Annotated in this window: 56 protein-coding genes and 2 rRNA genes (1 of these 58 running past the window's edge); 29 read left to right on the plus strand and 29 right to left on the minus strand. The window is 53.6% G+C overall.

From position 1 onward, the window contains the following. Together BM007_RS21005 and rrf are read left to right on the plus strand one after the other, a co-directional pair. Positions 1-451: ribosomal RNA gene (locus BM007_RS21005) — 23S ribosomal RNA — on the plus strand; the annotation flags it as partial. Between the two features lie 69 nt (positions 452-520). Continuing rightward, positions 521-636 (plus strand): 5S ribosomal RNA (rrf, locus tag BM007_RS21010). Positions 637-734: 98 nt separating this feature from the next. Here the strand turns inward: rrf and mobB are convergent. Continuing rightward, entirely contained in the window at positions 735-1,238 is a 504-nt protein-coding gene (gene mobB, locus BM007_RS21015; RefSeq protein WP_024909225.1) for a molybdopterin-guanine dinucleotide biosynthesis protein MobB, read from the minus strand. Further along, entirely contained in the window at positions 1,235-1,819 is a 585-nt protein-coding gene (gene mobA / locus BM007_RS21020) for a molybdenum cofactor guanylyltransferase MobA (protein ID WP_090420814.1), read from the minus strand. The genes mobB and mobA overlap by 4 nt, the downstream gene beginning before the upstream one ends. A gap of 68 nt (positions 1,820-1,887) precedes the next feature. Between mobA and BM007_RS21025 the strand changes: the two genes are divergently transcribed. The 3 genes from BM007_RS21025 to dsbA all read left to right on the plus strand — a co-directional run bounded on the left by BM007_RS21025 (position 1,888) and on the right by dsbA (position 3,870). Next, entirely contained in the window at positions 1,888-2,157 is a 270-nt protein-coding gene (locus tag BM007_RS21025; RefSeq protein ID WP_008501866.1) for a YihD family protein, read from the plus strand. A gap of 75 nt (positions 2,158-2,232) precedes the next feature. Further along, positions 2,233-3,219 carry a serine/threonine protein kinase gene (locus tag BM007_RS21030; RefSeq protein WP_090420816.1) on the plus strand — a complete coding sequence of 329 codons (987 nt, stop codon included), beginning with the start codon at positions 2,233-2,235 and terminating at the stop codon, positions 3,217-3,219. Positions 3,220-3,246: 27 nt separating this feature from the next. Beyond that, positions 3,247-3,870 (plus strand): thiol:disulfide interchange protein DsbA, encoded by a 624-nt coding sequence (gene dsbA / locus BM007_RS21035; protein WP_045909081.1) that lies wholly within the window; start codon positions 3,247-3,249, stop codon positions 3,868-3,870. A gap of 23 nt (positions 3,871-3,893) precedes the next feature. Here the strand turns inward: dsbA and BM007_RS21040 are convergent, their stop codons facing one another. Beyond that, positions 3,894-4,802: an acyltransferase gene (locus BM007_RS21040; protein WP_090420888.1), complete on the minus strand. Its 909-nt coding sequence runs from the start codon at positions 4,800-4,802 to the stop codon at positions 3,894-3,896. A gap of 440 nt (positions 4,803-5,242) precedes the next feature. Between BM007_RS21040 and polA the strand changes: the two genes are divergently transcribed. Next, a complete protein-coding gene (gene polA, locus BM007_RS21045; protein WP_090420818.1) occupies positions 5,243-8,035 on the plus strand; it encodes a DNA polymerase I in 2,793 nt (930 codons plus the stop codon). A 311-nt stretch (positions 8,036-8,346) separates the two neighbouring features. Here the strand turns inward: polA and yihA are convergent, their stop codons facing one another. After that, on the minus strand, positions 8,347-8,976 hold the full coding sequence (yihA, locus tag BM007_RS21050) for a ribosome biogenesis GTP-binding protein YihA/YsxC (protein ID WP_023309768.1): 630 nt from the start codon (positions 8,974-8,976) through the stop codon (positions 8,347-8,349). A gap of 577 nt (positions 8,977-9,553) precedes the next feature. Here yihA and yihI point away from each other — a divergent pair. Both yihI and hemN read left to right on the plus strand, forming a co-directional pair. Further along, positions 9,554-10,069: a Der GTPase-activating protein YihI gene (yihI, locus tag BM007_RS21060; RefSeq protein WP_014885763.1), complete on the plus strand. Its 516-nt coding sequence runs from the start codon at positions 9,554-9,556 to the stop codon at positions 10,067-10,069. A gap of 188 nt (positions 10,070-10,257) precedes the next feature. Beyond that, the gene (gene hemN / locus BM007_RS21070; protein ID WP_090420821.1) at positions 10,258-11,631 is read left to right on the plus strand and encodes an oxygen-independent coproporphyrinogen III oxidase; all 1,374 of its coding nucleotides are present in this window, start codon (positions 10,258-10,260) and stop codon (positions 11,629-11,631) included. 100 nt (positions 11,632-11,731) lie between these two features. Here hemN and BM007_RS21075 read toward each other — a convergent pair whose 3' ends face one another. The 4 genes from BM007_RS21075 to glnA form a co-directional block, all read right to left on the minus strand. Beyond that, positions 11,732-11,842 carry a YshB family small membrane protein gene (locus BM007_RS21075; RefSeq protein ID WP_023333898.1) on the minus strand — a complete coding sequence of 37 codons (111 nt, stop codon included), beginning with the start codon at positions 11,840-11,842 and terminating at the stop codon, positions 11,732-11,734. Positions 11,843-11,952: 110 nt separating this feature from the next. Next, positions 11,953-13,365 (minus strand): nitrogen regulation protein NR(I), encoded by a 1,413-nt coding sequence (gene glnG / locus BM007_RS21080; RefSeq protein ID WP_024909218.1) that lies wholly within the window; start codon positions 13,363-13,365, stop codon positions 11,953-11,955. 11 nt (positions 13,366-13,376) lie between these two features. Then, positions 13,377-14,426, minus strand: coding sequence for a nitrogen regulation protein NR(II) (gene glnL, locus BM007_RS21085; RefSeq protein ID WP_023333897.1), 1,050 nt, complete (start codon positions 14,424-14,426; stop codon positions 13,377-13,379). Positions 14,427-14,595: 169 nt separating this feature from the next. Further along, positions 14,596-16,005, minus strand: a complete 1,410-nt coding sequence (gene glnA, locus BM007_RS21090) for a glutamate--ammonia ligase (protein ID WP_024909217.1) — start codon at positions 16,003-16,005, stop codon at positions 14,596-14,598. 378 nt (positions 16,006-16,383) lie between these two features. Here glnA and typA point away from each other — a divergent pair, with 378 nt between their 5' ends. Further along, a complete protein-coding gene (typA, locus tag BM007_RS21100; protein ID WP_023331638.1) occupies positions 16,384-18,207 on the plus strand; it encodes a ribosome-dependent GTPase TypA in 1,824 nt (607 codons plus the stop codon). Positions 18,208-18,362: 155 nt separating this feature from the next. On the opposite strand, the gene BM007_RS21105 is transcribed toward typA, so the two are convergent. From BM007_RS21105 to BM007_RS21115, 4 genes are all read right to left on the minus strand, one after another. Then, on the minus strand, positions 18,363-20,480 hold the full coding sequence (locus tag BM007_RS21105) for a peptidase domain-containing ABC transporter (protein WP_090420824.1): 2,118 nt from the start codon (positions 20,478-20,480) through the stop codon (positions 18,363-18,365). After that, complete coding sequence (locus BM007_RS21110) at positions 20,473-21,747, minus strand: HlyD family secretion protein (RefSeq protein ID WP_048989736.1); 1,275 nt, start codon at positions 21,745-21,747, stop codon at positions 20,473-20,475. The genes BM007_RS21105 and BM007_RS21110 overlap by 8 nt, the downstream gene beginning before the upstream one ends. A gap of 68 nt (positions 21,748-21,815) precedes the next feature. Then, positions 21,816-22,100, minus strand: a complete 285-nt coding sequence (locus BM007_RS23135; protein WP_023309759.1) for a hypothetical protein — start codon at positions 22,098-22,100, stop codon at positions 21,816-21,818. A gap of 2 nt (positions 22,101-22,102) precedes the next feature. Beyond that, entirely contained in the window at positions 22,103-22,879 is a 777-nt protein-coding gene (locus BM007_RS21115) for a hypothetical protein (protein WP_048989737.1), read from the minus strand. Between the two features lie 406 nt (positions 22,880-23,285). Here BM007_RS21115 and yihX point away from each other — a divergent pair, with 406 nt between their 5' ends. From yihX to fabY, 4 genes are read left to right on the plus strand one after another with little or no spacing between them, the layout of a single operon-like run. Then, complete coding sequence (gene yihX, locus BM007_RS21120) at positions 23,286-23,885, plus strand: glucose-1-phosphatase (RefSeq protein WP_090420827.1); 600 nt, start codon at positions 23,286-23,288, stop codon at positions 23,883-23,885. Then, positions 23,879-24,760, plus strand: coding sequence for a virulence factor BrkB family protein (locus tag BM007_RS21125; protein ID WP_032648442.1), 882 nt, complete (start codon positions 23,879-23,881; stop codon positions 24,758-24,760). The genes yihX and BM007_RS21125 overlap by 7 nt, the downstream gene beginning before the upstream one ends. Next, positions 24,757-25,194 (plus strand): D-aminoacyl-tRNA deacylase, encoded by a 438-nt coding sequence (gene dtd, locus BM007_RS21130; protein ID WP_008501836.1) that lies wholly within the window; start codon positions 24,757-24,759, stop codon positions 25,192-25,194. The genes BM007_RS21125 and dtd overlap by 4 nt, the downstream gene beginning before the upstream one ends. 44 nt (positions 25,195-25,238) lie before the next feature. Then, positions 25,239-26,180: a fatty acid biosynthesis protein FabY gene (gene fabY, locus BM007_RS21135; RefSeq protein ID WP_023309755.1), complete on the plus strand. Its 942-nt coding sequence runs from the start codon at positions 25,239-25,241 to the stop codon at positions 26,178-26,180. 14 nt (positions 26,181-26,194) lie between these two features. On the opposite strand, the gene BM007_RS21140 is transcribed toward fabY, so the two are convergent. The 5 genes from BM007_RS21140 to fdnG form a co-directional block, all read right to left on the minus strand. Further along, on the minus strand, positions 26,195-27,109 hold the full coding sequence (locus BM007_RS21140) for an alpha/beta hydrolase (protein ID WP_090420834.1): 915 nt from the start codon (positions 27,107-27,109) through the stop codon (positions 26,195-26,197). Between the two features lie 219 nt (positions 27,110-27,328). Then, positions 27,329-28,258: a formate dehydrogenase accessory protein FdhE gene (gene fdhE, locus BM007_RS21145; RefSeq protein WP_008501833.1), complete on the minus strand. Its 930-nt coding sequence runs from the start codon at positions 28,256-28,258 to the stop codon at positions 27,329-27,331. Beyond that, positions 28,255-28,890: a formate dehydrogenase cytochrome b556 subunit gene (gene fdoI / locus BM007_RS21150; RefSeq protein WP_008501832.1), complete on the minus strand. Its 636-nt coding sequence runs from the start codon at positions 28,888-28,890 to the stop codon at positions 28,255-28,257. The genes fdhE and fdoI overlap by 4 nt, the downstream gene beginning before the upstream one ends. Next, positions 28,887-29,789 carry a formate dehydrogenase subunit beta gene (fdxH, locus tag BM007_RS21155; protein WP_008501831.1) on the minus strand — a complete coding sequence of 301 codons (903 nt, stop codon included), beginning with the start codon at positions 29,787-29,789 and terminating at the stop codon, positions 28,887-28,889. The genes fdoI and fdxH overlap by 4 nt, the downstream gene beginning before the upstream one ends. A 12-nt stretch (positions 29,790-29,801) precedes the next feature. Next, entirely contained in the window at positions 29,802-32,852 is a 3,051-nt protein-coding gene (gene fdnG / locus BM007_RS21160; RefSeq protein ID WP_090420837.1) for a formate dehydrogenase-N subunit alpha, read from the minus strand. A 372-nt stretch (positions 32,853-33,224) separates the two neighbouring features. On the opposite strand from fdnG, the gene fdhD reads away from it, so the two are divergent. Then, the gene (fdhD, locus tag BM007_RS21165; protein WP_090420841.1) at positions 33,225-34,061 is read left to right on the plus strand and encodes a formate dehydrogenase accessory sulfurtransferase FdhD; all 837 of its coding nucleotides are present in this window, start codon (positions 33,225-33,227) and stop codon (positions 34,059-34,061) included. Between the two features lie 114 nt (positions 34,062-34,175). Beyond that, complete coding sequence (locus BM007_RS21170; protein ID WP_023309747.1) at positions 34,176-34,388, plus strand: YdgH/BhsA/McbA family protein; 213 nt, start codon at positions 34,176-34,178, stop codon at positions 34,386-34,388. Positions 34,389-34,427: 39 nt separating this feature from the next. Here BM007_RS21170 and BM007_RS21175 read toward each other — a convergent pair whose 3' ends face one another. Both BM007_RS21175 and BM007_RS21180 read right to left on the minus strand, forming a co-directional pair. Then, the gene (locus tag BM007_RS21175; protein ID WP_024909205.1) at positions 34,428-34,751 is read right to left on the minus strand and encodes an AzlD domain-containing protein; all 324 of its coding nucleotides are present in this window, start codon (positions 34,749-34,751) and stop codon (positions 34,428-34,430) included. Beyond that, the gene (locus tag BM007_RS21180; RefSeq protein WP_023333870.1) at positions 34,751-35,410 is read right to left on the minus strand and encodes an AzlC family ABC transporter permease; all 660 of its coding nucleotides are present in this window, start codon (positions 35,408-35,410) and stop codon (positions 34,751-34,753) included. Before BM007_RS21180 ends, BM007_RS21175 begins: the two co-directional genes overlap by 1 nt. Before the next feature lie 102 nt (positions 35,411-35,512). Between BM007_RS21180 and BM007_RS21185 the strand changes: the two genes are divergently transcribed. The 3 genes from BM007_RS21185 (at position 35,513) to yiiM (ending at position 37,631) form a co-directional block, all read left to right on the plus strand. Beyond that, positions 35,513-36,061: a helix-turn-helix domain-containing protein gene (locus BM007_RS21185; protein ID WP_023309744.1), complete on the plus strand. Its 549-nt coding sequence runs from the start codon at positions 35,513-35,515 to the stop codon at positions 36,059-36,061. A gap of 203 nt (positions 36,062-36,264) precedes the next feature. Next, positions 36,265-36,885, plus strand: coding sequence for a superoxide dismutase [Mn] (gene sodA / locus BM007_RS21190; protein ID WP_003861999.1), 621 nt, complete (start codon positions 36,265-36,267; stop codon positions 36,883-36,885). 71 nt (positions 36,886-36,956) lie between these two features. Next, complete coding sequence (gene yiiM, locus BM007_RS21195; RefSeq protein ID WP_090420844.1) at positions 36,957-37,631, plus strand: 6-hydroxyaminopurine reductase; 675 nt, start codon at positions 36,957-36,959, stop codon at positions 37,629-37,631. 61 nt (positions 37,632-37,692) lie between these two features. Here the strand turns inward: yiiM and BM007_RS23575 are convergent, their stop codons facing one another. Continuing rightward, positions 37,693-37,794, minus strand: a complete 102-nt coding sequence (locus BM007_RS23575) for a hypothetical protein (RefSeq protein WP_368073432.1) — start codon at positions 37,792-37,794, stop codon at positions 37,693-37,695. A gap of 25 nt (positions 37,795-37,819) precedes the next feature. On the opposite strand from BM007_RS23575, the gene BM007_RS21200 reads away from it, so the two are divergent. From BM007_RS21200 to BM007_RS21210, 3 genes are all read left to right on the plus strand, one after another. Next, entirely contained in the window at positions 37,820-38,524 is a 705-nt protein-coding gene (locus BM007_RS21200) for a UTRA domain-containing protein (RefSeq protein ID WP_048989393.1), read from the plus strand. 8 nt (positions 38,525-38,532) lie between these two features. Continuing rightward, positions 38,533-39,486, plus strand: a complete 954-nt coding sequence (locus BM007_RS21205) for a sugar phosphate isomerase/epimerase family protein (RefSeq protein WP_090420847.1) — start codon at positions 38,533-38,535, stop codon at positions 39,484-39,486. 131 nt (positions 39,487-39,617) lie between these two features. Continuing rightward, the gene (locus tag BM007_RS21210; RefSeq protein ID WP_090420891.1) at positions 39,618-40,868 is read left to right on the plus strand and encodes an MFS transporter; all 1,251 of its coding nucleotides are present in this window, start codon (positions 39,618-39,620) and stop codon (positions 40,866-40,868) included. A gap of 36 nt (positions 40,869-40,904) precedes the next feature. Here BM007_RS21210 and cpxA read toward each other — a convergent pair whose 3' ends face one another. Together cpxA and cpxR are read right to left on the minus strand one after the other, a co-directional pair. Continuing rightward, on the minus strand, positions 40,905-42,278 hold the full coding sequence (gene cpxA, locus BM007_RS21215; protein WP_023309731.1) for an envelope stress sensor histidine kinase CpxA: 1,374 nt from the start codon (positions 42,276-42,278) through the stop codon (positions 40,905-40,907). After that, positions 42,275-42,973, minus strand: coding sequence for an envelope stress response regulator transcription factor CpxR (gene cpxR / locus BM007_RS21220; RefSeq protein WP_006179159.1), 699 nt, complete (start codon positions 42,971-42,973; stop codon positions 42,275-42,277). The genes cpxA and cpxR overlap by 4 nt, the downstream gene beginning before the upstream one ends. 150 nt (positions 42,974-43,123) lie before the next feature. On the opposite strand from cpxR, the gene cpxP reads away from it, so the two are divergent. From cpxP to BM007_RS21250, 6 genes are all read left to right on the plus strand, one after another. Further along, the gene (gene cpxP / locus BM007_RS21225; RefSeq protein WP_024909200.1) at positions 43,124-43,630 is read left to right on the plus strand and encodes a cell-envelope stress modulator CpxP; all 507 of its coding nucleotides are present in this window, start codon (positions 43,124-43,126) and stop codon (positions 43,628-43,630) included. 153 nt (positions 43,631-43,783) lie between these two features. Next, entirely contained in the window at positions 43,784-44,677 is an 894-nt protein-coding gene (gene fieF / locus BM007_RS21230) for a CDF family cation-efflux transporter FieF (protein ID WP_024909199.1), read from the plus strand. Positions 44,678-44,851: 174 nt separating this feature from the next. Beyond that, positions 44,852-45,814, plus strand: a complete 963-nt coding sequence (pfkA, locus tag BM007_RS21235) for a 6-phosphofructokinase (protein WP_023309696.1) — start codon at positions 44,852-44,854, stop codon at positions 45,812-45,814. Between the two features lie 211 nt (positions 45,815-46,025). Continuing rightward, positions 46,026-47,015 carry a sulfate ABC transporter substrate-binding protein gene (locus BM007_RS21240; RefSeq protein ID WP_024909198.1) on the plus strand — a complete coding sequence of 330 codons (990 nt, stop codon included), beginning with the start codon at positions 46,026-46,028 and terminating at the stop codon, positions 47,013-47,015. Between the two features lie 108 nt (positions 47,016-47,123). Beyond that, on the plus strand, positions 47,124-47,867 hold the full coding sequence (locus BM007_RS21245; RefSeq protein WP_090420850.1) for a CDP-diacylglycerol diphosphatase: 744 nt from the start codon (positions 47,124-47,126) through the stop codon (positions 47,865-47,867). 73 nt (positions 47,868-47,940) lie between these two features. Continuing rightward, positions 47,941-49,245, plus strand: coding sequence for an SLC13 family permease (locus BM007_RS21250; protein WP_090420853.1), 1,305 nt, complete (start codon positions 47,941-47,943; stop codon positions 49,243-49,245). Between the two features lie 48 nt (positions 49,246-49,293). Here BM007_RS21250 and tpiA read toward each other — a convergent pair whose 3' ends face one another. Both tpiA and BM007_RS21260 read right to left on the minus strand, forming a co-directional pair. After that, positions 49,294-50,061 (minus strand): triose-phosphate isomerase, encoded by a 768-nt coding sequence (gene tpiA / locus BM007_RS21255; RefSeq protein ID WP_014172206.1) that lies wholly within the window; start codon positions 50,059-50,061, stop codon positions 49,294-49,296. A 111-nt stretch (positions 50,062-50,172) separates the two neighbouring features. Beyond that, complete coding sequence (locus BM007_RS21260; RefSeq protein ID WP_090420856.1) at positions 50,173-50,769, minus strand: DUF1454 family protein; 597 nt, start codon at positions 50,767-50,769, stop codon at positions 50,173-50,175. 112 nt (positions 50,770-50,881) lie between these two features. On the opposite strand from BM007_RS21260, the gene BM007_RS21265 reads away from it, so the two are divergent. Continuing rightward, a complete protein-coding gene (locus tag BM007_RS21265) occupies positions 50,882-51,301 on the plus strand; it encodes a DUF805 domain-containing protein (RefSeq protein ID WP_023333860.1) in 420 nt (139 codons plus the stop codon). On the opposite strand, the gene fpr is transcribed toward BM007_RS21265, so the two are convergent. From fpr to BM007_RS21285, 4 genes are all read right to left on the minus strand, one after another. Continuing rightward, positions 51,302-52,048: a ferredoxin--NADP(+) reductase gene (gene fpr, locus BM007_RS21270; RefSeq protein WP_090420859.1), complete on the minus strand. Its 747-nt coding sequence runs from the start codon at positions 52,046-52,048 to the stop codon at positions 51,302-51,304. 96 nt (positions 52,049-52,144) lie between these two features. Next, entirely contained in the window at positions 52,145-53,155 is a 1,011-nt protein-coding gene (gene glpX / locus BM007_RS21275; RefSeq protein ID WP_032662725.1) for a class II fructose-bisphosphatase, read from the minus strand. Between the two features lie 107 nt (positions 53,156-53,262). Beyond that, positions 53,263-54,771 carry a glycerol kinase GlpK gene (glpK, locus tag BM007_RS21280; protein WP_023309688.1) on the minus strand — a complete coding sequence of 503 codons (1,509 nt, stop codon included), beginning with the start codon at positions 54,769-54,771 and terminating at the stop codon, positions 53,263-53,265. Positions 54,772-54,792: 21 nt separating this feature from the next. After that, positions 54,793-55,638 (minus strand): MIP/aquaporin family protein, encoded by an 846-nt coding sequence (locus BM007_RS21285; protein ID WP_014885705.1) that lies wholly within the window; start codon positions 55,636-55,638, stop codon positions 54,793-54,795. A gap of 410 nt (positions 55,639-56,048) precedes the next feature. Here BM007_RS21285 and zapB point away from each other — a divergent pair, with 410 nt between their 5' ends. Continuing rightward, on the plus strand, positions 56,049-56,288 hold the full coding sequence (zapB, locus tag BM007_RS21290; protein WP_010436935.1) for a septal ring assembly protein ZapB: 240 nt from the start codon (positions 56,049-56,051) through the stop codon (positions 56,286-56,288). Between the two features lie 566 nt (positions 56,289-56,854). Here zapB and rraA read toward each other — a convergent pair. Further along, positions 56,855-57,146, minus strand: the 3' portion of a protein-coding gene (gene rraA, locus BM007_RS21295; protein WP_023309687.1) for a ribonuclease E activity regulator RraA. 194 nt of this gene lie beyond the right edge of the window; only the last 292 of its 486 coding nucleotides appear in the window; its start codon lies beyond the right edge, outside the window; it ends in the stop codon at positions 56,855-56,857.

Raw genomic sequence — 57,146 nt, forward strand, 5'->3', positions numbered from 1 at the left:
GGCTGATACCGCCCAAGAGTTCATATCGACGGCGGTGTTTGGCACCTCGATGTCGGCTCATCACATCCTGGGGCTGAAGTAGGTCCCAAGGGTATGGCTGTTCGCCATTTAAAGTGGTACGCGAGCTGGGTTTAGAACGTCGTGAGACAGTTCGGTCCCTATCTGCCGTGGGCGCTGGAGAATTGAGGGGGGCTGCTCCTAGTACGAGAGGACCGGAGTGGACGCATCACTGGTGTTCGGGTTGTCATGCCAATGGCACTGCCCGGTAGCTAAATGCGGAAAAGATAAGTGCTGAAAGCATCTAAGCACGAAACTTGCCCCGAGATGAGTTCTCCCTGACACCCTAAGACTCCTGAAGGAACGTTGAAGACGACGACGTTGATAGGTCGGGTGTGTAAGCGCAGCGATGCGTTGAGCTAACCGATACTAATGAACCGTGAGGCTTAACCTTACAACGCCGAAGCTGTTTCGGCGAAGAGACAGAGACGATTTTCAGCCTGATACAGATTAACAGAATTTGCCTGGCGGCTTTAGCGCGGTGGTCCCACCTGACCCCATGCCGAACTCAGAAGTGAAACGCCGTAGCGCCGATGGTAGTGTGGGGTCTCCCCATGTGAGAGTAGGGAACTGCCAGGCTTCAAACAAGTGAAGAGGCCATCCGAAAGGATGGCCTTTTTGCGTTTATGCGCCAAAAAAACGGCAGGCCGGGTAAGGCAAAGCCGCCACCCGGCACGTCAGACCGCACTCCACGTCACAATAAAGCCCGCAATCCCATCCACATCATTTAAGTCCAGCACCGGAACCTCAAGTGGCAATACCACATCACTGGCCACCGCAATCACATGCTCATCCAGCGTTAACTCGCTGAAATCATGCCCGGCATCGCTTCTGAACAGCAGGATCTTAGGCACTGCCTCATGCTTAAATCCTTCAATCAGCACCAGATCCAGGGTGGAATGATCCATCCGACTGACCAGATAAGCGAGATCCAGCGGCGCCTCATCCGGCGTTTCTGTCATTAACGCCCAGCGCTGAGGACTTGCTACCATCGTTTGTGCTGCTCCGGCCTTACGCAGCTCATAGCTGTCTTTTCCTGGCGTATCGATATCCATGTTGTGATGACTATGCTTAATCAATCCAGGACGAAGGCCTCTGGCACACAGCGCGGGTATCAGCTTTTTCAGCAGCGTGGTTTTCCCGGTCCCACTCCATGCGGAAATGGCTAAAAGAGGTATCATTTTTTCTCCTGCATCATCTGCAAATCATCATGCGTGTTCACGTTCGCAAACGCTGATTTCACATCGCTAAAATCAACGGAATGGCCGCCAGACTCACGCATGAAGACCATCACCCTGCGCTCTCCCGCAGCCAGATAGCTCTGCAGAGCAGGCGCTAGCGAACGATGCATCAACGCGATAGCAGGATGGTCACGCTCGCCGTCATGTACCCAAACCACAGGTGCTGTACCACGAAGCAGGAGCAGACGCTCGACGAGACCGGAGGGAATAAACGGCGTATCGCAAGGGCAGAAGATAAACCACTCTCCGTGCGACTGTTGCATGACCGAAAGCATACCGGCCAGCGGGCCCGGGTAATTCTCAAGGCTATCCTGATAAACGGCGTATCCGCTGCGCCGGTAAGTGTCGATATGCCTGTTCGCGCTGATGGTCATTGCCGTCACCTGGCCGGCGAGCGTATCGGCGACATGCTGCCACAAGGGTTTTCCATTAAGAAGCTGAAGCCCCTTATCTTTACCGCCCATTCGCGTTGCTCTGCCGCCTGCCAGAACGACCCCGATGATTTCCTGGCTAAGATTCACGAATATCGCCTCTTTTATTGTGGGATTGACCCTGCTAACGTGTCACTCTAAATGAAAGGAGCACCACCATGAAATGTAAACGTCTGAATGAAGTTATTGAACTCCTCCAGCCCGCCTGGCAAAAAGAGCCAGAGCTAAATCTGATGCAATTTTTACAGAAACTGGCGAAAGAGTCAGGTTTTGACGGCGATCTGGCAGACCTTTCTGACGACATCCTGATCTACCACCTTAAAATGCGCGACTCTGCCAAAGATGCTGTTATTCCTGGTATTCAGAAAGATTATGAGGAAGATTTTAAGACCGCATTATTGCGCGCCCGAGGCGTAATTAAAGAGTAAAAGCTTGTAAGCGGCGGCACCGAAATCGCCACAAGATGATATCCTGAATCATTCGTATAATTTCCGGATGATCGGATGAACGACCAGGCTTTTACTTTCCAGACATTACACCCGGACACCATTATGGATGCCCTGTTTGAACAGGGTATTCGGGTGGATTCCGGGCTAACCCCATTAAACAGCTACGAAAACCGCGTCTATCAATTTCAGGACGAGGATCGTCAGCGCTTCGTCGTAAAGTTCTATCGTCCTGAACGCTGGTCCGCAGAACAAATTCAGGAAGAGCATCAGTTTGCTCACGATCTGCTGGATGACGATGTTCCCGTTGCCGCACCGCTAAAATTTAATAACCAAACGCTCCTCACGCACGAAGGGTTTTACTACGCTGTATTCCCGAGCCTGGGGGGACGTCAGTTTGAAGCGGATAATATCGATCAGATGGAATGGGTTGCCCGCTATCTTGGGCGTATCCACCAGACGGGACGCAAAAAAGCCTTTATTGCCCGCCCAACGATGGGGATTCAGGAATACCTCCTTGAACCGCGCGAACTATTCGAAACGTCTGCAATGATCCCCGCTGCGCTAAAGGATGATTTCCTCAACGCCACCGATAAGCTTATTGCTGCAGTGAAAACCTGCTGGCGCGATGATATTTCCGTTCTGCGCCTGCATGGCGATTGTCACGCCGGGAATATTCTCTGGCGTGATGGCCCGCTGTTTGTCGATCTCGATGATGCGCGTATGGGGCCAGCGGTTCAGGACCTGTGGATGCTGCTCAATGGCGACAAAGCCGAGCAACGCATGCAGCTTGAAACCATTATTGAAGCTTATGAAGAATTTAGCCCGTTTAATTCAGACGAAATTGCCCTGATTGAGCCTTTACGTGCGATGCGTTTTGTTTATTATCTCGCATGGTTAATCAGGCGTTGGGACGATCCGGCATTTCCTCGCAATTTCCCGTGGCTTACCGGAGAGGATTACTGGCGTAGCCAGATATCTACATTTACTGAGCAGGTTAAGGTTCTTCAGGAGCCCCCTCTGCAATTAACGCCGATGTATTAATTGGACACACCCAGGAGAGAGTTAATCATGAAAAAAATTTGGCTGGCGCTGGCAGGTATGATTCTGGCATTTAGCGCTTCTGCTGCGCAGTTTACCGACGGCAAACAGTTCATCACGCTGGACAAGCCGGTCGCTGGCGAGCCACAGGTTCTGGAGTTCTTCTCGTTCTATTGCCCACACTGCTATCAGTTCGAGCAAGTGCTGCATGTTTCTGACAACGTGAAGAAAAAGCTGCCGGAAGGCACCAAAATGACCAAGTACCACGTTGAGTTCCTGGGCCCATTGGGTAAAGACCTGACTCAGGCATGGGCGGTGGCGATGGCACTGGGCGTGGAAGATAAGATCACTTCGCCAATGTTTGAAGCCGTACAGAAAACCCAGACCGTTCAGACCACTGCGGATATCCGTAAAGTGTTCGTTGATGCGGGCGTGAAAGGTGAAGAGTACGATGCCGCATGGAACAGCTTCGTGGTGAAATCACTGGTTGCCCAGCAGGAAAAAGCGGCTGCTGATCTCCAGCTTCAGGGCGTTCCGGCGATGTTTGTTAACGGCAAATATCAGCTGAACATGCAGGGCATGGACACCAGCAGCATGGATATTTTCGTACAGCAGTATGCAGATACCGTGAAATACCTGGTTGAGAAGAAGTAATTTCGTTGATGTAAAAACGCCGGTCACTGACCGGCGTTTTTGTATGAAGATTTTATCTTGTCTATCTGTTCGTCTTTCTCTTTCCAGAGCGTATTAAGCCACTGCTGGAAACGACGTTTGAAGTTCTTATCGTTTACGTAATCACCGTGCAGTTCAGCGTCAATCGGAACCAGATCGACGTGCACGACAATGCGCGTCAGTTTGCCGCTGAGCATATCGAAGAACGGTGTCCTGTCGTTTTCCGGATAGCAGAGCGTGACGTTAAGAAGTTTATCGAACTGTGCTCCCAGTACGTTAAGCGCCATCGCAATCCCTGCCGCTTTTGGCGGCAACAGGTGCTGATAAGGAGAGCGAGTTTGCTGGCGCTTCTCTTCCGTAAACCGGGAACCTTCAACAAAGTTCACGATGGTCGTAGGATGTGCGCGAAACTTTTCACAGGAACGACGTGTGGTCTCCACATCCTTACCGCGACGTTCCGGATGACGAATCAAATAGCTGCGCGAATAGCGTTTCATAAACGGCATATCAAGCGCCCAGCAGGCCAGCCCGATAAAAGGCACCCAGGCGAGCTGCTGTTTCAGGAAGTATTTGTTCATCGGGATGTGTTTGCGAAAAAGCACGCATAACAACACGATGTCCGCCCAGCTGTGGTGATTGCAGATCAGCAGGTACCAGTTCTTTTTGTTGAGACTCTCGAGCCCTTTGACATCCCACTTCAGATGCGGGTTAAGGCACAACAGGATCGCCAGCCCTTCGCACCAGCAATACATCATGAAGTTACAAAATGCGGACACGGCTCGCCACACCACGGGTACGGGCAGCAGCAGTTTAATGATCCCGGCGAGAATGATCGGCACGGAACAGGCGATCGTCACCAGGATAGTTAAAATGATGCTTAGCAGTAATGTTATTGCAGCGAGCAATCTCGACATGATGAGCTTTTTCAAATAGTTAGCTGTAAGTGAGCGACCGGCTAGTCGACGCTGGGCGCTGATTTTACCAGAAAACAGACGAATGAATGGCGCTTTCACATGATGATTTGGCGGCTTTTACCCTGGCGCAGCAGATTTCTCTGGGGTTCTGCGCGAATCAAGGCTTATATCCACATAGACTAAATTGCCATCAGTTGACCATATAGATAAGATCTAACAACATAACAGCATGATAATTAAGATCTAAATATTACCTCATATGTGTTTTTCGCGTCTGTTATTCATATGAAGTGAAAATATTCACAAACTTATCCACAGTTTTATTTTTGCGAGCGATCCTCACGATCGCAAAATCTTTTCCTGTATCTGGCGCTAATAACTGATGTTTTCATCCTTCTGTGGCATCCTTTACTCATAAATTGATTAAAGGCACGGACATTATGGTTCAGATCCCAGAAAACCCTCTTATTCTCGTCGATGGCTCTTCTTACCTGTATCGGGCATACCATGCGTTTCCTCCTCTGACCAATAGCGCAGGGGAACCTACCGGCGCAATGTACGGCGTGCTGAATATGCTGCGCAGCCTGATCCTGCAGTATCAGCCAACCCATGCGGCCGTCGTTTTTGATGCAAAAGGCAAAACGTTCCGCGACGAGTTGTTTGAACATTACAAATCCCACCGTCCGCCAATGCCTGACGATCTGCGTGCGCAGATAGAGCCGCTGCATGCCATGGTAAAAGCGATGGGGCTGCCGCTGCTGGCCGTCTCCGGCGTTGAAGCCGATGACGTCATCGGCACGCTGGCGCGTGAAGCAGAAAAAATGGGGCGTCCTGTGCTGATCAGCACCGGTGATAAAGATATGGCGCAGCTGGTAACGCCAGGTATCACCCTGATTAACACCATGACCAACACCATTTTGGGGCCAGAAGAAGTGGTCACTAAGTATGGCGTGCCGCCTGAGCTGATTATCGACTTCCTCGCGTTGATGGGCGACTCCTCGGATAACATTCCTGGTGTTCCCGGCGTCGGTGAGAAAACCGCGCAGGCGCTGCTTCAGGGGCTTGGCGGGCTGGATACGCTCTACGCCGAATCAGACAAAATCGCCGGGCTCTCCTTCCGTGGTGCAAAAACCATGGCCGGGAAGCTGGAAGAGAACAAAGAGGTGGCTTATCTCTCCTATAAGCTGGCAACCATCAAAACCGATGTCGAACTGGAGCTGGGCTGTGAGCAGCTGGAAGTGCAGCAGCCTTCTGCGGACGAGCTTCTAAGTCTGTTTAAGAAATACGAATTTAAGCGCTGGACCACTGACGTGGAAGCCGGCAAGTGGCTGCAGGCAAAAGGGGCGAAACCTGCGGCAAAACCGAAGGAGACGATTGTCGTTGACGCAGAAGAGCAGGCGGAAGAAGAAGCCGTGGTGCTTACCTTCGACAACTACGAAACCCTTCTTGAAGAGTCGCAGCTGATCGCCTGGATCGAGAAACTGAAAAAAGCGCCGGTCTTCGCCTTTGACACCGAAACGGACAGTCTCGATAACATTTCTGCCAATATGGTAGGCCTGTCATTTGCGACAGAGCCTGGTCATGCGGCCTATGTTCCCGTTGCGCACGATTACCTGGATGCGCCGGAGCAGCTCTCCCGTGAACGCGTGCTTGAGCTGCTGAAGCCGATCCTGGAAGACGAAAAGGCGCTTAAGGTTGGGCAAAACCTCAAGTACGACCGCGGCATTCTGCAAAACTACGGCATTGAACTGCGCGGGATCGCCTTCGACACCATGCTCGAATCCTACATTCTGGACAGCGTCGCGGGTCGCCATGATATGGATTCCTTATCTGACCGCTGGCTCAAGCACAAAACCATTACGTTTGAAGAGATTGCCGGCAAAGGGAAAAATCAGCTCACCTTTAACCAGATTGCTCTCGAAGAGGCAGGACGCTACGCGGCGGAAGACGCTGACGTCACGCTGCAGCTGCACCTGAAGATGTGGCCAAAACTGCAGAAGCACGAAGGTCCTCTGAATGTGTTCCAGCATATCGAGATGCCGCTGGTGCCCGTGCTGTCACGCATTGAACGTAACGGCGTGAAAATAGACCCAACGGTGCTGCATAACCACTCCGGGGAACTGGCGCAGCGCCTGACCGAGCTGGAGCAAAAAGCGCATGAGCTTGCAGGCGAGCCGTTTAACCTTTCTTCACCGAAGCAGCTGCAAACCATTCTGTTTGAAAAGCAGGGCATCAAGCCGCTGAAGAAAACCCCTGGCGGCGCGCCGTCAACCTCTGAAGAGGTACTGGAAGAGCTGGCGCTGGATTATCCGCTGCCGAAAGTGATTCTGGAGTACCGTGGTCTCGCGAAGCTGAAGTCTACCTACACTGATAAGCTCCCGCTGATGATCAACCCGAAAACGGGCCGCGTGCATACCTCATACCATCAGGCTGTCGCGGCGACCGGTCGACTCTCGTCTACCGATCCCAACCTGCAGAACATCCCGGTACGTAACGAAGAGGGCCGTCGTATTCGCCAGGCTTTCATCGCTCCAGAGGATTATCTGATTGTCTCGGCGGACTACTCGCAAATCGAACTGCGCATTATGGCGCACCTGTCCCGTGACAAAGGCCTGTTGAGCGCATTTGCCGAAGGGAAGGATATCCACCGGGCAACCGCGGCAGAAGTCTTCGGTTTGCCGCTGGACAGCGTGACCAACGAACAGCGCCGCAGCGCTAAGGCGATCAACTTCGGTCTGATTTACGGCATGAGTGCATTCGGGCTTTCGCGCCAGCTCAACATTCCGCGTAAAGAGTCGCAGAAGTATATGGATCTCTACTTCGAGCGTTATCCGGGGGTGCTGGAATATATGGAACGCACCCGCGCGCAGGCGAAGGAGAAAGGTTATGTCGAAACCCTTGATGGTCGCCGTCTCTACTTACCTGACATCAAATCCAGCAACGCGGCGCGTCGCGCTGGCGCAGAGCGTGCGGCGATCAACGCCCCGATGCAGGGTACCGCGGCAGACATTATTAAGCGTGCAATGATCGCCGTTGATGCCTGGCTGGAAAAAGAGAAGCCTCGCGTGAAAATGATCATGCAGGTACACGATGAACTGGTATTTGAAGTGCACAAAGACGATCTCGACGCCGTGTCGAAGAAGATCCACGAACTGATGGAAAGCAGCATGACGCTTGACGTGCCGTTGCTGGTGGAAGTGGGAAGTGGTGAAAACTGGGATCAGGCTCACTAACGGTTCTTCGCATAACGCGCCTTTTATGTAAGTTTGCAACATAACAACGCGCGTTTTGTGACGATCATTAGAATTCCCTATGTAAAGAATGAAAAAAAACTACAAAAAGTGCTTTTTCTGCAGCACAAAAAGGGGTAGAGTTATCGGCGTAGGGTACAGAGGTAAGATGTTCTATCTTTCAGACCTTTTACTTCACGTAATCGGATTTGGCTGAATATTTTAGCCGCCCCAGTCAGTAATGACTGGGGCGTTTTTTATTGCGGCAAAGAAAAATTCAGGCAAAAAAAACGCGGCCATCGCCGCGCTCGGTATTACTCTTCTTCCGCTTCCGTCGCGGGTTCCAGCTCGCTAAACCAGGTGTCGAGCTTCTGACGCAGCTTGTCCACACCCTGCTTTTTCAGCGAGGAGAACGGCTCAACCTGCACGTCACCGTTGAACGCCAGCACCGCTTCGCGAACCATATTCACCTGCGCTTTGCGCGCGCCGCTTGCCAGCTTATCGGCTTTCGTCAGTAGCACCAGCACGGCGATATCGCTTGCCACAGCCCAGTCGATCATCTGCTGATCCAGATCTTTCAGGGGATGGCGAATATCCATCAGCACCACCAGACCTTTCAGGCACAGGCGTTTTTCCAGGTATTCCCCCAGCGCACGCTGCCACTTGATTTTCATCTCTTCCGGTACCTGCGCGTAACCGTAACCCGGTAAGTCGACCAGGCGTTTGCCCTCTGCGACTTCAAACAGGTTGATGAGCTGGGTACGGCCAGGTGTTTTTGAGGTACGCGCCAGGCTCTTCTGATTGGTCAGCGTATTCAGGGCGCTGGACTTCCCCGCATTGGAGCGGCCAGCAAAGGCCACTTCAATTCCGGTATCAGAAGGGAGGTGGCGAATATCGGGCGCACTGGTGACAAAATGCGTCTGTTGGTAGTTCCAGGTAGTCACGTGGTCGTCTCCAAAATCGTAATCTGAGGGGGATTATACCTGAATGCAGGCAAAAGGCTTTTCTGATTGCCAGGACTTGTAGGCGAATGCCCCAACCGGTGTGAGAGATCGGCCAGAGATGCTATGGGAGATTTCAGAGAATTCGCAGGCGTCAAAAAAGCCAAACTGTTTTAAATCATAAGCTTATTTCCGGGTAATTGTCTGAAAATCCCTTTTTGTACCGTTTCGTTGCTTGTTAGTTTAACGGAACAAGGTAAAGTGTGCGTCAGGGCGAGGAAGCCAACAGGATATCGACTTAAGGATTAGGGTCAGGAGCGCCAGGAGGCGAAGACGCAGGATTGTCAGGATGACCAGCGCCTGGAGGCGTTTAAACAGGAAAGGGAACCGTATCACGGACGGTATTAGCCAAGGGATAAACAGGGTTTGTTGTTGGCAAACACGGAATGTCTGACCCGCTAAGGGTTGTGAGTCAGGAAAAAAGGCGACAGATTGCTCTGTCGCCTTTTTTCTTTGCTTGCTTTCTGCTAGATTTCGCCGCAATTCTATACTGAAGAAAACGACTTAAAGATAAAACATCATGAAAAAACCAACCTCCGCTGCGGGCGCGAAACGCCCTGCAAAAGCACGCCGCAAAACGCGCGAAGAACTGAACCAGGAAGCGCGCGATCGCAAACGCGACAAAAAACATCGCGGTCATGCTGCGGGTAGCCGTGCCAACGGTGGTGGTGCAGCGGGCGCTTCTGCAAAAGGCAAACAGCAGAAAGATCCTCGTATCGGCAGTAAAACTCCCATTCCACTGGGCGTGACAGACACCCCGGTCACTAAGCAGCACAAACCAAAGAGCGAGAAACCTATGCTTTCACCGCAGGCTGAGCTGGATTTGCTGGAGAACGATGAGCGCCTGGACGCGCTGCTGGAACGTCTTGAAGAGGGTGAAACCCTGACCGCCGAAGAGCAGTCATGGGTGGATGCCAAACTGGATCGCATCGACGAGCTGATGCAGAAGCTGGGCCTGTCTTACGATGACGAAGACGACGAAGAAGAAGACGAAAAGCAGGAAGATATGATGCGTCTTCTGAAGGGTGGAAACTAACATTTGCACCCGGCAGGCACGATAGTCCTGCTTATAACCCTTCCGGTTATATGTTATCTGGTGTGGTTATTCGTTAAACTACGGCGGTTGTCGCGGCGACAGAAGTGGCTGCGCACCCGAGTGATGGCCCGCGATGGGGCCAGAACGGGCCGCCGTATACGAACGCGACACCAACGGAAGGAGTGAGCATGTCAGCACCAACTATCGACTGGGATTTGGCCCTAATCCAGAAATATAACTATTCCGGGCCGCGTTATACGTCATACCCCACCGCGCTGGAGTTCTCCGATGCCTTCGGAGAGCGTGATTTCCAGCAGGCTGTCGCGCGCTATCCTGAGCGTCCGCTGTCTCTCTACGTCCATATTCCGTTCTGCCATAAGCTGTGTTACTTCTGCGGCTGCAATAAAATCGTGACCCGTCAGCAGCATAAAGCCGACCAGTACCTTGATGCGCTCGAACAAGAAATTGTGCATCGCGCGCCGCTGTTTGCTGGCCGTCACGTCAGCCAGCTTCACTGGGGCGGCGGTACGCCAACCTATCTGAATAAAGCGCAAATAAGCCGCCTGATGACCCTGCTGCGCGGCAATTTCAGTTTTAACGCTGACGCTGAAATCTCGATCGAAGTCGATCCGCGTGAAATTGAGCTGGATGTACTGGATCACTTACGCGCCGAAGGCTTCAATCGTCTGAGCATGGGCGTGCAGGATTTCAATAAAGAGGTTCAGCGTCTGGTGAATCGCGAGCAGGACGAAGAATTTATCTTTGCCTTACTCAATCACGCGCGTGAGATTGGCTTCACCTCAACCAATATTGACCTGATTTACGGCCTGCCAAAGCAAACGCCGGAAAGCTTCGCCTTCACCCTGAAGCGCGTGGCCGAACTCAACCCGGACCGCCTGAGCGTCTTTAACTACGCGCATCTGCCGACGCTGTTTGCTGCCCAGCGCAAAATCAAAGATGCCGATCTGCCTTCTGCCCAGCAGAAGCTGGATATCCTGCAGGAAACGATCACCTCGCTGACCGAAACCGGCTATCAGTTTATCGGGATGGATCACTTTGCCCGTCCGGATGACGAACTGGCGGTAGCTCAGCGCGAAGGGGTCCTGCACCGCAACTTCCAGGGCTACACGACCCAGGGCGATACCGATTTGCTGGGAATGGGCGTCTCCGCCATCAGCATGATTGGCGACTGCTACGCGCAAAACCAGAAAGAACTGAAGCTGTATTACCAGCAGGTTGATGAGACGGGCAACGCGCTGTGGCGCGGCATTGCATTAACGCGCGATGACTGTGTCCGTCGCGATGTGATTAAGGCGCTTATCTGCAACTTCCGTCTCGATTTCAGCGACGTGGAAGCGCAGTGGGGGCTGAACTTCAGCGATTATTTCGCAGAAGACCTGAAGCTTCTGGCGCCGCTGGCGAAAGACGGGCTGGTGGATGTGTCGGAGAGCGCGATTGAAGTCACGCCGAAAGGGCGTCTGTTGATCCGTAATATCTGCATGTGCTTCGACGCGTATCTGCGTCAGAAAGCGCGTATGCAGCAGTTCTCGCGGGTGATTTAAGCGGAAATGCCGGGTGGCGCTTCGCTTACCCGGCCTACATTTCACGCTTTTGTAGGCCGGGTAAGGCGAAGCCGCCACCCGGCTTTTCATTGATAGCTCGTTAGCTAAACAGCCCAACCAACGCCGCACACAACATAGCCGCAACGGCGGTTTGTGGCGTGTGGCTTTCAGCGGCTCCGCTAGAGAGCATATTCACGATTGTTTCCAGCATGATGTTCACCCCCAATTTCCGGGCACGATCATACAAAACTCATCGGAACAGTAAAGCGCAAAATAACGGCGATTTGCGCTCAATTAATAACCTTTACACTTCGGGGACGATCACTCCATTCCCAGCTCTTTAAGCTTGCGCGTCAGGGTATTACGTCCCCATCCCAACAGGCGAGCGGCCTCCTGCTTGTGACCCTGCGTATGACGAAGCGCGGTAGTTAACAGCGTACGCTCCATCTCTGGCTGAGCTTCAGACAGCAGGTTTTGATGACCGGAACGCAGCGCGCGGTCGGCCCACTGTGCCAGCAGCGTCGCCCAGCTGTCCGGCAGCGCGTGCCCGGTAGTGCTTTCAGGCGCGGTCGCTTCAAACAGCTCAGCGGGTAAATCCTGAATCAGCACTTCCTGCCCGGCGGCCATCACGGTTAACCAACGGCAGGTGTTTTCCAGCTGACGCACATTGCCCGGCCACGCCAGGCGCGTCAGAGCGGCATCGGTTTCCGGGTGAAGCTGCTTGGCTTCCACACCCAGCTCGCGGGCGGCCACCTGCAGAAAATGACGCGCCAGGCGGGGAATATCTTCCCGACGCTCACGCAGCGGCGGCAGATGAACGCGGATGACGTTCAGGCGATGGAATAAATCCTCACGGAATTTCCCTTCCTGCACGCGTTGCTCCAGGTTCTGATGGGTCGCGGCAATAATGCGCACGTCTACCTTCACCGGCGCATAGCCGCCCACGCGGTAAAACTGTCCGTCGGCCAGCACGCGCAGCAGGCGGGTCTGGACATCCAGCGGCATATCGCCAATTTCGTCCAGGAACAGCGTGCCACCGTCAGCCTGTTCGAAACGCCCCTGACGAATGGTATTAGCGCCGGTAAATGCCCCTTTTTCATGGCCGAACAGTTCGGACTCAATCAAATCCTTCGGGATCGCCGCCATATTCAGAGCGATAAACGGCGCTTTTGCCCGCGGGCTATGGCGATGCAATGCATGCGCCACAAGCTCTTTACCGGTTCCCGATTCGCCGTTAATCAATACGCTGATGGACGAGCGGGACAGACGACCGATAATGCGAAACACGTCCTGCATCGCCGGCGCTTCGCCGATGATGTCTGTCGTTGGCCCAAAATCGGGCGCGTGGCGCGGCTGTTGCTGCTCCTGATAGTGGCTAATCGCGCGCTCAACCAGCGCCACCGCTTCGTCAATATCAAACGGTTTGGGCAGGTAATCGAACGCCCCTTGCTGATAGGCGCTCACTGCGGCATCCAGATCGGAGTGCGCGGTCATTATGATGACCGGAAGCATAGGGTGGCGTTGTTTGATCTGCTTTAACAGCGCCAGCCCGTCCATGCCCGGCATACGAATATCCGAAAGCAGAACATCCGGCGTTTTAGTGGTGAGTGCATCGAGCACTTCGCTGCCGCTCTCAAACGTCGTGCAGCTTAATCCTGCCCCTGTGAGCGCGCGTTCAAGCACCCAACGGATGGAGCTATCGTCATCGACTACCCAGACTATCCCTCGTTGCATAAACGTCACCTTTATTTTTTAATCGGCAGGAAAACCGAAAACTCGGTATGTCCCGGCCAACTGGTAAATTCAATTTTCCCGGAGTGTTGATCGATCAAACTGCGGGCAATGGATAAGCCCAGGCCGGTCCCGCCTTCGCGACCGCTTACCATCGGGTAGAACAGGGTATCCTGCAGATGCGATGGAATGCCGGGCCCGTTATCCTCAACGTCGATTCGGGCCGCCAGCCGGTAGCGCACGCCGTGTAACGTGAGCTGGAAGGCGGTGCGGGTGCGTAAAATAATCTCGCCCCCTTCAGGCCCCAGCGCCTGCAGGGCATTACGCACAATATTCAACAGGACCTGCTCAATCTGGTCCGGATCATGGGCCAGTTCCGGCAGGCTTGGGTCGTAATCACGTACCAGCGTGACGTTCTCCGGCAGCTCCATTGAGACGAGCTTCACCACCCGTTCAGCCACTTTATGGATGCTTTCAGTGACGTGCATTCCCGGCTGCTGCGGACCAAGAAGACGGTCTACCAGATTTCGCAGACGGTCCGCCTGCTCAATGATGACGTTGGTGTACTCCGCCAGCGCGGGATCGGGGAGTGCCTTGGTCAGAAGCTGCGCCGCGCCGCGTAATCCACCCAACGGGTTTTTGATTTCATGCGCCAGACCGCGCACCAGGTCACGGGCGGCAATTTGCTGCGCATGCTGAAGCTGCTCCTGGCTCAGTCGACGCTGATTATCCATCGGCGCCATTTCCAGCAGGATCATCCCATCGGGAAGACGCTGCGCGGTCAGCGACAGAATGTGCGAGCGCCCGTCGATCACCAGCGTCACTTCGTTATCGGTAAACCCCTGGCCAGCCTGCAAACTTTCCTGCATCAGGCCAATATTCAGCGAAAAATAGCTCAGGAGTTCAGGAAGCGGGGTGCCGAACAGTTTACGTGCGCTTTGGGCGAGCAGCTGCTGCGCCGCCGGGTTGGCGTAATGAACGGCCAGCTCGTCATCGACCAGCAAAATGCTGTTAATCAAAGAATTGAGGATCTGCCCAGCATCGGGCAGCGTGCCAGTTGCCATTCAGCAGTCTCCTGGAGTTGTTGCACTGTTTTAGTGCAGTATAGCGTTTTCGGCGTAAATAGCGCGTGAGATCAGGTTGTTGGTGGAGAAAAAAGCCCATCCGGAGATGGGCTAAAAGTTTCCACGGCAACTACCCCCGGCGCTTGTCACGCCGGGTAAAACAACTTTATTAAACGCTGTAGTACAGTTCGAACTCAACCGGGTGTGGCGTCATACGCACACGGTCGTTCTCTTCAATACGCAGGGCGATGTAAGCGTCAATCGCTTCATCAGTGAACACACCACCTGCAGTCAGGAACTCGCGGTCTGCGTCCAGCGCCTGCAGGGCTTCTTCCAGAGAGCCAGCAACCTGTGGGATCTCTTTCGCTTCTTCTGGCGGCAGGTCGTACAGGTTTTTGTCCATCGCTTCGCCCGGGTGGATCTTGTTCTTAATACCGTCCAGACCGGCCATCAGCAGTGCTGCGAAGCACAGGTATGGGTTAGCCGCTGGATCCGGGAAGCGCACTTCGATACGACGTGCTTTAGGAGACGCTACCACCGGGATACGGATAGAAGCAGAACGGTTACGTGCTGAGTAGGCCAGCATCACTGGCGCTTCGTAGCCCGGGACCAGACGCTTGTAGGAGTTAGTGGTTGGGTTCGCCAGGGCGTTGATCGCTTTAGCGTGTTTGATAACTCCACCGATGTAGTGCAGCGCCTGCTCGGACAGACCGGCATATTTGTCGCCAGAGAACAGGTTGGTACCGTTCTTGGACAGAGACATGTGGCAGTGCATACCGGAACCGTTATCGCCAAACATTGGTTTTGGCATGAAGGTCGCGGTTTTACCGAAACGGTGCGCAACGTTGTGCACAACGTATTTGTAAATCTGAATCTCATCCGCTTTCTTGGTCATGGTGTTAAAGCGGGTAGCGATTTCGTTCTGGCCAGCAGTCGCCACTTCGTGGTGGTGCGCTTCAACAACCAGGCCCATCTCTTCCATGATCATACACATGGTAGAACGGATGTCCTGTGAAGAATCGACCGGAGGAACCGGGAAGTAACCGCCTTTCACGCCAGGACGGTGACCTTTGTTACCACCTTCGTATTTGGTGGAAGAGTTCCATGCACCTTCGATGTCATCGATAGCCACGTGGGAACCAGAAATTGAAGCGCCGAAACGGATGTCGTCAAACAGGAAGAACTCTGGCTCTGGTCCGAACAGAACGGTGTCTGCGATGCCGGTAGAACGCAGGTACTCTTCAGCACGTTTTGCGATAGAACGTGGGTCACGGTCGTAGCCCTGCAGCGTGCCTGGCTCGAGGATGTCGCAACGGATGATCAGGGTTGGTTCTTCGAAGAACGGGTCAATGAGCGCAGTGGTCGCGTCCGGCATCAGAACCATGTCGGATTCGTTAATGCCTTTCCAGCCACCAATGGAGGAGCCGTCAAACATTTTGCCTTCTTCGAAGAATTCGGCGTTCACCTGATGAGCAGGGATTGTGACGTGCTGTTCTTTACCTTTGGTATCGGTGAAGCGCAGATCAACAAACTTCACTTCATGTTCGTTCAGCATCGTCAAAACGTGTTCAGCGGACATACTTAACTCTCCAGATTGGTCATTGTCGTCGTGGTAACGAGGTCTTCAATTTCTGTTTGTACTGGCTGGTGCCATGTATTTTTTATAAAGCGAAATCTGTGCCAACTTTTAAAACACCCCAAAAAGGCGTTATCATGCGCACCATAGTGCAAAAGGGCTGCACCACGATGGATTTGTTGCACCAGTATAGTGCTTCAATGTGAACATTGAGCACCATATTGGTGCAATTTACGTTAAGGAGCCCTTTTACCGCTCCGTGAAAGCGATCACAAAGCATCCCTGCATGACTTGTTTGCGGGGGATGTTTGTGATCCTGTTTTGTAGTGCGATTAATCCGTGTACAATAACGCGCTATTTCTAAATGCCTGAGGCAAAGTTGTGATCGAAAATTTGCGTAACATCGCCATCATCGCGCACGTAGACCATGGTAAAACTACCCTGGTTGACAAGCTGCTGCAGCAATCCGGTACGTTTGATGCGCGTGCCGAAACCCAAGAACGCGTGATGGACTCCAACGATTTGGAGAAAGAGCGTGGGATTACTATCCTCGCGAAAAACACCGCGATTAAATGGAATGACTACCGTATCAACATCGTTGATACCCCAGGGCACGCCGACTTCGGTGGTGAAGTTGAACGTGTAATGTCCATGGTAGACTCCGTTCTGCTGGTCGTTGACGCAATGGATGGCCCAATGCCACAGACGCGCTTCGTGACCAAAAAAGCTTTTGCCCATGGTCTGAAGCCAATCGTTGTTATCAACAAAGTTGACCGCCCTGGCGCGCGTCCTGACTGGGTTGTTGACCAGGTCTTCGACCTGTTCGTTAACCTCGACGCGACCGACGAGCAGCTGGACTTCCCTATCGTTTACGCCTCTGCGCTGAACGGTATCGCAGGTCTGGACCACGAAGACATGGCTGAAGACATGACCCCGCTGTATCAGGCGATTGTTGACCGTGTTCCTGCGCCAAACGTCGATCTTGACGGTACCCTGCAGATGCAGATCTCTCAGCTCGACTACAACAACTACGTTGGCGTAATCGGCATTGGTCGTATCAAGCGCGGTAAAGTGAAGCCTAACCAGCAGGTTACTATCATCGATAGTGAAGGCAAAACCCGTAACGGTAAAGTTGGTAAAGTGCTGACTCACCTGGGTCTTGAGCGTATCGAGAGCGACATCGCTGAAGCGGGCGACATTATCGCTATCACCGGTCTGGGTGAACTGAACATCTCCGACACCATCTGCGATCCGCAGAACGTCGAAGCGCTGCCAGCCCTGTCCGTTGATGAACCAACCGTATCCATGTTCTTCAACGTCAACACCTCTCCGTTCTGTGGTAAAGAAGGTAAGTTCGTTACCTCTCGTCAGATCCTTGACCGCCTGAACAAAGAGCTGGTGCACAACGTTGCGCTGCGCGTTGAAGAAACCGAAGACGCTGATGCATTCCGCGTTTCGGGTCGTGGTGAGCTGCACCTGTCTGTTCTGATCGAAAACATGCGTCGTGAAGGTTTCGAAATGGCGGTTTCCCGTCCGAAAGTAATCTTCCGCGAAATCGACGGCCGTAAACAAGAGCCGTTCGAAAACGTGACGCTGGACGTTGAAGAGCAGCACCAGGGTTCTGTGATGCAGGCTCTGGGTGAGCGTAAAGGCGACCTGAAAAACATGAATCCAGATGGCAAAGGCCGCGTACGTCTCGACTACGTGATCCCAAGCCGTGGCCTGATCGGCTTCCGTTCAGAGTTCATGACCATGACCTCCGGTACCGGTCTGCTGTACTCCACCTTCAGCCACTACGACGACGTTCGTCCGGGCGAAGTGGGCCAGCGTAACAACGGCGTGCTGATCTCCAACGGTCAGGGTAAAGCGGTTGCGTTTGCGCTGTTCGGTCTGCAGGATCGCGGTAAGCTGTTCCTGGGTCACGGTGCTGAAGTTTATGAAGGCCAGATCATCGGTATTCACAGTCGTTCTAACGACCTGACCGTAAACTGCCTGACCGGTAAGAAACTGACCAACATGCGTGCGTCCGGTACTGACGAAGCAACGGTTCTGGTTCCACCGATCAAGATGACTCTGGAGCAGGCTCTGGAATTCATCGATGATGACGAACTGGTAGAAGTGACTCCACAGTCAATTCGTATCCGTAAACGTCACCTGACCGAGAACGATCGTAAACGTGCTATGCGCGGTGCGAAAGAAGACTAATACGGTCAATCCGTAGGCCGGGTAAGCGTGAGCGCCACCCGGCAACTAAAAAGCCGCTGATCTCTCTGCGGCTTTTTTATTCGATGATCGCCAGAATTCTTCATTACCTGGGGCGTTATGTCCCGAAGCTATCTCTTTCCTGCGAAATTCACGGATTAGGGTAACTCTGCTCCATTTATCACGAACACCCGATCTGCCGATGAAATCGTGGTTTCGCGATGCGCGATAATAATCCTGGTGATGTTCATCTCCTGTATAGACTGATTGACCTGACTTTCACTGGTTTTATCAAGGTGGCTGGTCGCCTCGTCCATGAATAAAATACCCGGTTTACGGTATAATGCCCGGGCAATATAAATCCGCTGTTTTTGACCGCCGGACAACCCTTCCCCAAGTTCACCAATCAGTGTCTCGTAACCCATTGGTAGCTTTAAAATGTCATTATGAATATGGCTTGCGATAGCGCATTGCACCATCCACTGCTCGTCAATGTCAGGCCGAAAACCGGCGATATTCTCTTTGATTGAGCCTGAAAACAGCTTATCTTCCTGCATGATACAGGCAATGCGTTCAGCATAATGCTCGAAACCAAGTTGCTTAATATCAATGCCATTAATTCGGACGCAGCCGTTCGACGGTTCGAATAAACCGCACAACACTTTCATCAAGGTGCTTTTACCTGAACCCGATACGCCCGTAATAGCAATACTCTCTCCGGCATGAATGGTCAGATTCAGTTTGCTGAAGATAGGGTCCGCATGGTTATCATAACGGTAAGTCAGATCCTGAGTTTCGAGCGTTAAGGCTCCGTGTGGTAAACGCAGCGGGCTGGTGGCCGTTGAAGAAGATGCTTCCTGCAGCGCAATATCGGCAACGCGTTCATTGTGTAAGTTGATGATCTTCAGCTGAATGATAAAGTTGATCAGGGCATTTATTCGGTCATAGAACTGACTCCTGAAGGTATTAAATGCGATAAACATACCGATGGTTAAATGACTATCCATCATCAGCCTGCCGCTAACCCACAGGATAACAATTTGGTCGCAGGCGGCGATAAAAGAGACGACGCCACCAAAGAAAAGATCCATTCGCGTCAAACGAATGCCTGTATTGACCTTATCTGAAAAAAGATTAAACCAGTTATTGATTCTCAGGTCAGTCATCCCCTGAATTTTAATCGTCGCTATACCGTACAGGGTTTCCATAAAATAAGAATTAAGGCGTGCTTCCTTGATTAACTCTTCTTCGGATAGCTGGCGATAGTATCGATAGGTAGCAAACCGAATGAAGGTGTATATTGCGGTAAAAGAGACCACTATCATGCTGAGCTGCAGGTTATATAAAAACATCATTACCAGCAAACCCATGAGCATTAGCGTATCAATAATGCTACCAGTCAAACCTGTGGTAAAAGTGGCCCGTATAACATCAAGCGAGTGGAAGCGAGACTGAATGTCCCCCAGTTTGCGTCTTTCAAAATAGGTGGTCGGTAGCTTAATAAGGTGAGAAAAGAGGCTAAAACTCCACTGGACGTCGATGAGTGTTCCCAGTATCAGCGTGGTCCAGGAGCGTATGACACTGACCGTCAAACGTAACAGAATCAGAATAAACAACCCAAGACAGATGATATTAAGTAAACCGTAATCTCCGGATGCAATCACATTATCCGTGACTAATTGTGTCCCCACTGGCATTAGCAGGCTGATCAACTCAATCACCAGCGATAAGAAAAATACCTTCGTCAGTGAAGTTATCAGTCCATTGATATTCTTTAATAACGTGGTCGCTTTTAACCTGTTTTGCTTCTTTTGAACTGAGAAAGTGGTTCCCGGCCATACCTCAAGCACAACACCAGTAAAATGTTGGGACAATTCGGGCATGCTAATCACCCGTCGTCCAAACGCAGGGTCGTGGATCACCGCGCTGTTCTTATCGACCTTAATCAGTACGACAAAATGGTTAAAATCCCAATGCAATATGCAGGGCTTACGCACGTCATGTAATTCCTGAAGGTCCACGGACAATGCGCGTGACGACATCTCCAGTTCACTGGCAATTGCTTTTATCGCATTGAGGTTGACCCCACGTGATGACAAATTGAATTGTTGCCGGAGTTGCAGTAGATCCACCTGCTTGCCATAAAAACTGCATATCATTGAAAGACAGGCCAGGCCACATTCGGACGCTTCGGTTTGAAAGACAACTGGGATGCGTTTAAATATTTTCAGATCCAACTTGCGCAGCAGCGTCTCAAGTGTATAAAGATTATTCATTACCTGCGTCCGTTACGCTCATTTTCATTTCGTAAAATGGCGATAATAACCACTCATAGATATGTCTCTTTTCAAGGAAAAGAGAAATCTGCGCTTTGGCTCCCTGGCTCAGTGAGAGTTGTTTTCCATGAACTTGCACAGACTGTAGGTCAGGTTTGATCATGATTTTGTACCAGGACTTTTTATCGTCATAGAATTCATGTGCGATGGTCTGCTTTGACAGGAGTTCTGGCTTCGATGCCGGAAGCCTGGATATTGCTGATATTGATGCCCTGAACTGACCAAATTTTTCATAAGGAAAGGCGTCGTAACTAACATTAACGCGCTGGCCAATCGCCAGATAAGGAAGAACTTCATCCGGAACCCAGGTTTCGAGATAGCATGGAGAATGGATATTCTGCTGAACTCGCGCCAGTACATCGCCTGCGCCGATCATCTTACCTTGCGCCGTATTGATGGAGTCGATTAAGCCATCGGCTGTTGCCACGATGACATAATTACCTTCCGCTTCTGTATTTAACTTTTCTTTTTGCAGTTCGTATATTTTTTGCTCAAGCTGGTAAATCTGTTGGTCATAATCAGCGCTCTGGGACTGGATTTGCTGATTGAGCGCATCGATCTGAACCTGGTCCTGTGATTTTCTGGCGACCAGGTCAGAAACATTGCTCTGCTGTTGGTAGAGTAGTGCGTTTTGGCTACTCATCTGGTCTTTGGTGACCAGACCTTTTTCCTGATAACCACGGTAATCGTTAACGTTCTTCTCAATCTGATGCAGTTCCCGCTCAGCCTGCACCAGTAGCCCAGATGAGGTATTAAAACTGGACTGATAATGATCTTTTTGAGTCGTCAGCGCGTTGAGCGTACGGTTTTTCGAAGAGTTCAAATTTGCCATCATTACGCTGATACTCTTTATCTGTAGCGCGATCTCCTTTTTTTTATTCTCATCAACCAGGCCTGATTGCGTCGATACACCTGAATGAATGAGAAAGAGGGCGTCACCTTTTTTTACGCGATCGCCTTCATTAACAAAACTCTGCACGACTGTACCCTGCATTGATGCAGAGATATTCACCGAGCCAGGGAAAGTGGTTATTTCACCGTGAACGATGACGCGACGGGTGTAGGAACCTTTGGTAATAAAAATAGAAATGGAAGCAATAAAAAAAATGCTGAGCAATATAATAAAAGCAAAAGGGATGCCCGGCAGAAGAACGGCTTTCCCTTCCCACCGGGTACTCTGATATTCAATAGCTTCCTTGCGAAACATATCTGGCCTCCTGCGGGGTGGAAATAGCCGCCAAATATCAGCGGCTATGAGTTATAATGGTTCAGGAATTAATGTCTACCGTGATCATTACCCTGGCGGCCACCGCCACTTTTCGAACCACCATTACCTTTTGATGAACCACCGCTTTTACCACCAACGTTAACCGAGCAACCACCGCTAAAGGATGTGCTTTCAGAGTGAGAACCATCTTTGTTAGTGGTGCTGGTGTGAGAATAGCTGCCATTACAACCAGCGCTACCACCACCGAACATCCCACCAATCGCACTACCGATAGAACCCCACATTCCTGCACCGCTGACGTTACTTAATTCACTTTCATTGAGTTCACGCATTATTAATTTTCCTTGCAATAGTGAGCAAAAGGTATACCCATAATATCCATAGACTTTTTCCATACCATTTCACCATCCGTGAATGAAATGTTTTTTACGCCAAAACGCGTAAAATCCTTTTCGCTGTACGTCGACAGACCTGTGTCTGGATCACCAATATTTTCTTTTTGCCCGCAAAGTGGCATCATCCATGACACATTTATATCTTTGTAGAATGCTTTATCCGTTTTTCTTATTTCTGAGAAAATGCGATCTGTTATCGCTGTGTCTGTATTGATTTCTCCGTTAACCGTAGTTGTTAACTTATTGTCATCAGAATTAGGCGACCCATGGAAACCAATAATGGAACCATAGTTGATGATTTTGTTTTTTGCCGCTGGGAAAAGATAGTTAGCACAGGAAGAAAGGCATAATCGCCTGACCTCAATGTTAATTTCTTTATCATGAATAACTTGTGCTATTTTTATTGCAGTTTCGACATCGCCACCACCACTGTTTATGGATATCGTTCTGACAGGGATAAGGTTTTTCCTGATAAGCCCCACAATGATTTTGTCATCATCTTTGGATATGTTTCCGTCGATATATAACGTATCAAAAACGAGGTGGGTTGAAAGTTTTGGTTCAAGCCCTTGCTTCACAATCAGTTGGCTAGAGAGTTGATATAAAATATCTCTGCTGGCTTTTTTAAATCGGTAGGCATTGTATGAATAAATAGCGAATGCGCAGAGTATTGCTATTAATACGGCACTGAGGACGTATCCCTTTTTAATCTTCACGAAAGTGCAGCTCCATGTGTAAAGTAATGTAAACTTAGCATTATAAAAAAGAAGATAAATAGAGTATTTGTATCTAAATGTAAATTTAAGTAAAGTAAACTTGTTGCAATTTCTCGCAAAGCCGCGAGAAATGGGATTGCCATGGAAAAAACTGGGGGAATATGGTGATGAGAAAAAGCTTATGGAAGCGTTTTTCTATAATTTTTTGCAAAATGAACTAAAACGTATATCTTCGCAAAAACGCACTTAAATAAAACTCATCCCAGCCTATCGCCCGAAAGCCAATATCATTTTCCCGGGCTAAATTTTTGTTCTTCATACTGCTCCCTCTCAGCTGAATCTCGTGCATAGCCAAACTTTATCTTTCCCGCTACAGTTACCTCTCCACGGCGAGCAGGAGATAAACATGCTTTATATCTTTGATTTAGGAAACGTCATCGTCGATATCGATTTTAATCGCGTGTTGGGTGCATGGAGCGACTTTAGCCGCGTGCCGCTGGCAACGTTAAAGCAAAATTTCGCGATGGGCGAGACCTTCCATCAGCATGAACGCGGCGAGATCGGTGATGAGGAATTCGCGGAACGTTTCTGTCAGGAGATGGATCTACCGTTAAGCTACGAGCAGTTTTCCCACGGCTGGCAGGCGGTATTTGTCGCCATTCGGCCTGAGGTGATAGACATCATGCACAAACTGCGCGAGCAGGGGCATCGGGTCGTTGTGCTATCAAATACCAACCGTCTGCACACGACGTTCTGGCCTGAGGAATACCCTGAAGTTAAGGCGGCGGCAGATAAGATCTATCTTTCGCAGGAGATGGGTATGCGTAAGCCTGAAGCGCGAATTTACCAGGCTGTTCTGCAGTCAGAGGGATTCACCGCGGCCGATGCGGTCTTTTTTGATGACAACGCCGATAATATAGAGGGAGCTAATCAGTTGGGTATCACGTCAATTCTGGTGACCGGAAAAGAGACGATACCAAACTACTTCGCGAAGCAGCTATGCTAAAAACCGTTCATCAAAAAGCCACGCACCATACTCGCCCGCTGCGGGCCTGGCTGAAACTGCTCTGGCACCGTATTGATGAGGACAATATGACCACGCTGGCGGGTAACCTCGCCTACGTGTCGTTGCTCTCATTAGTACCGCTGGTGGCGGTTATCTTTGCCCTGTTTTCCGCCTTTCCGATGTTTGCGGACGTCAGCCTGCAGCTTCGTCATTTTGTCTTCGCGAATTTCATTCCTGCAACCGGGGATGTCATCCAGAACTACATTGAGCAGTTTGTCGCCAATTCCAGCAAGATGACGGCTGTGGGGGCATGCGGGCTTATCGTCACCGCGCTGCTGTTGATGTACGCCATCGATAACGCGCTGAACACGATCTGGCGGAGCAAAAAAGCGCGGCCAAAGGTCTATTCCTTTGCCGTATACTGGATGATCCTCACGCTGGGGCCGCTGCTGGCCGGGGCGAGCCTGGCGATCAGTTCGTATCTCCTTTCCTTGCGCTGGGCGAGTGATTTAAACGGCGTAATTGATAATGCGCTTCGCATCTTTCCGTTGATCCTGTCGTGGCTCTCGTTCTGGCTGCTCTATAGCGTCGTACCGACCACGCGCGTGCCTAACCGTGATGCTGTCGTGGGGGCGCTGGTGGCGGCGTTGCTCTTTGAGCTCGGTAAGAAAGGGTTTGCCCTCTACATCACCATGTTTCCGTCCTATCAGCTGATTTATGGCGTGCTGGCGGTGATCCCCATTTTATTTGTCTGGGTCTACTGGACCTGGTGTATCGTCTTGCTTGGTGCCGAAATAACTGTCACTCTCGGTGTATACCGCGAACTTAAAAAAGCAGCAGCAGCTGAAAAACAACAAGAAGCAGACCAACCATGATTGCATTGATACAGCGCGTAACCCGTGCCAGCGTCACCGTGGAGGGAGAGGTGACGGGTGAAATTGGCCCAGGACTTTTGGTGTTGTTAGGTGTCGAAAAGGATGACGACGAACAAAAAGCCAACCGCTTATGTGAGCGCGTGCTGGGCTACCGTATTTTCAGCGATGCGGAAGGCAAGATGAACCTGAACGTTCAGCAGGCAGGCGGCAGCGTGCTGGTGGTTTCCCAGTTTACGCTGGCAGCGGATACCGAGCGCGGCATGCGCCCGAGTTTCTCTAAAGGCGCCGCGCCGGATCGTGCAGAAGCACTTTACGAGTACTTTGTTGAGCGTTGTCGCCAGCAGGAAATGAATACGCAAACCGGACGATTCGCTGCAGATATGCAGGTGTCGCTGGTGAACGATGGCCCCGTCACATTCTGGCTCCAGGTATGAGCATACTTACGGCATGGCCGCGGGTAACAAGAGAGAGTACAGCTATGTATCACCTTCGAGTACCGCAAACGGAAGAAGAGTTAGACGCTTATTACCAGTTCCGCTGGGAAATGCTGCGCAAGCCACTGCATCAGCCAAAAGGCTCTGAACGCGACGCCTGGGACGCGATGGCCCACCATCAGATGGTGATGGACGAAGAGGGTAACCTCGTCGCCGTAGGGCGTTTGTATATCAACGCCGATAACGAAGCGTCTATTCGCTTTATGGCGGTTCATCCCTCCGTGCAGGACAAAGGTCTGGGTACGCTAATGGCGATGACCCTGGAATCCGTCGCCCGTCAGGAAGGCGTTAAGCGCGTCACCTGTAGCGCCCGCGAAGATGCCGTTGAGTTCTTCGCTAAACTCGGTTTTGTGAATCAGGGGGAAATCACGACCCCGCAAACCACGCCGATTCGTCATTTTTTGATGATCAAACCCATCGCCACGCTGGACGATATTCTGCATCGCGCCGACTGGTGCGGACAGCTCCAGCAGGCCTGGTATCAGCACATTCCGCTCAGTGAAAAAATGGGCGTGCGCATACAGCAGTACACCGGACAAAAATTTATTACCACCATGCCGGAAACCGGCAATCAGAACCCGCACCACACGCTGTTTGCCGGCAGCCTGTTCTCACTGGCCACGCTCACCGGCTGGGGACTGATCTGGCTGATGCTGCGCGAGCGCCATCTGGGCGGCACCATCATTCTGGCCGATGCTCACATCCGCTATAGTGCACCGATCAGCGGCAAGCCGAGCGCGGTGGCCGATCTGGGGTCACTGGGCGGCGATCTGGACCGTCTGGCACGTGGCCGCAAGGCTCGCGTCCAAATGCAGGTTGAACTGTTTGGCGATAAAACACCGGGCGCGGTGTTTGAAGGCACCTATATCGTTCTTCCGGCGAAGCCCTTCGGCGCGTATGAAGAGGGTGGGAACGAGGAGGAGTAATCTCCTGTTCACTCTTACCGGGCGTGCTGAATTCGCCCGGCGATATCCCGCATAACATCTCGCGCTGACTGGCTGATGCCGCCAAGCTGAAAGAAGCCATGGATGACGCCCAGCCAGCGCTGAGCGGTACACTTCACACCCTGCTCAGTCAGATGCTGATACAACATTTCTCCCTCATCGCACAGCGGATCGTACTCTGCGGTAATGATGTGCACTGGCGGAAGCCCGTAAAAATCATCGCGCCACATCGGGCTCGCTTCGGGATGCTGACGGTCAGTTTCTGCGAGATACATTTCATACCCGCTGAGCAGAGTATCCCGGGTGATAACGTAATCCGTGCCATTGAGGGCATAGCTTTCAAAACTGGCGGTGGCGTCGAGCATGGGGTAGATAAGAATAAGCTGTGCGGGTTTCCATCGCCCTTTCGCGTTGAGCCGCAATGACGTTACCAGCGCAAGATGTCCCCCCGCGCTGTCTCCACAAAGGGTGAGCCGGTTCCTGTCGACGCCTAATTTGTCCGCATATTGCCATACCAGCTCAGCACCTCTTTCCGCATCGTCATGTGCGGCGGGGAAAGTATGCTCCGGCGCCAGCCTGTACTGAATCGCAATCACCCGACAATTGCCGTAGCAGGCTAACTGACGGAGTTGGTTGTCATGGGTATCAAAGCCGCCGCTGATAAAGCATCCGCCGTGGTAGTAGATGGCAGCAGGCAATATTTCAGGTGCATTGAGAGGTGAAAATACCCGAATGGTAAGACCCTCAAGAACAAGCGTCTCCACCTGAACGCGCGTTTCTGTCTCCCCGGCAAGCCCCGTGCTGGCAATATAGCCTGCTCGTCGCACCTCAATGCTCTGGCGACGTGACGAGGGTCGCCCTGCAGCGATAAATCCCTGAACCAGCTGTGCAATACCCTGTTCCAGCGCCATGAAAATTCCCTTTTACTGTATGGATGAACAGTTTTATAGCCTGGTTTGATTCAAAAGAAAACAAGAATATTGTTGAGGGCAACAAGCTGGAAAGCGCCTCGCAAAGGCGATAACGCGTCTCTCAACGAGAATGGAGGGTATCTGGCATGAAAGGCGGCGGGTCTTGCTGTCGAATTACAGGCCGGGCAAGCACGCGCTGCCCGGCACTGTCACAGGGAATTACTCCCCTTCACCCGGAAACAGGAACGGGTTGATTGAGCTGCGGGCAAAGCCCTCCTGCTCCATCTTCGCGTCCAGAATCAGCGAGGCAAGATCGTCGGCCACCGCTTCGACTTTCGGGTCTTTTTCCTGATACAGAATCTTCAGGTAAGTGCCGCAGTCGCCGCAGCTTTCGGCTTTCACCGCCGCGTCTTCATTTTCCAGCGACCAGTAGTTCAGATCGCGGGTCTGCTCGCAGTTGCTGCACTTGATGCGCACCACGTGCCACTCGGTTTCACACAGGTTGCAGTGCAGGTAGCGCAGCCCCTGCGTGGTGCCGATTTGCACCATGCTGGAGACCGGCATAGAGCCGCAGACCGGGCAGAACTGGCGCGCCTCGCCGTATTCGGCGCGCGCTTTACCCGGGATCAGGCTCGCCATTTGCGCCCAGTAAAGCGACAGCGCAGCCCAGATAAACGGCGCTTTATCGCTACTGACCAGCGAGAAGTCAGAGGCAAACAGCGCGCTCGCCATCTCTTCCAGCTCTTGTTCGGACGCTTTTTCCAGATTCTCAATGACCGCCAGCGCGGTACCGCTCATCTCCGGCTTCAGCTCGGCAATGAGCGAATGCAGCAGCTTCTGCCAGTGCTTATCGCGCGGCAGGACGTGAATGTCCAGCGGTGGCTTGCCCTGCGCGTTGGCTTCTTTGATGCGCGCGGTCAGGTCCATTTGCAGGGGATGGTCGTACAGCACCACTTCCTGCGCGTGGGCGACCAGCGCGGCGAAGCGCAGAAAATCGCCCAGCGGGTTGTTCTCTGCCAGCTCGCGCAGACGCTCTGCGCGGCGGTTGTAGAGGTTCTTGAGTCTGGGGAATAACAACGGCGGAATATAATCCGCCGTGCGTTTCTCGCTCGACCCCAGCTCATCTTGCGGGATTATGCGAATACTCATTCAGATGACTTTTCCTGTTTCTGGCGGACTTCACGGTACCAGCGCGGGTGATGCTTCTTCGCCCACGTACTGGTTACCCATCCTTCCACCATCGCGGTAATGGTGCCTTTCACCCAAAGGGCGGCGTAGATATGCACCATGATAACCACAATTAACGCCACTGCGGCAAATGAATGCAGCATCAGCGCGAATCGGATCACCGGGATTGAGAAAGCAGGCGCAAAGTACGGACGCCAGATGATCACGCCGCTCACCAGCAACAGGACCAGGAAGATAATCGCCGCCCAGAATACGCATTTCTGGCCGAAGTTATAACGCCCGGTATCACCCACTTCCTCGTTGACGACGATCTTACGAATATTCTTCGCCCAAAAGATATCATCCCGATTGATTAGGTTATGGTGCCAGTAGCGGAAAAACATGATGATGAACGACGCGAACATAATGACGCCCACAAACGGGTGCAGGATGCGCGCCAGCTGTGGTGTCCCCATGATCTGCATCAGCCAGTTGAAGGACGGGAAGAAGAACCCCAGCCCGCTTATCGCCGCCAGCATGAAGCAGAAGGCGGTGACCCAGTGGTTGATGCGTTCCGGCGCGGTGTAGCGCACGATGGTGTCACGTTTTCTCATTTGCGCACCTCGTCTTTCTCTTCATGCAGGTTGTCGTCTTCCTCTTCCGCGCGGTTCGGACCAACGCCGACGTAGTGGAAGATGCTCGCTGCGAAGGTGGCAGCAAAGCCCACCGCTGCCAGCGGTTTCCAGATGCCTTTCCAGAACTTCACGGTGGCGCTGATTTCCGGGTTCTCCGGCAGGCCGTGATACAGGTTCGGCTTGTCGGCGTGGTGCAGCACGTACATCACGTGCGTACCGCCAACCCCGGCCGGATCGTACAGGCCCGCGTTGTCGTAACCACGGGTCTTCAGCTCGCCCACGCGTTCTGCCGCCAGCGTTTTCATATCCTCTTTGGAGCCAAAGTGGATCGCGCCGGTTGGGCAGGTCTTCACGCATGCAGGCTCCTGGCCGACGGTAACGCGGTCCACGCACAGGGTGCATTTGTAGACGCGGTTGTCTTCCGGGTTCAGGCGCGGTACGTCGAACGGACAGCCCGCGATGCAGTAGCCGCAGCCGATGCACTGTTCGGACTGGAAGTCGACGATGCCGTTGGCATACTGAATGATAGCCCCTTCTGACGGACATGCCTTCAGGCAGCCCGGATCCGCACAGTGCATACAGCCGTCTTTGCGGATAAGCCATTCCAGTTTGTCGTTCTGCTCCACTTCCGAGAAACGCATCACCGTCCAGGACTTGGCGGTCAGGTCTGCCGGGTTGTCGTACACCCCGACGTTGTGACCCACTTCGTCACGCAGGTCGTTCCACTCAGAGCAGGCCACCTGACAAGCTTTACAGCCGATACAGGTCGTCACGTCGATAAGCTTCGCCACTTCCTGCTGGTGGTCCCGCGCCTGAGGCGCGGGCGTGAAACCGTTAGTCGCGGAACGACGGATAATGTCTTGAGATTGATAAGCCATAAGTCGTCTCCGTTACACCTTTTCCACGTTCACGAGGAAGGCCTTAAACTCCGGCGTCTGCGTGTTCGCATCACCGACGAACGGCGTCAGGGTGTTCGCAATGAACCCTTTCTTCGCCACGCCCTCATAACCCCAGTGAATCGGAATACCGATGGTATCCACCTGCTGACCGTGAACGTTCAGCGTGCGAATACGCTTGGTCACCACCGCCTTGGCTTTAATGTAGCCGCGGTTAGAGGAGACCTTCACGGTATCGCCATGGGCAATCCCGAGCTTGTTCGCCAGCTTCTCGCCGATCTCCACAAACTGTTCCGGCTGCGCGATGGCGTTAAGCAGCGCGTGCTTGGTCCAGTAGTGGAAGTGCTCGGTCAGACGGTAGGTGGTGCCCACGTACGGGAACTTGTCTTTTTTACCCAGCGCTTCGAAATCGCCCTTAAAGATACGGGCTGCCGGGTTAGAGACCACGTTCGGGTGCAGCGGGTTGGTGCCCAGCGGCGTCTCAAACGGCTCGTAGTGTTCCGGGAACGGACCTTCCGCCATCTTATCGATAGCAAACAGACGTCCCATCCCTTCAGGCTGCATGATAAACGGCCCAACGTCGCTGCCCGGTGCGGCAGTGCTGTAGTCCGGAATATCCACGCCGCCCCATTTCGCGCCGTCCCACTTCAGAAGCTGACGCTTCGGATCCCACGGGTTGCCCTGTGGGTCAGCGGATGCGCGGTTATAGAGGATGCGGCGGTTAAGCGGCCATGCCCATGCCCAGCCCAGCGTATTGCCGAGGCCCGACGGATCGGCGTTATCGCGGTTGGCCATCTGGTTGCCCTTCGGCGTCCAGCTACCGGCAAAGATCCAGCAGCCGCTGGAGGTCGTGCCGTCATCGCGCAGGTGCGCGAAGGTGCTGAGCTGATCGCCTTTCTTCGCCAGCACGGTACCGGTGGCCGGGTCGATAACGTCCGCCAGCGCCTTACCGTTGCTCTCCATCGCCACTTCTTCTGGCGCAGGGTTTTCCGGCGTCGAGTAGTTCCAGGTCATGTTCAGGACCGGTTCCGGGTTCGCGCCGCCTTCTTCCGCGTACATCTTACGCAGGCGCAAGAAGATTCCGGCCAGGATCTCGCCGTCGTTCATGGCGATGCCCGGGGCGTCCGCGCCTTTCCAGTGCCACTGCAGCCAGCGTCCAGAGTTAACGATAGACCCGTTCTCTTCCGCGAAGCAGGTAGACGGCAGACGGAACACTTCGGTCTGAATCTTCGACGGATCGACGTCGTTCGATTCACCGTGATTCTGCCAGAAGGTCGAGGTCTCGGTATTGAGCGGGTCAATCGTCACCAGGAACTTCAGCTTCGACAGAGACTCAACAACCTTGTTCTTGTTCGGGAACGAGGCCACCGGGTTAAAGCCCTGGCACAGATAGCCGTTCACTTTGCCCTGGTGCATCATCTCGAAATACTGCAGAACGTCGTAGCCTTTGTCCCACTTCGGCAGCCAGTCAAAGCCCCAGCTGTTTTCCGCCGTCGCTTTATCGCCGAAGAAGGCTTTCATCATGGAGACGAAGAACTTCGGATAGTTGCCCCAGTAGTTTACCTGGCCTTCGAGCAGCGGTTTCGGCGTACTGGCCGTCAGGTAGGTTTGCAGGTCGGTCTGTTTTTCGCTTGGCAGGTTCATGTAACCCGGCAGGCTTTGAGACAGCAGGCCGAGGTCGGTCAGACCCTGAATGTTGGAGTGACCGCGCAGGGCGTTCACGCCGCCGCCTGCCATCCCCATGTTGCCGAGCAGCAGCTGAACCATCGCCATGGTGCGGATGTTCTGCGCGCCGATGGAGTGTTGCGTCCAGCCGAGGGCGTACAGGAACGACGCGGTTTTATCTTTCGCGCTGGTTTCGGCGATCAGCTCGCACACCTTCAGGAAGTCCGCCTTCGGCGTACCACAGATGTTTTCGACAACTTCCGGCGTGTAGCGGGAGACGTGCTCTTTCAGCAGGTTCCACACGCAGCGCGGGTGTTGCAGGGTGGTGTCGCGCTTCGCAAAGCCTTTCTCATCCAGCTCGTAGTTCCAGCTGGTTTTATCGTATTTGCGTTTTTCGGCGTCGTAACCGCTGAACAGGCCATCTTCGAAGTGGTAATCCTCACGCACGATCAGGCTGGCGTTGGTATAGGCTTCGGTGTATTCGCGGTTGTATTTTTCGTTGGTCATCAGGTACAGCAATACGCCTGACAGGAAAGTGATGTCAGTACCTGAACGAATAGGGGTGTAGAAATCCGCCACTGACGCAGTACGCGTAAAGCGGGGATCGATCACAATCAGTTTCGCACCGTTGTGGATTTTGGCTTCCATAGCCCAGCGGAACCCGACAGGGTGCGCTTCAGCGGCGTTACCGCCCATCACCACAATGAGGTTGGCGTTCTTGATGTCGACCCAGTGGTTGGTCATCGCACCGCGACCAAATGTTGGAGCAAGACTTGCTACCGTTGGTCCGTGTCAGACACGCGCCTGGTTGTCGACCGCGAGCATACCGAGTGCGCGCGTAAATTTCTGGGTTAAATAACCGGTTTCGTTGCTGGAAGCAGAGGCACACAGCATCCCGGTGGAGAGCCAGCGGTTGACCGTAACGCCGTCGGCGTTCTTCTCAACAAAGTTGGCATCGCGGTCTTCTTTAATGTGTTTTGCGATGCGATCAAACGCCTCTTCCCAGCTGATTTGCTGCCATTTGTCGGAGCCAGGCGCGCGATATTCAGGGAATTTGAGGCGGCTTTCGGAGTGGATAAAGTCCACCAGACCGGCCCCTTTCGGGCACAATGCGCCGCGGTTGACCGGATGATCCGGGTCGCCTTCGATATGGAAAATAGACGCTTTGGCGTTTTTAGCACCGTCGCCGAGGCTATACATTAACAGCCCGCAACCGACAGAGCAGTACGTACAGGTATTACGGGTTTCACGGGTGCGCAGCAGTTTATACTGCCGCGTTTCCGCCAGCGCTACGCCGGGCGCAAAGCCCAGTGCCGCTGCCGTGGTGCCTGCCATACCGCCAGCGCAGATCTTAAAGAACTGCCTTCTGCTGACCTGCATGGGTCACTCCTTGTTTCGACATTGCTTACATATGTAGTTTTGACTTCGCGGTTGAAGAATGACCGCAAAGGAGAAAAATTTGCGTTAATCCCTCAATTCCACGAGGGATATCATCAGAATACCACATTGTCGGTACCGCTGTTCTAATGGCGTTAATACAAAGTGAACGTATTATCACCATGTTGATTATAAAGTGTGATATTGATCACATTAACAGCTCTGCATGTTAAAGCGGTGTAGCCGGTGGCAGGTTGCACCCCTGCTAAATGAGTAGGAGAATGGTTGTCGAAAAGTTGATCCATACTATGCGTAACGCCTGTGGATTATGCTGCAATAGCAGGCTCACCTCCGTGGTTGTTCAGGAATACCGCTGTGTCTAAACAAAACCGTGCTCCCCACTCGTCACCACTGCCTGCGGGCATTGTGGAACTGTCGGTACACAGACCGCCCCACATCACCCATGCCACGCCGGATTTTCTGGCGGAAGAAGTGCCCGTTGCGCTCGTTTACAACGGTATCTCGCATGTCGTGATGATGGCTTCGCCAAAAGATCTTGAGCTGTTCGCCATCGGTTTTTCCCTCTCGGAAGGCATCATCGAGCATCCGCAAGACATCTACGGCATGGACGTGGTGCAGGCCTGCAACGGTCTCGAAGTGCAAATCGAACTCTCCAGCCGCCGCTTTATGGGGCTGAAAGAGCGCCGCCGCGCGCTGGCCGGGCGTACCGGCTGCGGCGTCTGTGGCGTTGAGCAACTCAATGATATTGGTAAACCCGTTGCGCCATTGTCGTTTACTCAGACCTTTAATCTGGCTCACCTCGACCATGCGCTTGAGCACCTGAACGATGTACAGCCCATCGGCCAGCTGAGCGGCTGTACGCACGCGGCGGCATGGGTGTTGCCGTCGGGAGAGATTGCCGGTGGGCATGAGGACGTTGGCCGCCATGTGGCGCTGGATAAGCTGCTGGGGCGCCGGGCGCGTGAAAGTGAGGTCTGGCAGCAGGGTGCGGCACTCGTTTCCAGCCGGGCCAGCTATGAGATGGTGCAAAAATCCGCGATGTGCGGTGTGGAAATTCTGTTTGCGGTCTCAGCCGCAACGACGCTGGCGGTGGAGGTGGCGGAGCGCTGTAACCTGACGCTGGTGGGCTTCTGCAAGCCGGGAAGGGCAACCATTTATACCCATCCACAGCGATTAATACTCAATCAATAATTTTGAATGATAATAGCAAATCCTTCCGCTTTTAGTTGTTCATGATGAGGTCTAGTATTTATCTCATCAAGGCACGGTGCCTTACCTAAACAACTTAATGAAAGGGTTTATATTATGAAAAGCATCAAAACTTTTGTCGCTGTAATCGCTCTGGCTACTTCTTTCGGTTCTTTCGCTGCTCAGACCGTGACCGCAACCGCGTCAACCATTGACGGCGCAGAAGCGAAAATCGCGGCTCAGGCTCAGGAAGCCGGCGCGTCATCTTACAAAATTACCCAGGCGTTCTCAGGTAACCGCGTACACATGACCGCTGAACTGACGAAATAAGCTGTCACTCCGTCGAAAGAGCGCCCCCGGGGCGCTTTTTTAGTTTATGCCCGCCACGCGCAGCAGCGCGGTTACCACTGCCGCCGCCACGATCACCACAATTAACGGCATCTTTCTCCAGGCCAGAAACACCGCAAACGCCACGCCCAGCACGCGCGCCATACCGGCAAAATGTTCGCCTTCATAAAACGTGGTCGCCAGCGCCACGGAAAAAAGCAGCACTGTTGCCGCGTCCGAAAGCAGCGCCTGAGAGCGTTCTGACAGTGCCAGCCTGCTGCCCAGTTTCGCCCCGCCAAGACGCATCAGATACGTTCCCGCAGACAAAATGGCGATGCCGAGAATAAAAAACGTCATATTTCCCATTATTTTTTCCTCGCAGCAAGACCCAGTAAAGAGAGCAGCACCGGTAATCCTACCGGGGCAAACGGCACGGCAGCCAGTGATAGCGCGGCACCGCTGCAGGCGCGGATTAGCGTGGTACGGTTTTTAAATGCGGGAACTACCAGTGCCAGTAATATGGCCGGGAATACCGCATCCAGGCCGATGGTTTCCGGGTCAGGTAACAGTTTGCCAACCATGGCACCCAGCAGCGCGCCGAGCGGCCAGACGATGGCGACGCCTAAGCCGCACAGCCAGTAGGCGGCCTTACGCTGCTCGGCGGTTTTTTGCGACAGGCCAAACACCACGCTTTCGTCGTTCATAATGTGGCAACCCAACAGGCTCAGACCGCGCTTGCCTACCAGTTCACGAACCGTCACGCCAAACGGCACGTGCCGCGCGTTGACCAGCAACCCCGCGGCGGCGGCCGCCAGCGGGTTACCGCCGCTTGCCACAATGCCGATAAACATAAACTCTGACGCGCCCGCGAGTACGGTGATGGAGAGTACAAACGGTACCCAGACCGGGAAACCGTAGGCCATCGCCAGGGAGCCGTAGGACATCCCGACCACGCCCACCGCGAGGCAGACCAGGATAATTGCTTTTATGGTGTCGCCTTTCAGGCAAGAGAGATGATGCTTCATACAATTTTAGCCATATCGAACGTGTATCCATTATAATGAACGCAACGAAACTGATTTTCAAGACGAACGATTCGTTCGTTTTATAGAACAAGAGGCCGTTATATGACGCAGCCGATCAGCCTGATCGCCAAAAGTCTGGTGCGAGAACGCCTGCGAACCGGGCTTTCACTGGCGGAAATTGCCCGCCGTGCCGGGATCGCAAAATCCACCCTTTCCCAGCTGGAGTCCGGCAACGGTAACCCTAGCCTGGAAACGCTGTGGTCGCTTTGCGTGGCGCTGGATATTCCTTTCGCCCGCCTGCTTGAGCCGCAGTTGCCGACCACACAGGTGATCCGCCGCGGTGAAGGGACGAAAGTGGTCGCCGGACAGGCTAATTACGAGGCTATTTTACTGGCCGCATGCCCCCCCGGCGCGCGCCGCGATGTTTATCTTCTGATGACCCAGCCGGGTGCAGACCGTATTTCACAGCCGCATCCGCCGGGCTCGGTTGAGCATATCATTGTCACGCAGGGACGGGCGCTGGTTGGCCTGCTTGACGCGGCGGAAGAGCTCGGCGCAGGGGATTACATTTGTTATCCCGCCGACCAGCCGCACATCTTTAAAGCCCTGGAGCCAGACACTTACGCGCTGCTGGTGGCGGAACAAAACTAACCCGACAATGCTGTCGTCTTCGCGGCAGCATCTTCCGTTAACCTCCTGAGTGAATTACCCATTTTAGCTTTTGTCAGAATGTGAATAACCTTATAAAAACTACGGCATTGATAATCATTTTCAATATCATTTAATTAACTATAATGAACCAACTGCTTACGCGGCATTAACAGCTGTGCCGCCCGACAATAATGGAGAGGATTATGAGTTATACACTGCCATCCCTGCCGTATGCCTACGACGCACTGGAACCGCATTTCGACAAGCAGACGATGGAAATCCATCACACTAAACACCACCAGACCTATGTGAACAACGCGAACGCCGCGCTGGAAAGCCTGCCAGAGTTCGCTAACCTGCCTGTTGAAGAGCTGATCACCAAGCTGGACCAGCTGCCAGCGGACAAGAAAACCGTTCTGCGTAACAACGCTGGCGGCCACGCTAACCACAGCCTGTTCTGGAAAGGCCTGAAAACCGGTACCACCCTGCAGGGCGACCTGAAAGCGGCTATCGAGCGCGACTTCGGTTCCGTGGACAACTTCAAAGCGGAGTTCGAAAAAGCCGCGGCTACTCGTTTCGGCTCTGGCTGGGCGTGGCTGGTTCTGAAAGGTGACAAACTGGCGGTGGTTTCTACTGCGAACCAGGACTCCCCGCTGATGGGTGAAGCAATCTCTGGCGCATCCGGCTTCCCAATCCTGGGTCTGGACGTGTGGGAACACGCTTACTACCTGAAATTCCAGAACCGTCGCCCGGACTACATCAAAGCCTTCTGGGACGTGGTGAACTGGGACGAAGCTGCAGCACGTTTCGCCGCTAAAAAATAAGGTTGCGTTGACGCCTGTGAGAAGCGAGTCTTATGACTCGCTTTTTTTGTATCTGCGTAATGGAGGCAGCAATGCATTACCCGGTGAACGTGTTTACAGGCAAGGTAAGGGAGTACGACGGCAGTCGCCCGAGCGCCATCGCTAAAATTCAGGTTGACGGTGAGCTGACGCTTACCGACCTCGGGCTGGCGGGTGACGAGCAGGCCGAAAAGAAAATCCACGGCGGGCCCGAGCGCGCGCTGTGCCACTACCCGCGCGAGCACTATCAGCACTGGAAAGCCGAATTCCCCGAACAGGCGGATCTGTTTGTCGCGCCCGCGTTCGGTGAGAACCTCTCGACCGAAGGGCTGACCGAGCAAAACGTCTTTATCGGTGATATTTACCGCTGGGGCGATGCCCTGATTCAGGTGACGCAGCCACGCTCGCCGTGCTTCAAGCTCAACTTCCATTTCGGCATTCATGACATGTCGGCTCAGATGCAAAACGCGGGTAAAACCGGCTGGCTGTACCGTGTGGTGCTGGCTGGGCAGGTTTCAGCGGACGCACCGCTTGAGCTGGCATCACGCCTGAGCGATGTGTCTGTTTATGACGCCTGCGCCATTGCCTGGCATATGCCGTTTGATGACGAACAGTATCACCGCCTGCTGTCGGCGGCGGGGCTATCGACCAGCTGGACGCGCACCATGCAAAAACGGCGGCTCAGTAACAAAATTGAAGACAATGCCCGTCGGTTATGGGGTAAATAGGTTTCTCTTTCGTTCGTCTCCCCCGTGCTAACGGGGGATGCTCCCTTCTTTTACACCGTACTCAACCTTTCCTTGCTTCATTCCTGATACATGGCCCACAAAAAAAGTGTTGGCAATGTAAAAACACTTGAGAATTCTTCCGGCTCAAATATCTTATGATCAAATTGGTTTAAACCAGATGGTGTGGGATGAAAGAAAAAAACTACGTGGATGTGCTCAGGGAGCGTTTTGAACGCTGGCTGAGTGAACAAAACTTACCGGCTGGCTCGAAGCTACCGTCTGAGCGCGAGTTGTGCGAACTGCTAGATGCCAAACGCATGACCTTACGGCAGGTGCTGATTGAGCTGGAGGTGGGTGCACGGATATTTAGAAAGAACCGCAGCGGCTGGTTTATTTCTGCTAAGCGCTTTATCTATAACCCAAAATCCCTCTCCAGTTTTAATGCGGAAGCCCGTGCCCAGGGGCGAAATCCCTCCTGGGGTTATTTATCCCGTGAGAGCATGGAGAGCGTACCGCATCAGGTTGAGAGGGTGTTTCCCGCGTCTGAGAATTGCTATCGGGTAACAGGATGGTGTGGGCTCGATGAACATAAGGTTTTTTACCACGAGTCATATATTGATGCAGAAACCGCGCCGGGATATATCCATAAACTGGAGAACCAGTCGTTTGCCAGCGTCTGGGAAGATGAATTCGGTCATACCTTAACCATTAAAGAGATGATCTTCAAACCGGTCAATATGCCGGAGCTGGCCTGCAAAGAACTGGGTGTGGCACCGAATACTTACGGAATTTTGGTGGAAAAACACCGAGCGACACGGGATAAAAAAGTGGTGCAGGTCGATTTTGAATACTGGCGCCTTGAATCAGTGGAACTCGTTATTCATGATGAATGAGAAGAAAAATGAAAAATATTGATAAAGTGCGGCTGGCGGAACGTGCGAGAAATATACCTCTCTATCTGCACGCCTACGCGTTTCATTTAAATATGCGCTATGAACGCGTATTTCCGGGTGATTTGTTAGATATAGCGTATCAGCAGAAATTAAAGGGGGTAAAAATTCATGTCGAAGACGGTGAAACGCAATCCCTGCAAAAATTAAATGACCAACAGTTACGCACGTTTAAAGAAAAAGCGCAAAGCTACCATCTGGATATTCATATTGAAACCAGCGCTTCGGATAAAGCGACGCTGGATGATGCGATCCGTATCGCCCTGGCGACGGGAGCGACCTCGGTGCGCTTCTACCCGCGTTATGAAGGGTATCTGAAAGACGTGCTCGATAAAATTGCCAGCGATATTGCGTATTTATCTCGTTATGACGATTGCGGCCTGAGTTTTACTATTGAACAACATGAAGATTTACAGGGCCATGAACTGGTGACGCTGGTGAAAAACAGCGGGATGAAAAACCTCTCCATTCTGTTCGACTTTGGCAATATGATTAATGCCAACGAAGAGCCGCTGGCGGCATTAGAGGTTATGGCCCCCTTGATTACCCAGGTGCATATTAAAGATGCGCGGATTATTAACGAGGGGAAAGGTTGGGGGCATGAAGCCTGTCGTACCGGATACGGTGATCTACCTGTGGAGGAGATGCTAAAAAGATTACTACTTTTAGGCGATGAGCAACCCCAGGTCACCTCTTTTGGCTTAGAAGAAGAGGTGGAATATTATGCTCCTGCGTTCCGTTTCGACGATGAAGGGAATAACCCCTGGATACCGTGGCGAAATGCGAGCTATACCCCATTGCCCGACAGCACGATGGTAGATGCCCGTCTTGCGGAGGAAAAACATCACGCCCTTTCTCAAATTCAGTATATACGTAACGTGTGTCAAAAATTTATAACAACCTGACTAGTATTTAGGTCGTTAAAAAAGAACGTCAACATGAAGGCCATTTCATTTTGAGCTGGCTGAGGATTATTGCATTCATTTTCTGATTGAGAACGTTTTCTCAACCTACGCTAAGGGTGTTAATTATGTTCATGAATAAATGGGCACGACTCTGCTTTTTGATTTTAGGCGGCGGGACGATATTCAAACTTTCCAGTATGAAAGATGTCTTTTATGTACCTATGCAAAATGACTGGGGATTAACCAATACCCAAATTGGTTTAAGCTTTACGGTATATACTATTGTCCAGACAACGGGCCTGTTCCTCTCTCTGTATATTGCCGACCGTTACTCTAAAAAAATCCTGCTGCCGTTTGGTTTAATCGGCGTGGGATTGTGCGGCCTCTACTTATCCACGCTGCCGTCATTTACCGGGTATCTGCTCTGTTTTGCGGCGATGGCCTTTTTCGCTGACGTAGTTTACTGGCCAGTATTGCTGAAAGCGGTGCGTCTGCTGGGAACGCAGGAGGAACAGGGGCGTATGTTTGGCTTTCTTGAGGCTGGCCGCGGCGTGGTGGACGTGGTTGTTGCCTCCGGGGCACTGTTCGTCTTTGTGCACTTCGGGGAAGGCAAAGCGGGCATGCAGGCGGGGCTGTTATACTACACGCTGATTACCCTGGTCGCAGGGGTGATCACCTACTTCATTGTCGATGACGACAAGGTCAAAGGCAGCGAAAAGGGGAATGCCAACATGGAGGTGCTCAAGGGGATCAAACATATCCTCTCCTGCGCCAACGTCTGGCTAGCCGCGTTTGGCATTTTCTTCGTGTACGCTGCCTACTGCGGGCTGACATACTTTATCCCTTTCCTCAAAGATATCTATATGCTTCAGGTTGCGCTGGTGGGTGCCTACGGCATTATCAACCAGTATGCCCTGAAAATGGTGGGGGGACCGGTGGGCGGTTTCCTGGCGGATAAAGTGGCAAAATCGCCTACTGTCTACCTGAAGTGGACCTTCCTGATTGCCGCCGCGGCGATGATTGTCTTTATGCAGCTACCCCACCAATCGATGAACGTCTATATCGGGATGGCGGCAACCTTAGGTTTTGGAGCGATTATTTTCTCGCAGCGCGCCATTTTCTTCGCGCCGATGGATGAGATAGGCACCCCGCGTGAGTATGCCGGCTCGGCAATGGCGTTTGGCTGCATCATCGGTTACATGCCCGCCATGTTTGCTTACACGCTTTATGGCTGGCTGCTGGATACCCACACCGGTATCGCAGGCTACAACTATGTTTTTAGCGTGATGATCGCGTTCAGCCTGATGGGATTCGTCTGCTCAACGCTGCTGGTGAAACGGATCAAAAAGCAGAACCGCGCGGCAGTCACCGCGGAGGTGTAAGGTAAGCTGTCCCCGGCAAACGCCGGGGACAGGGCGTTATGAACGTTTATACAGCGGCAGCCAGAGGGTCAATCGCAATCCACCCAGCGGACTGTCATCGGCTTTCACCCAGCCACGGTGCTGCTGCATGGCGGTTTCCACAATCGCCAGGCCCAGCCCCGTACCACCTGATTCCCGGTCACGCGCCTCATCGGTACGATAGAACGGACGGAAAATCTGCTCGCGGTCTTCCGGGCTGACGCCAGGACCGTCGTCGTCGACAATGACGGTGATCCCGTCTTTATCCACCGAGAACGCCACCTCAATCTTCGTGTGCGAGTAGCGCAGGGCATTACGCACGATATTCTCCAGCGCGCTTTCCAGCGTGTTGGGGTTACCGTACAGCGGCCATGGACCCGGTGGGAAGTTGACGGTGAAGGATTTACCCATCTGTTCCGCTTCGAACGCCGCGTTGTCCAGCACCTCGTGCCACAGGTGATTGGCTTTCACCGTTTCGCTGACCAGCGCGTTTTTCTGCTGATTACGCGACATGACCAGCAGGTCGTTGATCATGCTGTCCAGGCGGTGAGCTTCTGTTTCAATACGCTCCAGCTCTTTGCTCTCACCGCTGCGGCGGCGCAGCAGCGCGGTGCCAAGCTGCAGGCGCGTAAGCGGGGTACGCAGTTCGTGCGAGATATCCGACAGCAGACGTTGCTGTGCGGTCATCATGCGATCGAGAGCGCTCACCATCTGGTTAAAACTGGTCCCGGCGGCAAGGAATTCCTGCGGTCCGGCTTCCAGCTCAGGGTGTTGTCGCAGGTTACCCTGCGCCACTTCATCGGCGGCATTTTTCAGCTTACGCGCCGGTTTTGCCAGGCTCCACGCCAGCCATAACAGCAGCGGCGAGCTGACCAGCATGGTGACAATCAGCAGCAGGAGAGGGCGGTCAAACAGCAGGTTGATAAAATCAGACTGGGAGTTGCTCGCCGGACGGATCAGGTAGAGCTGATAATTATCCTCTCCGTCTCTGACGGAGAAAGGCCCTACCATTTCTACGCGGCCATATTTCTTCTTCTGGGGATGATCGGCGTTATCCGCCTGGCCAATGAAGTTGCGGATAATCTGCATTTCATTGCGATCGGCCCCAATGACGCGGCCTTCGCTGGTCACCAGCAGCAGGCGTTGTCCGGGCGGCGCCCACTTGTCGATAGCGCGAAATAATCTGCGCCACCACATTAAATCGTTCGGCGGGTCGTTTGCCAGCTCGGCTTCCACGTGCTGCTCGATCATCACGCCCTGACGTTGCTCGCTGTCGAGAAGCTCCGTCATCTGGCGTGAGTCGAGTTTTGGCAACATCAGTACGAGCATTAAAACCAGTGCCAGCGTCAGCCAGAAGATGGCGAAGATGCGGGCGGTTAAGCTTCCTATCATGAAGCGGAAACCATCAGATAACCGCGACCACGCAGGGTTTTAAACCATGGGTGACCGTCTTTACGCTCTGGCAGCTTACGGCGCAGGTTAGAGATGTGCATGTCGATGGCGCGGTCAAACGGGGTCAGACGTTTGCCCAGCACTTCCTGACTTAAATGTTCACGCGAAACCACCTGGCCGAGGTGCTGCGCCAGCAGATACAGCAGGGTGAACTCCGTGCCGGTCAGTTCCAGCGTCTGGCCATCAAAGCTCGCTTCCTGACGGCCCGGGTTCAGGCTCAGGGAGTCGACTTCAAGGGTAGGTGAGCTGTTGTCGGTATTCTGCTGCTGCTCGCTCCAGTGGGAACGACGCAGGATCGCGCGAATACGGGCGACCAGTTCGCGGTCGTTAAACGGCTTCGGTAAATAGTCATCCGCGCCCAGCTCAAGGCCGAGTACGCGATCGAGTTCGCTGCCGCGTGCGGTCAGCATGATAACGGGAGTCTGGTGTGTCTGGCGAAGCTCTTTCAACGTATCAATGCCGTTTTTCTTCGGCATCATCACGTCGAGCAAAAGTAAATCGATGCTGTCGTCAAGGAGACTCAGCGCCTGCTCGCCATCATGGGCAACCAGGACGTTGAAACCTTCCATGTCGAGCAACTCCTTTAAAAGGGATGTGAGCTCTCGGTCATCATCAACTAACAGGATTTTATTCATTGTTTAAATACCTCCGAGGCAGAAATTACGACATCAAGGCTGTCTAATCCATGACTTTACGTTGTTTTACACCCCCTGACGCATGTTTGCAGCCTGAATCGTAGACTGTCTCTCGTTGAATCGCGACACGAAAGATTTTGGGAGCAAGTGATGCGCAAAGTTACCGCTGCCGTCATGGCCTCAACGCTGGCGTTCAGTGCGTTTAGCCAGGCTGCTGAAGCTATCATCAGCGATAACAGTCCCTTACAAGAGGGCGCAACGCAGAACAGCAGCCAAAGCCATATGTTTGACGGCATAAGTTTAACCGAACATCAGCGTCAACAGATGCGAGATCTGATGCAGAGGGCGAGACACGACCAGCCCCCTGTTAATGTTAGCGAAATGGAGACAATGCATCGCCTTGTCACCGCAGAAAATTTTGACGAAAGCGCTGTACGCGCTCAGGCCGAAAAAATGGCACAGGAACAGGTTGCCCGCCAGGTCGAAATGGCGAAGGTCCGCAACCAGATGTTCCACCTGCTAACGCCCGAGCAGCAAGCGGTTTTGAACACCAGACATCAGCAGCGAATGGACCAGCTGCGTGAGGTTGCACGGATGCAGCGAAGCTCAGAAACGACGTTTTTCAGTAGCAATAGCAGTACCCGTAGTAACCAGTAAACCCTGTTTTCCTTGCCATAGACACCATCCCTGTCTTCCCCCACATGATGTGGGGGTTTTTTTTGCCCCGCATTCTGATTTGTTAACCGTTTATTCATCCTTCGACTCCACATGCTTCCGTTATACTAGCGGCATGACATGACAGGAGCGTTTATGAATCAATCCTATGGAAGACTGGTGAACCGGGCCGCCATGGCCGCGACGGTAATGGCGTCGTGCTTGCTGGTCATCAAAGTTTTCGCGTGGTGGTATACCGGTTCGGTCAGTATTCTGGCGGCGCTGGTGGACTCGCTGGTGGATATTGCCGCCTCGCTGACCAACCTGCTGGTGGTGCGTTACTCGCTGCAGCCAGCGGATGAAGAGCACACCTTTGGGCACGGTAAAGCGGAGTCGCTGGCCGCGCTGGCGCAAAGCATGTTTATATCCGGTTCTGCGCTGTTCTTGTTTCTCACCGGCATTCAGCATCTCGTCTCGCCAACACCGATGAACGATCCCGGCGTCGGCGTCGTTGTGACGATTGTCGCGCTTATATGCACACTTGTTCTGGTAACGTTCCAGCGCTGGGTTGTTCGCAAAACGCAAAGTCAGGCTGTACGGGCAGATATGCTTCATTATCAATCTGATGTTATGATGAATGGGGCTATTCTTATTGCGCTCGGTCTGGCCTGGTATGGCTGGCATCGGGCCGATGCGTTGTTTGCGTTAGGGATTGGTATCTATATTTTATATAGCGCCCTGCGGATGGGGTATGAAGCGGTGCAATCACTGCTTGACCGCGCCCTCCCGGACTCAGAACGTAATGAAATTTTTTCTATCGTGACCTCCTGGCCCGGCGTCAGCGGTGCACACGATCTTCGAACGCGGCAGTCAGGGCCGACCCGCTTTATTCAGATTCACATTGAAATGGAAGACAACCTGCCACTGGTTCAGGCTCACGTGATAGCTGAGCAGGTCGAGCAGGCGATTTTGCAGCGTTTTCCTGGTTCAGACGTCATCATTCACCAGGATCCCTGCTCGGTTGTACCCGGTCATGTTGGGCTTTCGTAATTCGTTGTAAAAAAGTGAGCCAGGCCAGCATTTTGTGTATAAATTACCGCCATTTGGTCTGACCTGAATCAATTCAGCTGGAAGGGATTGATATACTATTTGCAGTATTCGTTGGTCGATAAGTTTCTTCCGGCAACAGATTTCAATTTTGCATTCCTAAGTTCAGAGGTAGTCATGATTAAGAAAATCGGTGTGTTGACAAGCGGCGGTGATGCGCCGGGCATGAACGCGGCAATTCGTGGTGTTGTCCGTGCAGCGCTGACGGAAGGCCTGGAAGTTTTTGGCGTTTATGACGGTTATTTGGGCCTGTATGAAGATCGTATGGTTCAGCTCGACCGTTACAGCGTGTCTGACATGATCAACCGTGGCGGTACTTTCCTCGGTTCTGCGCGCTTCCCGGAATTCCGTGATGAACACGTTCGTGAAGTGGCTATCGAAAACATGAAGAAACGCGGCCTGGACGCCCTGGTGGTTATCGGTGGTGACGGCTCCTACATGGGTGCAAAACGTCTGACCGAAATGGGTTTCCCGTGCATCGGTCTGCCGGGCACCATCGACAACGACATCAAAGGTACTGACTACACTATCGGCTTCTTTACCGCGCTGGGTACCGTTGTTGAAGCGATTGACCGCCTGCGTGACACCTCGTCTTCTCACCAGCGTATCTCTATCGTTGAAGTGATGGGCCGTTACTGCGGCGACCTGACGCTGGCGGCAGCCATTGCGGGCGGTTGCGAATTTATCGTCGTGCCAGAAGTCGAATTTAGCCGTGAAGATCTGGTGGCTGAAATCAAAGCGGGCATCGCGAAAGGTAAAAAACACGCGATCGTGGCTATCACCGAGCACATCTGTGACGTTGACGAGCTGGCGAAGTACATTGAAGCCGAAACCAAACGCGAAACCCGCGCGACCGTACTGGGTCACATCCAGCGTGGCGGTTCCCCAGGCCCTTACGACCGTATTCTGGCGTCCCGTATGGGCGCGTACGCTATCGATCTGCTTCTGCAGGGTCACGGCGGCCGCTGCGTCGGTATTCAGAACGAAAAACTGGTTCACCATGACATCATCGATGCGATTGAAAACATGAAGCGTCCGTTCAAAGGTGACTGGCTGGACTGCGCGAAAAAACTGTACTGATCGGCGTTTTTTGCCCGGTGGCGCTGCGCTTACCGGGCCTACAAAAGCACGGTTCGTAGGCCCGGTAAGCGCAGCGCCACCGGGCTTTTTTCTCCGCACCATTTGCCTTTTTATTCCACTACGTTATAGCCAATCTTTTTTTATTCTTTAATCCTCGATTCGCTTTCTGGCACGCTGCATTCATCAAAACACTACACAAGAGAGCTGGGCGATGAATAAATGGGGCGTGGGTTTAACATTATTGCTGGCATCGACCAGCGTTCTGGCTAAGGACATCCAGTTACTGAACGTGTCATACGACCCGACGCGTGAACTGTACGAACAATACAACAAAGCGTTTGCGGCACACTGGAAACAGGAAACCGGCGACAATGTCGTGGTTCGCCAGTCCCACGGTGGTTCTGGCAAGCAGGCGACCTCCGTCATCAACGGGATTGAAGCCGACGTGGTGACCCTGGCGCTGGCCTACGATGTTGACGCGATCGCCGAGCGTGGCCGTATCGACAAAAACTGGATCAAACGCCTTCCGGATAACTCCGCGCCATACACGTCGACCATCGTTTTCCTGGTACGTAAAGGCAACCCGAAACAGATCCATGACTGGAATGACCTGATTAAGCCGGGCGTGTCAGTCATCACGCCTAACCCGAAAAGCTCTGGCGGCGCTCGCTGGAACTACCTGGGCGCATGGGGCTACGCGCTGCACCACAACAATGGCGACCAGGCCAAAGCGCAGGAATTCGTGAAAGCGCTGTATAAAAACGTTGAGGTGCTGGATTCCGGCGCGCGTGGCGCCACCAACACCTTCGTCGAGCGTGGGATTGGCGACGTGCTGATCGCATGGGAAAACGAAGCCCTGCTGGCCACTAACGAACTGGGTAAAGACAAATTCGAGATCGTGACCCCAAGCGAATCAATTCTGGCTGAACCGACCGTCTCCGTGGTCGATAAAGTGGTTGAGAAGAAAGATACCAAAGCGGTGGCGGAAGCCTACCTGAAGTATCTGTACTCGCCAGAAGGCCAGGAAATTGCGGCGAAAAACTTCTATCGTCCACGCGATCCGGCCGTTGCGAAGAAATACGAAAGCGTATTCCCTAAACTGAAACTCTTCACCATTGATGACGAGTTCGGTGGCTGGACCAAAGCGCAGAAAGAGCACTTCTCTAACGGCGGCACCTTCGACCAGATCAGCCAGCGCTAACTCATTAGCCCATGACACGGTGACCCGGCGTGAGAAATCCGCCGGGTTTTTTATTTGGTCATCATTTTGCGTTACTCTTTTGCCTCTATTGAAAACAGGGAACGCGTTGTGAAAAAAATTATCTTATTGCTCCTCATTGTCATCGCCCTGGCAACTGGCGGTGTGTACTGGATGAAAGCGGGTAATCCGAATGCGTTGCGACATATCGTTCTCGACCAGTGTGTGCCGAATCAGATCCAAAACCGTAACCCGGCGCCGTGTGCGCAGGTGAAAACGGATGCAGGCTATGTGGTATTTAAAGATCGCAACGGGCCGCTGCAGTACCTGCTGATGCCAACCTACCGCATCAACGGCACCGAAAGCCCGCTTTTGACCGAATCTCATACGCCGAACTTTTTCTGGCTGGCCTGGCAGTCGCGCAGCTTTATGACTCTGAAGCGCGGCTCCGAGGTGCCTGACAGCGCCATTTCGCTGACGATTAACTCGCCGACAGGGCGCACGCAGAACCATTTCCATATTCATATTTCCTGCCTGCGCCCGGACGTGCGCGAGAAGCTCAACGCGGCACAGGGAGAAATCAGCACCCAGTGGCTGCCTCTTCCCGGAGGGCTGGAAGGACATGAGTATCTTGCTCGCCGGGTGACGGAAAATGAACTGGTGCAGCGCAGCCCGTTCATAATGCTGGCTGAAGAGCTGCCGGAAGCGCGCGACCATATGGGGCGCTTTGCCCTGGCGATGGCGCAGCAGTCGGATGGCTCGTTTGTGTTGCTGGCGACCGAGCGCAATCTGTTGATGCTCAACCGCGCGTCGGCAGAGGAATTGCAGGATCATCAATGCGCTATCCTGAAGTAACCCCACCATAAATCGCGTTTACTCGGGCTGCCTGTCACCGTAGACTTGCTGAAAAATTCTACAGGAGACAGGTATGTCGCTCTGGTTAACGTATCCTCTGCTGCTACCCTCACTGATTGTTGGCGTCACCATCGTTCTGTGGGCGACGTCGTTATTGCCTGAATTCATCACCGCGCTGCTGTTCTTCACGGCGGCGATGACCGCCAGAATCGCCCCGCCGGAGGTCATCTTCGGCGGTTTTGCCTCGTCGGCTTTCTGGCTGGTATTCAGCGGCTTTGTGCTCGGCGTGGCGATCCGTAAAACCGGACTGGCGGACAGGGCCGCCCGGGCGCTGTCGTCAAAGCTCACCGACTCCTGGGTATTAATGGTAGCGAGCGTGGTGCTGCTGAGCTATGCGCTGGCGTTTGTGATGCCGTCGAACATGGGACGTATTGCGCTGCTGATGCCGATTGTCGCGGCGATGGCAAAACGCGCCGGTATCGCCGACGGCTCCCGCGCCTGGTTTGGTCTGGCGCTGGCGGTAGGGTTCGGGACTTTCCAGCTTTCGGCGACGATTCTGCCCGCTAACGTCCCTAATCTGGTGATGAGCGGTGCGGCGGAAGGCTCGTACGGCATCCATCTGAACTATGTCCCGTATCTGCTGCTGCACACGCCGGTGCTGGGCATTCTCAAAGGCCTGATCCTGATTGGCCTGATCTGCTGGCTATTTCCCGGTAGCCCGAAACCGCCGAAGGAACAGGCGCCCTCTGAGCCTATGGGGCGGGACGAAAAGCGTCTCGCCTGGCTGCTGGCGGTGGTACTGGGGATGTGGGTGACGGAGAGCTGGCACGGCGTGGGACCCGCGTGGACGGGGCTGGCGGCGTCGATCATCGTTATGCTGCCGCGTATAGGTTTTATCACCGGGGAGGAGTTTTCTGCGGGGGTGAATATGCGCACCTGTATCTACGTTGCCGGTATTTTGGGGCTGGCGATCGTCGTGACCCAAACCGGCATCGGAACGGCGGTGGGCGAGGCGTTGCACCGCATTATGCCGCTGGATGCAGACCGACCGTTCACCAGTTTCCTGGCGCTGACCGGTATTACCACCGCACTCAACTTTATTATGACCGCCAACGGCGTTCCGGCGCTGTATACCACCCTGGCGCAGAGCTTCTCGGACGCGACCGGCTTCCCGCTGCTGTCGGTGATCATGATTCAGGTGCTGGGCTATTCTACGCCGCTGCTGCCGTATCAGGCGTCGCCGATTGTGGTGGCGATGGGACTCGGGAAGGTGCCTGCAAGGGCGGGGATGGTGCTTTGTCTGGCGCTGGCGGTGGCAACTTATCTGGTGCTGCTGCCGCTGGATTATCTGTGGTTTAGCGTGTTAGGTAAGTTGTAGCGTTTTTGTAGGGCGGGTAAGCGCAAGCGCCACCCGCCACAAAGGCAATTACGCCTGTTTAGCCGCTTCTGCCGCTTTAACGATCACCGCGAAAGCGTCCGCTTTCAGGGATGCACCGCCAACCAGCGCGCCATCGATGTCTGGCTGGGTGAACAGCTCAGCAGCGTTGGAGGCGTTTACGGAACCGCCGTACTGGATGATCACTTGCTCAGCGACTTTGGCGTCAGCTTTCGCAATGTGGTCACGGATGAATTTGTGAACCGCCTGAGCCTGCGCAGGGGTTGCTGATTTGCCGGTACCGATCGCCCAGACTGGCTCGTAAGCGATAACCGCGCCTTCGAACGCTGCCGCGCCCTGGGTTTTGAGCACTGCGTCGATCTGACGTGCGCACACTTCTTCGGTTTTGCCCGCTTCGTTTTCTGCTTCGGTTTCACCGATGCACAGAACCGGGATCAGACCCTGCTCTTTCAGCACGGCGAATTTCTTCGCGATGAACTCATCAGATTCTTTGTGATAGGTGCGACGCTCGGAGTGGCCGATGATGATGTATTTCGCGCCGATATCTTTCAGCATTTCAGCGGAGGTTTCACCGGTGAACGCGCCAGACAGGTTAACGTCAACGTTCTGCGCGCCCAGAATGATGTGGCTGCCGTCAGCGGCGTGTTTAGCCAGATCCAGGTACATATCCGGCGGAGCGATAGCAACCGCGCAGCCCGTCACGCCAGCCAGCTCTTTACGCAGGTTCGCAACCAGTTCGTTTACCATGTGGCGGCTGCCGTTCAGTTTCCAGTTACCCATCACTAAAGGATGTCGCATTTCAATTCTCCACGCTCAATAAGCGAATTAAGGAATATGGCCACCCTGTCGGGCAGCATGGTCTGTGAATCAGTATAGAGATTTTCCCTCGAAAGGCTTTGCTTTTTGTCATTAATTCGCCCCGTCGAGAGTGTCAGATAGCACCAGCTTAATCGGTTCAACAGCGAAGGTCAGTCCTTTTTCGCCGTTGTCCGCTACAACATAGCGGATCGCGCCTTCGGTATCGGCGTAGTAACGCTTGTTTTTCCCGGCGGTAAGGAGTTTTTGCAGCTTTTGCTGACTTTGCTTTTTCGTCAGCGCAGGGGTAAAGGCCTGCAATACCGCGCTCATGTACTCCAGCGCTTTCGCCTTAGCAGCTTTCTGCTCTGGCCCCTGTATTGGCAGCCAGGTGATTTGCATGCTTTTGATTTTTAACGTCCCGCGCTCCAGCGCCGTGGAGGCATACAAATTCTCGTTAATCTTGCTTGCCGCACGGGTCAGGGTAGGCGTGTCGCGGGGGCCATCGATGGCACGAAACTCATCCAGCGGCAGCGTAGGGTTGGCCTGATTGAAGGTTTCACGAAACTCGCTGATGGACTGATCGAATGACGGCGCGCCCGCCAGCAGATACGGAGCTGTGGTCGGGGCAGTGGTTTCGGCGGCGTGCAGGGGATAACCCACGCTGAGCAGCGCTAAACACAGGAAGAGAGAACGTGCCGAACTTTTCATCAACATTGCCCCTGGCCGTAAGTGCTCATGATTAAAACGATATCTGGTCGGCTTGTCAAAAGGTCACAACTCCAGGGTAAAATGCGCGCTATACGATAATAAGGAACCTTACATGACCATACAGCAGTGGCTGTTTTCGTTCAAAGGGCGTATTGGACGCCGTGATTTCTGGATCTGGATGGTGACGTGGATTGTCGCCATGCTGCTTCTGTTTTTCGTTGCCTATAACGCATGGCTAAGCACGCAAACGGCGGCCTTCGCGCTGGTCTGTCTGCTATGGCCAACGGCGGCTGTCGTCGTGAAACGGCTGCACGATCGCGGACGTTCCGGCGCGTGGGCATTTCTGATTATTCTGGCGTGGATGCTGGTGGCGGGAAACTGGGCGATGCTGCCGTCCATCCTGCCGTGGGTCGTGGGCAGGCTGCTGCCGTCGGTCATCTTCGTGATGATGATTGTCGATCTGGGCGCGTTTATTGGCACCCAGAGCGAAAACAAATACGGTAAAGACACCGTTGAGGTGAAGTACCGCTGATCACCAGTAGTGTTCGGCGGTCATATGGCCCGGCCGGCGGCGAAGATGTTTCGTCATCTGCCGGGTATCCTTCAGAAGCTGCTGCGTGTCGCGAACCATCTGCGGATTGCCACACAGCATGACGTGGCTGGTTTCAGCGTTCAGCGGCAAACCCACCGCGTCTTCCAGGGCTCCACTCTCAATTAACGCCGGCACGCGACCGGTAAGCGCTCCTGCTACGGTTTCACGGCTGACCACTGTCTGAATCTTTAACTTTCCGCCGTACTGTTGTTCCAGCGCCTGCATCTGCGACAGGTAGTTCAGGTCTGCAGCGTAGCGCGCAGCGTGCACCAGCACGATGTTTTTAAAGCGCTCCAGATCTTTGCCGTACTGCAAAATAGAGAGATAAGGGCCGATGGCTGTACCGGTTGCCAGCATCCAGAGCGTGTCACAATCAGGGATCTCTTCGAGCACAAAGAAGCCTGCCGCTTCACTCACAATTTGCACGTCGTCGCCGGGCTTGAGGGCGGCAAGACGCGGGCTGAGCTTACCGTCCGGAACGGTGACCAGATAGAACTCGAGATCCGGGTTATCAGGCGCGTTAACGTAAGAGTAGGCGCGCTGCACGCGTTCGCCGTCGACATCCAGCCCCAGCTTGGCGAATTGCCCGGCTTTAAACGGGTGTACGGGAGCATGGACGGTGAGACTAAATAGCGCATCGGTCCAGAACTCTATTTTCGTGACTTTACCTGTTACCCAGTCCGCCATGATCTTCTCCTGTGCTGTTTCTCTGTTCTATCTTCCGTACTTGTGGTGACAATTTCCAGCCCGTCAGGGCCGGAAAGCTCTATCGATCAAACGGTTTTACAGAATGTGCGTCTGTACGTCCGGGTCTTTGCGGTCGAGATAGTGGATAGACTGGATGCGGCGAATGGTGCGCGATTTACCGCGGATCAGCAGCGTTTCGGTGGTCGCCATATTGCCCTTGCGGGTGATACCGTCCAGCAGATCGCCTTTGGTGATGCCGGTCGCGGAGAAGACAACGTTGTCGCTACGGGCCATCTCGTCCAGAGCCAGCACTTTATTGGCCTCGATGCCCATCGCTTCGCAGCGCGCCAGCTCGTTTTCTCCGATACGGCGGTTCTCTTCGCTGTCGCCTTTTACCTCATGACGGGGCAGCAGACGAGCCTGCATGTCGCCATCCAGCGCGCGGATCACTGCCGCAGAGACGACACCTTCCGGCGCGCCGCCGATGCCGTACAGCACGTCTACTTCGCTGTCCGGCATGCAGGTCAGGATCGAGGCGGCAACGTCACCGTCAGGAATAGCAAACACGCGCACGCCGAGCTTTTGCATCTGCGCGATGGTGGCGTCGTGGCGCGGTTTGGCCAGAATCGTCACGGTCAGTTCGCTAAGGGGTTTGCCCAGGGCTTTGGCGATGTTGTGCAGATTCTCTTCCAGCGGCAGGCTGAGGTCGATTGCGCCCTTTGCGCCAGGCCCGACAATCAGCTTTTCCATGTACATATCCGGCGCGTTAAGGAAGCAGCCCTTATCGCCCACGGCCAGCACTGCCAGGGCATTGGCCTGACCCATCGCCGTCATGCGGGTACCTTCGATCGGGTCGACGGCGATATCCACGGCATCGCCTTTGCCGGTACCGACTTTTTCACCAATATAGAGCATTGGCGCTTCGTCGATCTCGCCTTCGCCGATCACGATGGTGCCGTCGATGTTGACCTGGTTAAGGACAATGCGCATGGCATGGACGGCTGCGCCGTCTGCGGTATTTTTGTCGCCACGACCCAGCCATTTATAGCCTGCAAGGGCGGCCGCTTCGGTGACGCGGGAAAACTCGATAGCAAGTTCACGTTTCATGAGGTACTCGTGCAATCAAAAGGAATTGCACGAAGTTTATCACAGAGTGGGGAGGGGGGTTTTAAGTCCCCTCTCCCCTTTGGGGAGAGGGTTAGGGTGAGGGGGGATTACTCTTCGTGCTCTTCCCACGCCAGGGCGCGTTTCACCGCTTTCTTCCAGCCGCTGTAGCGGAAGTTACGCTCGGTGGTTTCAATGCCCGGGCGGAATTCGCGTTCGATCACCGCTTTTTCCTGCAGCTCGTCCAGGTTCTGCCAGAAGCCTACCGCCAGACCGGCAAGATACGCCGCGCCCAGCGCCGTCACTTCACGCACTTCAGGACGCTCAACGCGGGTGCCCAGAATGTCGGACTGGAACTGCATCAGGAAGTTATTCGCGACCGCACCGCCGTCCACGCGCAGGGCGTGCAGACGAATGCCGGAGTCAGCCTGCATCGCTTCCAGCACGTCTCGCGTCTGGTAGGCGATGGATTCCAGGGTGGCGCGAATAATGTGGTTAGAGTTCACACCGCGCGTCAGGCCGAAAATCGCGCCGCGTGCATACGGATCCCAGTACGGTGCGCCCAGACCGGTGAACGCAGGTACCACGTACACGCCGTTGGTGTCTTTCACTTTGGTCGCGAAGTACTCGGAATCGAACGCATCGCTGATCAGCTTCATCTCGTCGCGCAGCCACTGGATAGACGCGCCGGCCATGAACACCGCACCTTCCAGCGCATAGTTCACTTCGCCGCGCGGGCCGCAGGCGATGGTAGTCAGCAGACCGTTTTCTGATTTCACCGCTTTCTCGCCGGTGTTCATCAGCATAAAGCAGCCTGTGCCGTAGGTGTTCTTCGCCATCCCTTCTTTGACGCACAGCTGGCCGAACAGCGCCGCCTGCTGGTCACCGGCAATACCGGCGATAGGAATACGGGTGCCGCCTTTACCGCCGATGTTGGTCTGACCGTACACTTCTGAAGACTTGCGCACTTCAGGCAGCATCGCGCGTGGGATATCCAGCGCGTCCAGCATCTTGTCATCCCACTCCAGGGTGTTGATGTTGAACAGCATGGTGCGCGAGGCGTTGGTGTAGTCGGTGACGTGAACGCGTCCCTGGGTCATCTTCCAGATAAGCCAGGTGTCAACGGTACCGAACAGCAGCTCGCCGCGTTTAGCACGCTCGCGTGAACCTTCCACATGGTCGAGGATCCATTTCACTTTGGTGCCGGAGAAATACGGGTCAACCACCAGGCCGGTGGCGCTGCGCACGTACTCTTCCATGCCGTCGCGCTTCAGCTGTTCGCAGATCTCAGAGGTACGGCGGCACTGCCAGACGATGGCGTTGTAAATAGGCTTACCGGTTTCACGTTCCCAGACAATCGTCGTTTCACGCTGGTTAGTGATACCAATCGCGGCAATCTCGTCGGAACTGATATCGGCTTTCGCCAGCACTTCGACCAGCGTGGAGCTTTGTGACGCCCAGATCTCCATCGGGTCGTGTTCTACCCAGCCTGGACGAGGATAAATTTGCTCAAATTCGCGCTGTGACACGCTGACGATGTTCGCGTCATGATCCATTACGACAGCGCGGGAGCTGGTAGTGCCCTGGTCGAGCGCAACGATATATTTTTTTTCGGTCATGGTATGTGTCCCGTAGTCAGATTACAGCGAAGCTTTTTGTTGTGCGGTAGAAGTCGTTTCCTTCTCCTCTTCCACACAGGTGTCGCACGGTAAATGGCGACCAATTAATTTGCGGTAGCTGAACGCACCCAGCGCAGCCCCGACAACCGGCGCAAACAGCGGTACCAGGAAGTAAGGAATGTCTTTGCCTCCGGTGAAGGCGACGTCGCCCCAGCCTGCGATGAAGGCGAACGCTTTTGGTCCGATATCACGTGCCGGGTTCATCGCGAAGCCGGTCAGCGGGCCCATGGAGGCGCCAATCACCGCAATCAGCAGGCCAATCAGCAGGGGGGCCAGCGGGCCGCGCGGAATGCCGTTTCCGTCGTCGGTCAGCGCCAGGATAACGCCCATCAGAATAGCGGTAATCACCATTTCAACTGCGAACGCCTGCACAAAATTGATATGCGGGTTTGGGTAGGTTGAGAAGATGCCTGCCAGATCCAGACTTTCGACGCTGCCGCGTACCATATGATGCGTCTGTTCGAAGTCGATGAAAAGATTGTAATAAAGCCCGTAAACTAACGCCGCTGCGCAAAACGCGCCGGCAAACTGAGAAAGAATGAAAGGAACAACTTTGCGTCCGTCGAAGCACGCGAACAGCCACAGTGCGATTGTCACCGCCGGGTTAAGATGTGCACCAGACACTCCTGCGGTCAGGTAGATGGCCATCGCCACGCCCAGACCCCAGATGATACTGATTTCCCACTGACCAAAACTGGCACCCGCCACTTTCAGTGCAGCGACACAGCCCACTCCGAAGAATATCAACAACCCGGTACCAAGGAACTCGGCAATGCACTGGCCTTTTAAGGTTGATGTCTGACTCATAATCGGAATCCTGAAGAAATTGATGTTTATTGTTAGCATGGCCGCCCGTGACAGCCACGATGCCCTGTAGACATAGTGTTAATTTATCGTTAACGAGCAAAAACGAGAAATATCGAAATCAAAATGTGTGGTCTGCGTCAATAAAATGAGCGTTTTCGCGCCATAAAGCACATTTTTGCAGCAGTGCAGGATCGGTACAGGAATGTGAGCTGAATCATTTCATTAACGAATCAGTTAACAATTTAGGGGTATATGACGCGAACGCACCAGGACCAGACCTAAAAGTGTTGCAAACCGCGATCTGCGCGGTGTGTCGCTGGACACAGAGCGCCGCGCTCCATACAATCGACGGTATATGTCGTGCGCGTTTATGTTAAAGCGTCGCCTTGCAATTCAGGAGAGGTAGCATCATGTCTTTAGAAGTGTTTGAGAAACTGGAATCGAAAGTACAGCAGGCGATTGACACCATCACCCTGCTGCAGATGGAAATTGAAGAGCTGAAAGAGAAGAACAACAGCCTGGCGCAGGAAGTACAGAACGCGCAGCACGGCCGCGAAGAACTGGAGCGCGAAAACAACCAGCTGCGCGAACAGCAGAACGGCTGGCAGGATCGCCTGCAGGCGCTGCTGGGACGTATGGAAGAAGTCTGATTCCCATTGGGATGAACTGAACAGGCCGGGTAAGGCGATGCCGCTACCCGGCTTTTTTTATGCCAGTTATAAAAAAGGCCGCCAGAGGCGGCCTTAACGCTACTTGTCCTGCGCTGTCATAGCAAAAGCAACGAACACATTCGGTTCATCACTCTTTACAACGAGTACGCTGGCGACAATGAACGCGATACATAAATAGCGTTTCATTATGCGGTCCCTGCAGCTAACCGCTCCACCGGTCACCACCGGTGATAAGTCGGTGGACACAAGCCCGGTTAAAGGTTGCTTTACGGTTGTGAATACACCTTTCCCTGGACCGATGCCCATGTGCGAGATGGCGGAAAGGGACGATGCATCATAATGAGCAGCAGCAGCGTAGTTAAGGTTTTAATAGTTAATTAGGAATTTATAAAGGGTCGATGGGGTTACCTGAGATTTGAACCAGGGTAAGATAAAAATCCTGGTTAAAGGTTGCAAAACTTCCCAACGGACCGCGAATCCCGAGGGACAAAAAAACCGCCACATTGCTGTTGGCGGTTTTTTTATGGTCCACGCTTACGGTTTTATTACTCGATATCCAGCGGATCTTCGGAAAGGATAATGCCGGTATTATCGGCGTAGAGATGGTCGCCGGAGAAGAAGGTCACGCCGCCGAAGTTAACGCGCACGTCGCTTTCGCCGATGCCGTCACCCGCCGCCCCTACCGGTATGGCCGCGATGGCCTGAATCCCGATATCCAGGTCTTCCAGATCGTCCACCTGGCGCACGGAGCCGTATACCACAAGGCCTTCCCACTCGTTCTGCACGGCAATGCCGGCCAACTCAGCATCAATCAATGCACGGCGCACGGAACCGCCG

Source organism: Enterobacter sp. NFIX59 (assembly GCF_900113755.1).
Classification (GTDB): Bacteria; Pseudomonadota; Gammaproteobacteria; order Enterobacterales; family Enterobacteriaceae; genus Enterobacter; species Enterobacter pseudoroggenkampii.

Bases quoted from the DNA above. Each gene is read 5' to 3' on its own strand.
- BM007_RS21175 (WP_024909205.1), bottom strand. From the start codon at position 34,751: ATGGGAAATATGACGTTTTTTATTCTCGGCATCGCCATTTTGTCTGCG.
- BM007_RS21075 (WP_023333898.1), bottom strand. From the start codon at position 11,842: ATGCTGGAAACAATCGTGAATATGCTCTCTAGCGGAGCCGCTGAAAGC.
- tpiA (WP_014172206.1), bottom strand. From the start codon at position 50,061: ATGCGACATCCTTTAGTGATGGGTAACTGGAAACTGAACGGCAGCCGC.
- cpxP (WP_024909200.1), top strand. From the start codon at position 43,124: ATGCGCAAAGTTACCGCTGCCGTCATGGCCTCAACGCTGGCGTTCAGT.
- fdhE (WP_008501833.1), bottom strand. From the start codon at position 28,258: ATGAGTATTCGCATAATCCCGCAAGATGAGCTGGGGTCGAGCGAGAAA.
- glpK (WP_023309688.1), bottom strand. From the start codon at position 54,771: ATGACCGAAAAAAAATATATCGTTGCGCTCGACCAGGGCACTACCAGC.
- BM007_RS21140 (WP_090420834.1), bottom strand. From the start codon at position 27,109: ATGGCGCTGGAACAGGGTATTGCACAGCTGGTTCAGGGATTTATCGCT.
- pfkA (WP_023309696.1), top strand. From the start codon at position 44,852: ATGATTAAGAAAATCGGTGTGTTGACAAGCGGCGGTGATGCGCCGGGC.
- BM007_RS21025 (WP_008501866.1), top strand. From the start codon at position 1,888: ATGAAATGTAAACGTCTGAATGAAGTTATTGAACTCCTCCAGCCCGCC.
- BM007_RS21030 (WP_090420816.1), top strand. From the start codon at position 2,233: ATGAACGACCAGGCTTTTACTTTCCAGACATTACACCCGGACACCATT.
- yiiM (WP_090420844.1), top strand. From the start codon at position 36,957: ATGCATTACCCGGTGAACGTGTTTACAGGCAAGGTAAGGGAGTACGAC.
- zapB (WP_010436935.1), top strand. From the start codon at position 56,049: ATGTCTTTAGAAGTGTTTGAGAAACTGGAATCGAAAGTACAGCAGGCG.
- BM007_RS21170 (WP_023309747.1), top strand. From the start codon at position 34,176: ATGAAAAGCATCAAAACTTTTGTCGCTGTAATCGCTCTGGCTACTTCT.
- fabY (WP_023309755.1), top strand. From the start codon at position 25,239: ATGTATCACCTTCGAGTACCGCAAACGGAAGAAGAGTTAGACGCTTAT.
- fieF (WP_024909199.1), top strand. From the start codon at position 43,784: ATGAATCAATCCTATGGAAGACTGGTGAACCGGGCCGCCATGGCCGCG.
- glnL (WP_023333897.1), bottom strand. From the start codon at position 14,426: ATGGCAACTGGCACGCTGCCCGATGCTGGGCAGATCCTCAATTCTTTG.
- BM007_RS21185 (WP_023309744.1), top strand. From the start codon at position 35,513: ATGACGCAGCCGATCAGCCTGATCGCCAAAAGTCTGGTGCGAGAACGC.
- fpr (WP_090420859.1), bottom strand. From the start codon at position 52,048: ATGGCGGACTGGGTAACAGGTAAAGTCACGAAAATAGAGTTCTGGACC.
- BM007_RS21250 (WP_090420853.1), top strand. From the start codon at position 47,941: ATGTCGCTCTGGTTAACGTATCCTCTGCTGCTACCCTCACTGATTGTT.
- mobB (WP_024909225.1), bottom strand. From the start codon at position 1,238: ATGATACCTCTTTTAGCCATTTCCGCATGGAGTGGGACCGGGAAAACC.
- BM007_RS21260 (WP_090420856.1), bottom strand. From the start codon at position 50,769: ATGAAAAGTTCGGCACGTTCTCTCTTCCTGTGTTTAGCGCTGCTCAGC.
- hemN (WP_090420821.1), top strand. From the start codon at position 10,258: ATGTCAGCACCAACTATCGACTGGGATTTGGCCCTAATCCAGAAATAT.
- cpxA (WP_023309731.1), bottom strand. From the start codon at position 42,278: ATGATAGGAAGCTTAACCGCCCGCATCTTCGCCATCTTCTGGCTGACG.
- BM007_RS21180 (WP_023333870.1), bottom strand. From the start codon at position 35,410: ATGAAGCATCATCTCTCTTGCCTGAAAGGCGACACCATAAAAGCAATT.
- BM007_RS21125 (WP_032648442.1), top strand. From the start codon at position 23,879: ATGCTAAAAACCGTTCATCAAAAAGCCACGCACCATACTCGCCCGCTG.
- BM007_RS21240 (WP_024909198.1), top strand. From the start codon at position 46,026: ATGAATAAATGGGGCGTGGGTTTAACATTATTGCTGGCATCGACCAGC.
- yihX (WP_090420827.1), top strand. From the start codon at position 23,286: ATGCTTTATATCTTTGATTTAGGAAACGTCATCGTCGATATCGATTTT.
- BM007_RS21200 (WP_048989393.1), top strand. From the start codon at position 37,820: ATGAAAGAAAAAAACTACGTGGATGTGCTCAGGGAGCGTTTTGAACGC.
- yihI (WP_014885763.1), top strand. From the start codon at position 9,554: ATGAAAAAACCAACCTCCGCTGCGGGCGCGAAACGCCCTGCAAAAGCA.
- glpX (WP_032662725.1), bottom strand. From the start codon at position 53,155: ATGAAACGTGAACTTGCTATCGAGTTTTCCCGCGTCACCGAAGCGGCC.
- fdoI (WP_008501832.1), bottom strand. From the start codon at position 28,890: ATGAGAAAACGTGACACCATCGTGCGCTACACCGCGCCGGAACGCATC.
- dsbA (WP_045909081.1), top strand. From the start codon at position 3,247: ATGAAAAAAATTTGGCTGGCGCTGGCAGGTATGATTCTGGCATTTAGC.
- fdxH (WP_008501831.1), bottom strand. From the start codon at position 29,789: ATGGCTTATCAATCTCAAGACATTATCCGTCGTTCCGCGACTAACGGT.
- BM007_RS21265 (WP_023333860.1), top strand. From the start codon at position 50,882: ATGACCATACAGCAGTGGCTGTTTTCGTTCAAAGGGCGTATTGGACGC.
- glnA (WP_024909217.1), bottom strand. From the start codon at position 16,005: ATGTCCGCTGAACACGTTTTGACGATGCTGAACGAACATGAAGTGAAG.
- BM007_RS21285 (WP_014885705.1), bottom strand. From the start codon at position 55,638: ATGAGTCAGACATCAACCTTAAAAGGCCAGTGCATTGCCGAGTTCCTT.
- BM007_RS21105 (WP_090420824.1), bottom strand. From the start codon at position 20,480: ATGAATAATCTTTATACACTTGAGACGCTGCTGCGCAAGTTGGATCTG.
- BM007_RS21110 (WP_048989736.1), bottom strand. From the start codon at position 21,747: ATGTTTCGCAAGGAAGCTATTGAATATCAGAGTACCCGGTGGGAAGGG.
- BM007_RS21040 (WP_090420888.1), bottom strand. From the start codon at position 4,802: ATGTCGAGATTGCTCGCTGCAATAACATTACTGCTAAGCATCATTTTA.
- cpxR (WP_006179159.1), bottom strand. From the start codon at position 42,973: ATGAATAAAATCCTGTTAGTTGATGATGACCGAGAGCTCACATCCCTT.
- glnG (WP_024909218.1), bottom strand. From the start codon at position 13,365: ATGCAACGAGGGATAGTCTGGGTAGTCGATGACGATAGCTCCATCCGT.
- BM007_RS21205 (WP_090420847.1), top strand. From the start codon at position 38,533: ATGAAAAATATTGATAAAGTGCGGCTGGCGGAACGTGCGAGAAATATA.
- polA (WP_090420818.1), top strand. From the start codon at position 5,243: ATGGTTCAGATCCCAGAAAACCCTCTTATTCTCGTCGATGGCTCTTCT.
- dtd (WP_008501836.1), top strand. From the start codon at position 24,757: ATGATTGCATTGATACAGCGCGTAACCCGTGCCAGCGTCACCGTGGAG.
- sodA (WP_003861999.1), top strand. From the start codon at position 36,265: ATGAGTTATACACTGCCATCCCTGCCGTATGCCTACGACGCACTGGAA.
- BM007_RS21210 (WP_090420891.1), top strand. From the start codon at position 39,618: ATGAATAAATGGGCACGACTCTGCTTTTTGATTTTAGGCGGCGGGACG.
- BM007_RS23135 (WP_023309759.1), bottom strand. From the start codon at position 22,100: ATGCGTGAACTCAATGAAAGTGAATTAAGTAACGTCAGCGGTGCAGGA.